Source organism: Flavobacterium aeripolare (genome assembly GCF_013294025.1).
Classification (GTDB): Bacteria; Bacteroidota; Bacteroidia; order Flavobacteriales; family Flavobacteriaceae; genus Flavobacterium.
Genome location: NZ_JABSNL010000006.1, coordinates 1 through 57,671, shown reverse-complemented (window position 1 = coordinate 57,671; position 57,671 = coordinate 1). Strand labels below are relative to the sequence as shown.

The following is a 57,671-nucleotide window of genomic DNA, read 5'->3' as shown; positions in this document are numbered from 1 at the left end:
TTCTTTTCCTTTTTTAGTTGTAACCATAACCACACCATTAGCACCTCTAGAACCATATATAGAAGATGAAGAAGCATCTTTTAATATCTCTACAGATTCAACATCGTTCATATCAAGGCTTGAAAGGAAGTCAGCATCGTTTCCTAATACGATACCGTCAACCACAATTAGTGGGTTTGATGAAAATGAGATCGAACCTTGACCCCTTACCTTGATGGTAGGCGCTTCACCGGCACCTGGATTTGTTTGTTGGATATTAACCCCCGCGACCTGCCCTATCAAGGCATCGTCTACTCGGGAAACCGGAATTTGATCTAAGTCAGTATTAGTAACTTTAGAAATAGACCCCGTTACATTGGCTCTTTTTTGAGTTCCGTAACCTATTACAACAACTTGTTCTAATTGATTACCCGCTTCACTTAAAGCAATATTTAAGGTAGATTGATTGGTTATGGCAATTGTTTTTGTCTCATAACCTAAATAACTAAATTGTAATTTATCTCCTGAAGATACAGAGATTGAAAATCCTCCATCAAAATCTGTGATGGTTCCTGTTTTTGAATCTTTAATCATTAAGTTGGCCCCAGGAATAGGCATCTTGTCAGAAGCGGCAGTTACTTTACCCGTTAATGTGTATTTCTTCTGAGCAAATACAGCCACGTTACATAGTAAAATAATCAAAATGGAAAGTTTAATCTTTAAATTCATAATTTCTCTGTTTGGTTTTGATATGTTCGATTTATTTTGGATTGATTAGGATATCAATCATTCGTATTTCACCACATAGGTTCAAAATGAGACAAGGGATTAAGCAAGTCAAAAATTAAGTGATTTTTTGGTTTTCCAAACTGGTTACCCAGATTGATTTACCAAATATAAACATAATTTTAACTTAAAAAAATTAATTCTTAAAATTTTCTAAAAAAAAAGCATATTATGTATTTTTTACGATTAAAAAATACATAATATGCTTAATTAGCATCTATTATAGTATAATGCTATTATACCATGAAGTCTTCCCTGATAGGGCTAAACACGTCAATCAATACACCACTTTCTAAACAAAGTGCGCCGTGCATTACGTGAGGCGGGATATAGAAACAATCTCCTCCTTTAAGAATTTTTGTCTCTTCACCAATAGTCATTTTGAATTCTCCACTCACCACATAAGTAACCTGGGCGTGATAATGCTCATGCATAGGGCCTATACCGCCTTTAGTGAAGTCAACATTAACAAGCATGATTGTATCGTCATAACCCATTATTTTTCTTTTAACTCCCTCACCTACTACTTCCCACGGTATTTCGTCTCCTAATAAAAACTCTTTGCTTGCTCCAAACTTTTGCATCTTCTTAAATTTTAAATTATTGTATTGCTTCTTATTTTATTTTATTGTGAAATACACATCCTGTCCATTGATAATTCTCACCATCTATGGTTACTTGATGTTTTTTGCTATTTGAATTGTCTTGTACATCCATAATAAACAATAAGGTGCTTTTATCCTTATTATAAATTTTTACGGCAATATAATTGCCATCATCAAGTACTTTTTCAAGTTTTGTAATGCTGCTGTATGCATTAGATGTAAACTCTGAAACAGTATTATAGGAACCATGTGTTTCTAATGCGTTTATAAAAGTACCATTTTGAGTCGCTTTCTTTCTAGAGACAATTCCGGGATCATTCCTTAGATTAAAATTAGGATCGTTTGCACCCAGTCGCGTGAAGATAACCTCATCTCCTACAGATAGCGCTGCAGTTAAACTGTAAAAAGTTCCTTTGTCTAGCCAGCTAATTTTTGAATTTTCTGCAGTTGCGACACCACTGCCCTCTTTCCAGAGGTGCTGGTATCCATTATTTTCACCTAGCGGTAACAAGTCTTTGCTTTTATCAACCTTGAAATTTGCCAACATGATTTGTCCAAAGTAATAATAAGGGAAATCATATTGATTTTGCTGCTTTGATTTAATTTGCATAATATCTAGAAGCAAAGGATGTTCGTAACTGTCGTCTTTTATCAAAGCCATAGTACGGTGCAATGTCGTTCCAGGATAAGCATTATTTTCTATAGCACTTACAACTTGAAAGTTAGCATCAGATACATCAAATAGGTAGTTGTCAGAATGATTTACACTGCCTATATCAAAATCGCCGTTAAAATGAGAAGTTTCGTTCTGAATTACGGTATTGTGAGCTATCGATTGTTTAGCCCAGCTAGTATTTTCTTTTAAATAGCCTCCCCCATTTTTTTGTTCGATATTAACAAATCTAGCCAGTCCATAATCTTGAATGACCTCTTTGTCATTATTATAATAGGAGAACGATAGCTTATCATAGTGTCCGTGACTCAATCCTTGAGCAGCATATTTCAAAACTAAGGTTGCTTCATCTTGATTAACCTTACTTCTTAAAATAGCAACACCACCTTGCTTGCCATCAGGCCCATCAGATAAATTTAGGGATTTTTTCAAGAATGGTTGCGCTAAACCTTTTTGCACAGCAAGAGCAATTTCGAGACCGCTATTATCAAGTTCGACTCTATTTTGTTTCTCGGCGATCGACAACAATTGGGGATCCTGCGCTCCATATGCATAGCCTATAGCCACCGCCGAAACTAATTCTCTAGAATAATACGACATCCCTTTTTGACCATCGTTTAAAGGAAAAAATTCTCCAGCACTATTTGTCAAATTTAATAACGCATATATTGATTTAAGCAATACTCCATTTTTATATTCGAAAATTTTAATCTCAGGCTTAGTATTCTCTAGTGCAGCGGCAAATACTAAAAAAGGATACATTGCGTAACGCTGATAATAAGGTCCCTCAGTATAATAACCATCTGGAGAAAAAGGTTCGTCAACATTTGCAAGAAAGCCCGTCTTTTGTCCTTCTTTCTTAATCAGTCCACCATCATTATCTTTCAATCCTGCCGGTAGGTGGTCTTCTTTGAGTCCGTTTAATGCACGATCTAGTAAAACGCGATCATTCATAACTAGCCCAATCATCCCCACTGCAACATTACCCCATGTACTGTGATTGTGCACACGGTTAAAAAATTGTGGTGATCCTATCGAAAGAAAATTAGCATAGGGTTTAAATAAATTTTTCTCGAGATTAGCACGCTCTTTTTTACTTAAGTAGTTGTAAATACAATCGTATGCTTGACTAGTATATACTAACCAGTTTGCATCGTTTAAAGCTTGCCAAAACAATTTTCCTCTTGCATAAGAACGTTCTTGAGGATGCAACGGCAATGTAGGATACATTTTTGCATATTGCAGCAACATGTTTTTTACATATAGTGCATATTTATCATCATTAAGAATCTGGTATAGCAATCCTGCCTTTTGCATTAATAGGTAATTCTTTTTATGAACTTCGTGACTATAACCGCCTGCCATATCTTTAGGAACAGGAACCACAATTCCCGCTTTAATAGCTTGATCTACCTCTAATTTTACATCGGCTAGTGAATTATCAAAAAGCGGAACTGAACCCAAATTTTCTCTAATTTTCTCCACTCCTTTTTTTGTCATAACAAGACTAGGGTGTTCTTGTGCATTACTGACTGCCGATAAAAAGAAACAACTTGCAATTATGATTGCTTTATTAATACTATTTAATAACATAAGATTGTTTATCTATTAATTGCACTCTCTTTTATCTAAGTAAAATATCTTCTACCTTACTATTTAGGAATGCTATTTTGGTTAACCAATTTGGTTTTCCAAATATATTATTAATTGTATGATAAAAAAAATTTAATGTAATTTAATGTCCTATTTTTTCAGCATTTAAAAATTTTAAATAGCTATCATTATTGTATCGCTAATGAACACGACTTTTAACTAACAATATACAAACGAAACTTACTATTTTAACCAAGGTAATTGAAGATAAACCAGCTGAAAAGTGAAAAGACTTACAATTGAATAACAAATCATCTTATATTTGTACTTGCTAGATAGGTCCCTGACTTAAATGGTCTAGCCAAATTAACAACGCTTATTATGACATTAGAAGAAAAAATATTAAAAGCCGAAACAAGAATTTTTAAGGCTGTTTTCCCTAGCACGACAAATCATTATGATACCTTATTTGGAGGAACTGCATTATACCACATGGATGAAGTTGCCTTTATTGCAGCCACGCGCTTTAGCAGGCAAAAAATGGTTACAGTAAGTAGTGATAAGATTGACTTTAAAAAACCCATTCCTGCAGGTACAATTATCGAATTGATAGGTTGCGTAATACACGTGGGGAATACAAGTATGAAAGTAAAGGTTGAAATTTTTATCGAACAAATGTATGACGATCAAAGAGAGAAAGCTATTACGGGAGAATTTACCTTTGTTGCCATCGATGATGACAAAAATCCTATTTCGATTATAAAAGACTAATTACACATAAAGAAGGCCAGTAAATAGTATTTGCTGGCCTTCTTTATGTTCTTTTTTTACTGGAATGCTATAGGCGCAGCCAAACAAGAATCTGGAATTGCAAAGGCATCAACTAGTGCTACTGCTGATGGTCTAATATCCCAGCATAGCTGATTCACCATTTTTCTCACCGCCTTAGTTTTAACTGCTTCCATATATCCGTCCTCTAAATACCAAGACTTATAATTCTCGATTTGAGACAAGGCATACAACTGCGCTAACTTAGTCAAAATATTTTTTGCCTCACTTTCTTCGACGGTAGTTATCGCTAACTGGAATTGCTCCAGCACCACTCTATCCAGATAGGCTTGTGCTACATCGATCATTTGGTGTTGCACTACATTAAAAGCATCATAAGCTTCTAAGCCACTTTCAATCAATTTTTTTAAACGCTTTGCCGCCGATGCTAGTATCGTTCTCTCACGGTGTTCAAAGGCTTGCAAATGGAATTGTCCGTCAAGCAGGTGTTCAACATCAGTTTTACGTGTGGCAATAGGATTTTTTTCGGTGATTGCTTTTACTGCATTTTCATACACGTAATTAAAGATTCCCATTTCGCCAAAGGTCTTTCTAAATTCTGATAATCTATTTTTAGCCACTAGCTGCATGAGTACCGTATTATCGCCCTCAAAAGTTGTGTAGATGTCGGTATCGTTTTTTAAAGCGTCAATTCTATTTTCAGATAGATAACCTTTTCCTCCACAGGCCTCTCTACATTCTTGTAAAATAGCAGTGGTACTCCATGTTGAATACGCTTTCATTCCTGCTGCAAGCGCTTCAATTTCTTGTATCTCAGATTCTTTTTTATGCATGAATCGTTTGGTTACATACTGCAAAGCAAAGTGTACGGCATAGGTTTTTGCTAACGGTGGTAGTAAACGGCGTTGGTGCATTCGATAATTAAGAATAGGCACTTCTGCACCACCTTCAGGTCCAAATTGTTTGCGCTGATCGCTGTATTTAATGGTAATGGCTAACCCACTTTTGGCTGCAGCCAAAGCAGAACGAGGAATACCAATACGCCCACCAACTAGTGTTCCAAGCATGGTAAAGAACCGTCTGTTATCACTAGGTATCGGACTTTCAAATTCGCCTTCCTCATTCACCGAAGCAAAGCGATCTAGCATATTTTCTTTTGGAATAACAACTTGGTTAAATTGTATCGTCCCATTATCAACTCCATTCAATCCCATCTTTTGTCCGCAATCTCCTATTGTGATTCCGTCTAAAACTTTTCCTGTACTTTCTCTAAGAGGTACAATAAACGCATTTACGCCATAATCATGATCATCAATAACCAACTTGGCAAAAACGGTAGCCATTTGTCCGTGTACCGCAGCATTACCTATGTATTCTTTTTGCGCTTTATCATGCGGTGTGTGTATAGTAAATGTTTTGTTTTGATGGTTGTAAGTAGCTGTTGTTTCCAGGCCTTTTACATTAGATCCATGATGCGTTTCGGTCATTGCAAAGCAACCTGGAATTTTTAAAGAACCTATGTCTTGTAAGTATTCTTTATAATGCTTCTCTGTTCCTAGCGACTGTACGCTCATACCCCACAAACCAAACTGCACACCAAATTTTATTACTAAACTTAAATCATGGTAGCTTAGGGTTTCCATTATGGCGAAATAATCGACAATATTATCGCCTCCGCCATACGCCTTAGGATAGGCCATATTACCTAGATTTTCGGCGGCTAAAATTTTGCACCACTCGTAAACCTTCTCTCGGTAAACTGCGGTATCTGTGGTATGCGTGTAAGCAAACTCTGGTCGCGAAATCACCTCTTTAACTCTATTGATAATAGGAGCTTGTTCCCCATGGAGGAGTTTAGTAATAACTGCTATATCAAATAATTCACGGTTTTGATATTGCGCTGTTTGCGTATTCCCTATTTTCTTAAAATTCCCAATAACCTCTTCACTTAATACTCCTAAGTCAGCTTCTAGCTTAACAAAATCTAATTTAACAGCTACAATAGCTTGATTATTATTCGAAAGAAAAAGCACTACATCAAAGAGGGATTGTATGCCGTTTTGCGTTTGTACTACCTCTTGAATTTGGTAATACCACTTAGAAATTGTTTGACGGCTTGGCGGTTGCTCTTTTACCATTGCCGCTGTTAACTCCTCTTTATCTATTGTGGAAAGCCAGTCTTGCTTAGCTATAAAGTCGTGCAATGTATCAAACTCCTTATCGGTAAGCGCGTCATCTGACCATACTAAATATAGAAATGGCAACATGGCGCTAGTAGTACTATTTTTCATAAATAAAGCTATAAAGTTATATCGAATACCATTAAAAGTGCGTGAGGTACTCCTAATGAAGTTACTAAAATTAAGGAATTCAACGTAGCTTTATTGTTAATGTACTACTAATTTTAAAAAGGCTAGGTAAAAAAAAAGAGCCAAACAAAATTGTTTGACTCTTTTTTTTTAGAAGATTATCTCCATCCACCACCTAGATCACGATAAACGTGCACAAAGGCATTCATTTGTCGCTCCTTAGTTTCTACTAACTCTAGTTTAGTATCTAAGGCGTCTCGCTGTGTCATTAAAACTTCAAAATAATCTGCTCGAGCGTATTTAAACAATTCGCCAGCCACACTAATAGAAGTATTTAAAGCCGCTACTTGTTGGGTTTTCATTTGGTACTTTTTATCTAAATTATTGATATTCGCCACCTGATTTGCGACTTCAAAATAAGCGTTCAAAATAGTACGCTCATAATTGTAAAGTGCCTGAATTTGTCGTGCATTTGCCGAAGCAAATTCAGCCTTAATCGCATTTCTATTTATCAATGGCGCTGTAATATCTCCAACCAAATTATACAATATAGATTCTGGAAATTTCACTAAATACGACGTTTTGAAAGCCTGCAATCCATAACCTGCTGAAATATCCAATGAAGGATAGAATTCGGCACGAGCCACTTTTACATCTAGTTTTGCGGCGGCTAATTCAAGTTCGGCTTGCTTAATATCAGGACGATTAGCAAGTAACTGTGACGGGATTCCCGCACTAGCAGCTGTAGGCAGTAAATTCAAGAAGTTACTGCTCTCGCGTTCAATTTTTTCAGGATAACGCCCCAGTAGAAAATTGATTTTGTTTTCTGTTTCTACTATGTTTTGATTGATATCAAATTCTAAACTTTTTGAAGACAAAACCTCAGCTTGAAATTTTTGAACGGCAAGCTCGGTAGCTCTAGCAGACTCTTTTTGCGCTTTTACAATTTCTAATGCGTGCTGTTGCAAATCGATATTCTGTTTTACAATTGCTAACTGATTGTCTAGAGATTGCAGTTCGTAATAGGAGTCAGCAACCTCAGCAATAAGATTTGTGATTACAAAATTCTTCCCTTCTACAGAAGCTAGATATTTTGTTACCGCTGCTTTTTTAGCATTGTGCAATTTTTTCCAGATATCTACCTCCCAGTTTGCAAAAGCACTGATATTAAAATCAGTTAAAGGATCTGGAAATTCTTTTCCTGGAGCAATCTCGGTAGTGGCATCACCAGCACCTTGACTCGTATAGCGACCTACTTTTTCGACACCAGACCCCGCGCGTAAACCTACTGAAGGAAGCAATTGCCCTTTGCGAACACGTATGTCGTTCTTAGCAATTTCGATATCCTGCAAAGTGATGTTTAATTCTTGATTATTTTTTAGTGCTACTGTAATTAAAGCGGTTAGATTAGGATCATTAAAATACGATTCCCAACTTAACGCTCCTGTATTTACAGTGTCCTTAGACAAACCAAAACTCTCTGGAATAGCAGTTGGTTCTGGCATAGTAGCGGCAGATGGAGCCTTACAACTAATAATTGTAAGGCCTGTCATCATTACTACTGCGTAGCGGTACATGATTGATTTATTCATGGTTATTGAATTCTTCTGTTAATGGATTTTCGTCTTCGTCTTTTGAAAGCTTGTGCTTTTCTGAAATTTTAGCAAATATCAAGTACAGTCCTGGAATTAATACAACTCCGCACAATGTACCTATAAACATACCTCCCGCTGCTGCAGTTCCTAATGTTCTATTACCTATTTTTCCTGGATCAGAAGCCATAGAAAGCGGAATCAATCCTGCGATAAATGCAAACGATGTCATCAAGATAGGTCTAAAACGTACCAGTGCTCCCTCCATGGCAGCATCGAGTACCGCAACACCTTGACTGTGCTTTAATGCGGCAAATTCTACAATCAAAACGGCATTCTTACCTAGCAGACCAATAAGCATGATCAAGGAGACTTGTGCGTAAATATTGTTCTCTAAACCAAATAATTTTAAGAACAAGAAAGCTCCAAAAATACCGGCAGGAAGTGATAAGATGACAATTAATGGCAGTACAAAACTTTCATATTGTGCAGCAAGAACTAAGTATACAAACCCTAAGCAAATAAGGAAAATATAAATCGCTTCGTTCCCTCTAGCAACCTCATCTGCAGAGATTCCCGCCCAGTCAATTCCGAATCCTCTAGGAAGTGTTTTGGCAGCGACCTCGTTTACAACTTGAATTGCAGTACCACTACTATATCCTATTGCAGGAGCACCACTAATCTCAGCAGCATTGTACATATTGTGTCTAGTAATTTCAGATAATCCATATACTTTTTTCATTTTCATGAAAGCCGAAAAAGGTACCATTTCATCACGATCATTTTTTACGTACAACTTCAAGATATCTTCTGGCAACGCTCTATACTGTGGCAACGCTTGAACAATTACCTTATATTGACGGTCATATTTAATAAAGTTGGTTTCGTAGTTACTACCTACTAATGTTGATAAGGTATTCATGGCGTTCTCGATACTAACCCCTTTTTGCTGTGCTATGTCGTTATCAATATCCAGCATGTACTGTGGAAAAGAAGCACTATAAAAAGTAAATACCGAGGTAAGTTCAGGTCGTTTTTTAAGTTCGGCAACAAACTCCCTACTTACGGTCTCCATTTTTTTATAATCCCCTGAGCCTGCTTTATCTAGTAAACGCAGTTCAAATCCCCCAGCAGCTCCATACCCAGGAACAGCTGGTGGTTGGAAATATTCGATAGTAGCGCCCGAAATATTTTTAGTTTCTTCTTCTAACTGCTTGATAATTTCCTCAACATTCTCGTGACGCTCTTCCCAACTTTTAAGATTGATCAAACAAGTTCCTGTGTTGGCTCCCGTTCCCTCAGTTAAGATCTCGTACCCAGCTAATGCTGAAACTGATTTTACACCATCGATTTTTTCGGCTACTTTTTGCAATTTTTCAGCAATCTCATTTGTTCTTTCTAATGAAGAACCTGGAGGCGTTTGAATAATTGCATAAAACATTCCTTGATCCTCGTTAGGAATAAATCCTGAAGGCAAACTATTATTGATAAAAAAGATTCCTACACAAAATGCAGCCAATACCGCAATAGTAACTGATTTTCTATTGATAAATAAAGTCAATACCTTTCTATATCCTTCAGATAAGTTATCAAACTTTTTATTGAAACCATCTAAGAATCTATTGATTAAATTTCGTGGACGTGGTTTGCCGTGATTGTTTTTCAACATCAAAGCACATAAAGCCGGAGTCAAGGTTAAAGCCACAATTCCCGAAAGAATAATCGCTGTAGCCATAGTAATTGAGAACTGACGGTAAAATATACCCACAGGACCTGACATGAATGCAACTGGAATAAATACCGCTGCCATCAAGAAGGTAATCGCTATAATAGCACCTCCTATTTCAGACATGGCTTTCTTAGTGGCTTTTCTTGGCGAAAGGTGCTCCTCTTCCATTTTAGCGTGAACGGCTTCAATTACCACAATGGCATCATCGACCACAACCCCAATAGCCAATACTAATGCGAATAAAGTAATTAAGTTAATGGTGATCCCAAAAAGTTGCATGAAAGCAAAAGTACCTATCAAAGATACCGGCACTGCGATTGCAGGAATAACCGTAGATCTCCAGTCACCTAAAAACACAAACACCACTAAACCTACTAATATAAAGGCTTCAACAAGTGTGTGAATTACTTTTTCGATAGAAGCATCTAAGAACTTAGACACATCATAACTGATTTCGTAATCCATTCCTTTAGGAAATGACTTTTTAAGTTCTGCTAGTTTTGCTTTAACATCTGTAATTACTTGGCTAGCATTACTACCATACGATTGTTTTATAGTAATAGCGGCAGAAGGTTTTCCGTCGATACTGGAATAAATATCATACATCGAACTACCAAATTCCACATCGGCTACATCTTTTAATCTAAGGAGTTCCCCACTTGCACCAGCACGTACAACAATATTTTCATATCCCTCTTTTGTAGTGTAACGCCCTTTATATTTTAATACATATTCAAAAGCTTGTGATCTTTTTCCTGAGCTCTCCCCCGTTTTACCAGGAGAAGCCTCTAAACTTTGATTGCTAAGAGATTCTAATATTTCATCGGCAGAAATTTTAAATGACAGCATGCGGTCTGGCTTTAACCAAATACGCATCGCATAATCACGATTTCCTAAGATATCAGCAACACCTACTCCATTTACACGCTTTAAATCAGATAAAATATTGATATCGGCATAATTGTAAAGAAATTTTTGATTGGTATTGGGGTCAGTACTGAATAAATTAACATACAACAACATGTTAGGCTCTTCACGAGTAATCTTTAAACCCTCACGCACCACTAATGGCGGTAATTTATTAAGTACAGAAGCCACACGGTTTTGTACATTAATTGCAGCCTGATTAGGATCTGTACCTAAATTAAAAACAACTTGTACAGAAGCTTCTCCATCATTTCCTGCATCTGAAGTAATGTACTTCATTCCCGGAACACCATTCAAAGCACGCTCTAATGGGATTACTACCGCTTTCACCATTAATTCCCCATTTGCTCCAGGGTAATCAGCAGTAATATTCACCTTAGGAGGCGAGATTGCAGGGAATTGCGTTACTGGAAGACCAGTCATTGCTAGTACTCCTAAAAAGACAATAACTAGCGATATTACTATCGAAAGTACGGGTCTTTGTATAAATTTATCAAACATTTTTTTACTTTTTTATTTGGTTAAACCAACTATTCTGCATGAAGTCTCAAACTATTTAACACCTTACCTGGTTTCAAAAAGTCGTATTGAATTTTATCGTTTTCATTTGCTTTTTGGATACCGTCAAATACAATTTTGTCGTTTACTGTTATACCCGATTCGATAACATATAAATCAGGCATTTCTCCTTTTACAACAATCTCTCTAGATTTGATAACGTTGTTTTTATCTACAACAAAAACATACTTTTTATCTTGTATTTCGTAGGTCGCTTTTTGCGGAATAACTAACGCTTGATGCAAAGGCACCACCATCATAACAGAACCTGTTTCCCCGTTTCGCAACAGTTTATCAGGGTTAGGAAAACGTGATCTAAAGGCAATATTTCCTGTTTCATTATCGAATTCTCCTTCGACCAACTCCACTTTTCCTGATTGTTTTAAAATGTCTCCATTTGCTAATTTTAAGTTCACCTTAGTGTCAGCTCTGTTTTTAATATCTGTTTCATAGCTCAAGTATTCTGGTTCTGAAACGTTGAAATAAGCAAACATCTCACTATTATCAGAAAGGCTAGTAAGCAGCTCACCCTCATCGATTAGACTCCCTAGTTTTTTAGGAATTCTATCAATGGTACCCGAAAAAGGTGCTCTAATTTCGGTGAAAGATAGGTGTAATTTAGCTACGGCAACTTCGGCTCTAGCTTGCTGTAAATTTGCAGTTGCTACCGCTTGCTCATTCTTAGAAATGATATTTTTATCCGCTAAGTTCTTTGTGTTTTGGAATTCAATTTCAGCAGATTTTGCCTCAGCTTGTGCTTTTAGCAATTCGGCTTCATACATTTTAGGCATGATCCTAAAAAGCAGTTGACCTTGTTTTACATATTGTCCTTCGTCGACATATATTTTTTGTAAAAACCCTTTTTCTTGTGCTCTTATCTCGATGTTTTGCACTGATTTTATTTGGGATACGTACTGCTTAGTGAATGAGGTATCAATAACTGCAGGACTTGTTACAGTAAATTTTGTAGGTTCTTCTTTTTCTTCCTTTTTAGAATTACAACTTACAAGGAAACTTGCGGCCAATAAGCCAGTGATCATGATGATTTTTTTCATGGTATTCAAAAGTAATTTAGCAATAAAATGATTGAGATTTAGAGGTCTCTTTTCGTTTTTAAAATAGTGATTGCCAGAAACTAATGCATACTACAACAAGACGCTAAGATGCGCTGTTGCGTTACAAACAGAAATTGTGGCAATTAAAAAACGTATTGCTCAAATTCTTAAAACCTGTAGTCTAGAAAAAGTAGGTGATGAATAACCACAAAACTGTGATTGGTGATTTTGTATGGGTAAGATTGTTAGTTGTACATCTGGGGTTACAAACGCATGATACCATGGTTGCACCTTAATATTGCTAAAGGCAGCTAACTTTTTATTAGTAGTGGTTTTATCATTTGCACCATAATGACCGTCGTCTTCTGTATCAGTATCTGCGTCTTCAATTAAGTCGCTATCCTGATCTTTATGATAAAATTTGATTTGGTGATTTTTAGTAAACGTAGTCTGTATCGTATTAATCTGGAATGGTTGCATGATAGCCGCATGCACAGTTGTTCCTCCGCCTAAAAGCAGCATACTTAAACATATTAGAAATAAGGCTATTCTCATCAGCTATTCGCTTTTTTTAATAATACAAGCACAAAAAAATCAATCTGTAAGAAGGTCCTAAACTATCTTGTGATTTTTTTGTCAAAAGTATATCGAAATATTTAAAGAAAAATAATTTTTAATACTATTTTAAGAATAAATTTTGTTACAAATTTTCGAGCTACAAATCCCACTTTTCTATTTGTATAAAGTAGTAATTTTAATTTTCGAAAGAAATAAAAAAACGACCGATAAGTCAATGAATATCAATTTCGTAATAGTGGTTTAAATTATTTTAAGCTAGTTTTTTGGATCCAATTTTAATTCCCAATTAAATCAGAAAATAATGTTAAAAACGGTTAAAGTGATAATCTTGTAATAGTGTTAAAGTTGCGTGTATGTACATTTACGCTCATAAACAATAAAAATCACGATCATGGAATTCATAAATGCGATGAGAAAACGCTACAGTACTAAAAAGTATGATGCGACAAAAGCGATAGATAAAAAATTAATTGAAGAACTTAAAGAGATACTAGTATTAAGTCCGTCTTCTATAAATAGTCAGCCATGGCAATTTCAATTTGTCACTAATCCTGAGGTTAAAAAACAATTAGCAGCTGCCTCTTTATTTAACGAGGACAAAATAAATGAATGCGATACACTAGTAGTTTTTAATTCAATCTATGATGTGGCCGTATTCGAAAAACAAATTAAGGAAAACTTACCGCAATCAGCATTAGATTATTACAATACTACACTGGTGCAATTAACTCCTGACGAGTTGCGAGTATGGTTTGATAAACAAGTTTATTTATCATTAGGAATATTATTAGCGGCTTGCGCCCAAATGGAAATTGATGCGACTCCTATGGAAGGAATAGAAGCAGACAAGTACCAGGAAATCTTAAAAATGGATGGTTATAGAAGTTTATTTGCAGTAGCAATAGGATATAGACATGATGAGGATAGAAACCAACCAAGTCACAAACCCAAATCACGATTAGCTCAAGAGGCAATCGTTAAATCAATTTAAGATGAAGAAATTATTACTAATAGCACTTAGCATTGCAAGCTTAACAAGTTGTAAAAAAGAAGTTAAGAAAGATACCAAAGTAAAAGAAAAGGTCGTTGTAGCGCCCACAGTAACTGAAATTGCATCTATAAAAGGACAACAACTTACTGGAGTAACAGTAAGTACAGATGGTAGAGTATTTATTAATTTCCCAAGATGGCGCAAAGGGGTTGCAGCATCAGTTAGTGAAGTTATCAAAGGGAAGACAAGGGCATTCCCTAACCAAAGTTGGAACAACTGGGAGATTGGGAAAACAGTATCTGATTCGGTTTTTGTAGCGGTACAATCAGTAGTTGCATTCGAAAATGATCTTTATGTTCTAGATACTCGAAATCCAGAATTTAAAGGTGTAATCGCTGCTCCTAAATTATTTGTATTTGATTTAATGACAAATAAACTGAAGAAAACCTACACTTTTCCAGAGAGTAGCTACCACAAAGATTCTTACATCAATGATTTAAGAGTAGACAAAGAAAACGGTAGCATCTATTTAACAGATTCTGGTCATGCTGGTTTAATTGTTTTAAACATGGAAACAGCCGAAGCAAAAAGAGTCTTAGATAATAACGTGGCTACAAAAGCAGAAATTGATCATTTAACGATAGATGGAAAAGCCTTTAAAAATGTGGTTAACTCAGATGGTATCGCGCTAAACCCAATTGATAAAAAACTATATTTTCATGCGCTTTCAGGGTATACACTGTATGCAATTGATCCGCTAGTGTTGATTCATGGCACTGATAAAGAGATTACACAATCTGTAGAGAAAATAGCTAAGACATCTGCTCCTGATGGTATGATCTTTAATACCAATGGTGATTTATATTATGGTGATCTAGAACAAAATGCCATTATGAAAAGAGATGTAAACGGTGTAATATCAATTTTTGTGAAAGGCGATGAGGTAAAATGGCCAGATACTTTTAGTATTCATAATAATACATTATACTATACTAATTCTCGTATAAGCGAAATCGACGGTCCTATTGATGGCATGTCTTTTACATTAAACACAGTTAAACTGTAGTATACATATCTAATAGCGTCTTTAAAAATCTAGTATTGCAGCAGCTGCGGTACTAGATTTTTTTTTTGGAACAAGTAGAAGTAGCATCAGCATACTAAAAAAGATGTAAATCGGAGTTGATTGCGTTAACAATGAAATTTATTGAGTCAAGAAGTCGTCTAAATCAGTCGCATCTTTGTAATAACAAAACAAACGTTATATATTAACTTAAAATCAAATATCATGTTAAAGTGGACAGTAATTTTTATAATTCTAGCTATAGTAGCAGGAATTTTCGGATTTGGAGGAATCGCTGCAGGAGCTGCAGGAATCGCTAAAGTATTATTTTTTATATTCATCGTATTATTTATTCTTTCGCTAATAAGTGGTAGAAGTAAATTATAATTATAAAAAGCTCTTCTTTACAATCATTTAAAGAGGAGCTTTTTAATTAAAAAAACAAAAGGTTATGGAAGAGTATGCTAAACACGAAATTGGGTATATTAAGAGATACGAAGCTATAGGGTACACAACAAATTTTTTATTTCAAAAAGATGGGTTGGTCGATACCGAGACTAAGTACAAATACCAACCAGATGAGTTATTTATTGTAGCGCAACATCGTTATGAAGGAATGAGCAATCCAGAAGATATGTCAATCCTATATGTTATCGAAACTGCAGATGCTGTAAAAGGAACGTATTTATTAGGATATGGTCCCACAGCAGATCTTGAAGCTGCAGAATTTTTTAATGAAATTCCAGAAGAGAACTGCTCAGATAAAGCTGCCTTAGAATAAATATTATACATTTACAAAACAGAACTAGCTGTTAATCAATAGACAAACTATTAGATTAATGGCTTTTTTTATATCTAAAAATGCGATAAATTAAAATAATGAAACATTAGTTAAAAATACTATAACGAATGGCAGCTGCTTTATGACGAATTTTGAAATATCAAAAAACAATACTTGTACAGTGTACAAATAATCAAAGAGATCCAAATTTAAAACAGCTTCTAATGAAAAATATAACTATCAAATCGGGAAATATTAAGGATTTCATTGTGGATCTTAAAGCTAATTTTGATGGCGTATTAGGAGTGGAAATGGATGAATACCACCTAAAATTAGATACGGAATTAGTTTCAGGAACGATTGAAGCGACTTCATTTCAAGAAGACCTAAATTATTTTGACTTTGATATTACCTTTCTAGAAGATGTTAAATTAAATATCAAATCTGATGGTGCCTCACCTACTTACTTTGCGTATTGTTTATCTGGTTCATTAGAGCACCGTTTTGGTAAAAATGAAAAAACAAATGCCATTACTGCTAATCAAAATGCTGTAATAAATACTGTTGAAGACACTACAAACATTTTTTATTTTAAAAAGGATGTGGCTGTAAAACTATCAATTATAGGTATAGGAAACACTGCAACGGCAGAAGGAGATTCGCTGAATTCGAAAATTAAAAAAACGTTCCTAAACAAAACCGAAAATTTTGCACATGTAGGAATACAACACATCACAATTGCTCAAAAAGTGCAGCAATTACGCGCTATTAACCAAAAAGGGATTGTTCGTAATTTACTTAAAAAAGGGTTGTTACAAATTATTGTTGCCATGGAAATTGAGCACCATATAAATAGCTACACTGCTACTGAAGCGATAGTTAATTGCTTGACGTTGAAACAAATCGAACAAATTAAAACGTTATCTGATGCGATTCAAAAAGATCCATCAGAGCAGTATTCAATCAAATTGTTAGCACAGCAAACAGGCTTATCGCCAAATAAATTACAAGAAGGGTTTAAATTAATTCACAACCATACCGTGAACGATTTTATCACTATGATGCGAATAGAAAAAGCAGAAAAACTAATTAGAAATACTGATTTAAACATTTCTGAAATTGTGTATTCAATTGGTTTTACAAGCAGAAGTTATTTTTCGAAAATTTTCAAAGAAAAGTACAATTGTACTCCTAAAGAATACAAATTTAGTCAAAACTCGTTAGCTATTACAGCTTAATATATGATTTCAGAGGTTTGAGATTTACAGTATATCAAACCTCTGAAAAGTTTAAAATTCGTTAGCTTTTAAAGCGTACTATATATTTTTTTCATGAGCAAAGGGATTATTCTTTGCTCATGAAAGTTTAAAATTAGATAGCTAGTTTAGCACCTCATATACTTAATTTCAGGAATTGTCTTTGCTATAATTCCTGAAAGAACTAAAATTCGTTAGCTTGTAAGCACTACATATCGTTACATAAAAAAACAGCTTCTTGATAGAAGCTGTTTTTTTATGCGTGGTATTTAAGTGTATCTGTATTGTAATTTGTAGTGGAATTGTATACTAGATTTCGTTTAGAAAGGTAATAATCTCTTCAACAGTCAAAATGTAGTCAGGATTAGCAAATTTAATGGCGTTTATCGGCATAAATGGCGTCTCTGCAGTTTCAGGATCTTGAACAATAATTGTTCCTCCTAACTCCTTGATCGATTGCATTCCTTTTGTCCCATCTGTGTTTGCTCCTGAGAGCAGAATGCCTAAAACTTTAGACTTATAAATCTCAGCAGCAGATTCAAAAGAAACATCAATACTGGGCCTACTATAGTTCACTTTCTCGGATGCATCAAGAGATAGGTAATTTTCTTTTTCGAAAAGTAAATGGTAATCGGAAGGAGCAATATAAATGCTGCCAGGTGTGAGCAATACTTTATCTTCTACTTCCTTTACATTAGTAGTAGATTTAAGATCAATAAGCTGTTCCAGAGTTTTGTCTTCGGTATTTTTTCTATGCAGGATGATTACAAAGGCAAAGGATAATGGTGCATTTAATAGCGGTAACATTTTCATAAGCACCTGTAAACTTCCCGCTGATCCTCCTAAGATTACAACATCAAATTTACCTGTTACTTTAACTTCCTCCATACTTTTTCTTTATTAACTTGAATGTACTTGTCACTAATTGAAGCAAATTTAAGTGTTTCTTTACTTCCTAAGGCAAGGTAGCCTAAAGTAGACAAACTGCTGTCAAACAAAGTTATTGCACGTTCTTGTAAATCTTTATCAAAATAGATTAAAACATTGCGGCATAAGATCAGGTCAAACTCGTTAAAAGAACCATCAGAAACCAAATTATGCTGTGAAAAAACCATGCGTTCAGAAAATTCATCATTGAATTTTGCCACGCCATAATTTGCTATATAATAATTTGAAAAGTCGTTTTTTCCACCAGAATTTCGATAATTTTCAGCGTATTGCTTTATTAATTGCAGTCCAAAAACACCTTTCTTAGCACGTTCTAAAACTTTAGCATTGATGTCTGTGGCGTATAGTATTGCCTTGTGTAATAAGTTGGCTTCTTTTAACAAAATTGCCATTGAAAAAACCTCTTCACCCGTAGAACAACCTGCATGCCAAATCCTAATAAAAGGTTTAGAGGCTAGATTAGGTAAAATTTCGTTTTTTAAAACGGTATAAAAAGAAGGATCTCTAAACATCTCGGTAACGTTGACCGTGATTTCTTCTACTAATCTTTTATAGTATTCTGGTTCTGATCTGATTTTCGAAAGAAATTCTGAAAATCGCTCAAAACCATCAAGCTGATAGATGCGGTCTACCCTACGCTTTAAAGATGCTCTCGAATAGCTTCCAAAGTCGAAACCATAGTATTCATATACTACATTTATAAGTGTTTCTAGTTGTAAATCCTCAATCATAAAACGTTGTTATATATTGCTTAGCGATGCTAATAATTTATCAACATCTACTGGTTTAGAAATATAATCATCGGCACCTGCTTCTAGACATTTTTCTCTATCTCCCATCATCGCTTGTGCGGTTACAGAGACAATGTAGGTCTCTGCCCTTGATGGAATATTCTTTATCAATGGAATGGCCTCATAACCGTCAATATCTGGCATCATCATGTCGATAAGCACAGCGTCAATAAGCGTATCTGTTCTTAAAATATCTAATGCCTCTTGTGCACTTAAGCATGATAGACACTCATAAGCTCGTGAACGTAAGGTGGCAGACAATGCAAAAATGTTTCGTGCATCGTCGTCAATAATCAAGATTCGTTTTTTAGTCTTTTCTACTTCCATTATTTTTAAAAATTATCGTAAAGCCACACGCGTAATAAAGACAATAACTGGTCAATATCTACCGGTTTAGTAATATAATCAGAAGCACCTGCTTGAATGCATTTTTCACGGTCTCCAGTCATCGCTTTTGCAGTTACTGCAATAACGGGTAGATTCTTCAATCTTGGATTTTGTCTAATAATTCCAGCTGTTTCATATCCATCCATGTTAGGCATCATCATGTCAAGTAAAACCACATCTGTATGCGGATTTTCATCTAGCATTTTCAATGCCTCCTTACCGTCAATAGCTGTAATCACATTCATCTCAAAAACCTCTAAAGCCTTTGTAAGAGAGTAAATATTGCGCACATCATCATCAACGACTAAAACTGTTTTATCTTTAAGCGTATTGTTTAAAAGACTTTTCTTTTTATAGACATCTTTCTTACTGCCGTCATCTTCCTTATTCTCTTCAACCAAGTGTAAAAATAGCGACACCTCATCTAGCATTCTTTGATAAGAATGTGCTGTTTTTACAACAATTGAATCAGCATATTTTTTAATTTTTAACTCCTCTTTCATTGACAAACTTTTCCCTGTAAAAACAATTACGGGCAAGTTCTCTAATCCGTGATTCTTTTTGACCTCCTCGAGAATTTCGTAAGCCTTAGCATCAGGAATTCCCATGTCAAGAATTACACAGTCAATTTCTTTTTGGCTTAAAGCCGAAACACCTTGACTAACTTCACTCTTAATTTCTGACTTTATATTGTATGATTCTAAGAAATACGAAAGTGCTTCTGCATGTTTAGGATTATCCTCTATAATCAGCACCTTTTGCGATTCTTTATTAATGATTTGTTCAATATGCCTGAAAACTTCTGGCATTTTTTCGAATGCAACTGGTTTGTTTAAGAAATTAACAGCACCTTTTAAAAGACTTTCTTGTTTTAATTGATGAGAAGACATAATGTGCACCGGAATATGCTTTGTTCTCCAGTTTGCTTTAAGCTCTTCCATTACTTGCCAACCATTTTTTATAGGCAACTGAATGTCAAGTAATATTCCCACTGGATTGTACAATAAGGCATAATTTAAGGCATAATCTCCTCGCACAGAAACAACTCCTTTATATCCTCTTTGTCTACTAAAACTAAGAAGTGATTTTGCAAAATTAACATCATCCTCTACGATTAATATTACCTTATCATTTTCGTTGATATTATCTCTATCGTCTGGTACATCCTCAGGAATTGTAAGACTCAAATATTTATTTGTTTCCTGTTCCTTTACAATTGTAGTGATTTTTTCCAGTGGTGTAACGACTACTTCTTCCTCTTGAGCAGGCTCACCCTCTCTACCTACAATAGGAATCGCAAGAGTAAATTCACTCCCCTGCCCTAATGTACTTTTAAGTTTAATTTCACCCTGAAGTAGTTTAGCTAGTTCTCTACTTATAGATAGTCCAAGACCGGTTCCACCATATTTTCTTTTAGTAGAGCCATCTGCTTGCTGGAACGCCTCAAATACAAGTGGTTGCTTCTCTAAAGCGATTCCTATACCGGTATCTTTTACCGTGAACAAAATCATTTTACGGTCATGAATATCAATCTTCACTTCTAATGTTACACTTCCTTTTGATGTGAATTTTATAGCATTAGAAATTAAGTTTTTCAATATCTGCTCTAATCGCATTCTATCTGTTTTGATTACAACAGGTGCATCTGTAGCGATAATTGAAAACGCAATTTTTTTATCTCTAGCGACCTCTGTAAATAAGCCTTTTAATCCGTCAGTGATATCTTGTGTGGGCACTTGATCCAACTCTAATTCCATCTTACCAGCTTCAATTTTAGATAAATCTAAGATTTCGTCAATAAGACCTAGCAAACCATTTCCTGAGCTTTGTATCACCTTAGCAAATTCGATTTGTTCTACGTTCATGTTGCTATCATTATTCTCTGAAAGCAATCGACTTAGTAATAAAATAGAATTTAAGGGCGTACGAAGTTCGTGCGACATATTTGCCAAGAACTCTGATTTATAACGCGTCGTTAACTCAAGATCTTCTGATTTTTTTTGAATTTCAGAATTTTTTTCTTCCAGTAAAACACTGCGTTCAGCAAGCTCTTCGTTTGTTTGCTGCAACTCTTCTTGCTGTACTCTAAGTTCCTCTTCAGAGGCTTGTAATTTTTCAGTTTGTGTTTCTAGTTCCGCATTTATAGCTTCCATTTCGCTGTGTTGTAAACGCAACTCTTCAGATTGTGATTGTGTCTCCTCTAGTAATTCAATAACACGTTTTCTATTTTGCGTTGCTTTAACAGCGATACCAATATTACTTGCTACAGCAGTTAAAAACTCCATTTGTATAGGTGTAAATCCCTTTACACTCGCTAATTCAATAACACCTTCTACTTTATTATCCAGTAAAGGCACTGCAATTATTTGCGAAGGTTTCACAGATCCCAGTCCGTAAGAAACAGCAATGTCATCATCTGAAAGTTGGTTAAGCGATATGACTTTTTTAGAAATAGCCGCTTGACCTGTAATACCTTGACCTATCTTTAAACGTTCTTGACTCTTATCAGGAATATAACTGTAACCTGCTGCTTTTACTAGTTCATCACCTTCTGTTATGTACATTAGTCCAGCACTACTATTGCTGTAAACTGCCACAAATTCGATAATATCTTTAGTAAGAATGCTTAACTTTTTCTCACCTAACATGATGTTATTAAGCTGAGCAATACCTGTTTGTAACCACTCTTTATGAGAAAGCAACTCAAAAGATGTTTGCAATGATTTCCCCATATTATTCAAGGAAACACCCACACTACCTAAAGCATCGCTTTGATTATCTGTAACCGAAATAGTATAATCTCCATCAGAAAGCTGGGTGGCTATACTGCTTATAGCTTTGATTCTCTCAGCAGTCTCGGCATCGCGTTTTAAAAGCTCTTCTTGTAACTGAGAACGTTCTTGATAATCTTTTAATATTCTAACAACCATTAAAACAGTAATGATAAACGCTATTAAAAATGCTACAACTATTAAAACTGAGCTATAATTTCCATAACGCTCCGAGTTAGCTGTTCTCATCTTCAGTAATTCTTGTTCGCTTTTCTCTATACGTTTTACGACTACTTTGATCTGTTCCATTAATGATTTCCCCGTATCAAGATCATAAGCCTGCACATTAACACCCATCCTGCGGTCGTTGATCCGGTAACGTAAAAAATTGAAGAATTTTATTCGAAGGGGTTTCAGCTCCTTCAAATTATTTTGTTGAACAGGGTTGTCTAAGGTTAACTCCTCTATTTTTTCGAAAGCAGCATTTGAAGTTTCTAAGGATTGATCAAAATGACTTAAGTAATCCTCTCTACCAGTAACGAGAAATCCTCTCATACTTGTTTGCGCTTCGACTATATTATTAGCACCTTCATTAAGGTTGTAGATAATTTCTTGGGTATGGTTTACCCATGAATTACTGTTTAACAAACTTTTAATACTTATAAAAGAAGCAAGTGAACTAACCATTAATATCACCATCGAAATCGATGAGCTGATATATACATTTCTCCTAAAATTGTTTTTCATAGACCTATAACCTGTTATTATTTATTCTGTAAATTGCAATGGTAAAATCATTATAAAGCTTGCTCCAGCGCCCACTTGACTCTTTGCAGTAATCAATCCATTGTGTTTTTCGATAATCTTTTTAGCAATTGCTAACCCAATTCCGGTTCCTTCATACACTTTTCGATCACTAAGACTTTGAAAAATCATAAAAATTTTATTCAAGTATTGATCGTCAAAACCTATTCCGTTGTCCTTAACTATGATTCTGCAATAAGAGCCTTGTTCATCAACAGCACTATCAAAGTCCCTACTTTCAACAATTTCTGATGTTATATCAATCACAGGAGTTACCTCATCGTTAGTAAATTTCAAAGAGTTACCTATCAAATTTTGAAACACCTGCCTAAGCTGTGTAGGGATCCCATTAATTGCTGGCAATTTATTATAATTTATGATTGCTTTTTTACTTTCTGTCAAATAATCAAAATCAATTAACACTTCGTCAATTAACTCGTTTAAATCTACCTGCTCCGGACTCACCTTAGCAGATAATCTTGAGTACTCCAATAAGTCAGAAATAAGGTTTTGCATTCGATCAGCGGCTTTAACCGTGCGTGTTACGTAGTCAATTCCTTTCTCGTCGTTAACCAAATACCGATCTTTAATAATATTGATAAAAATCTGTATTTTACGAAGTGGTTCTTTTAAATCGTGTGATACCACCCATGAGAATTGTTGCAGTTCGTGATTTCGCAATTCAAGCTCTTCATTTTTTGTAACAAGCTCCTTTGTTCTCTCTTTGATTTTAACCTCTAAATTTTCTTGAGCTTCTTTTCTAATCTCTACTTCCTTAGATAGTAATTCTTTGATATCTAATAATTCCTTTTGTTGCTGGTAGATTTTTAGAAAAGTCTTTACTTTAAGGATAAGTAAATCAGAGTCAACAGGTTTTGTGATGTAGTCTACTCCACCCGTTTCATACCCTTTAGAAATAAACTTTTTTTGTTTGTTTACTGCTGATAGAAAAATCACAGGAATATCCTTTGTGCGATTGTTTCCCGCTAACATCTCAGCAACTTCAAATCCATCCATTCCAGGCATTTGAACATCCATAATAATCAGACTATAATTATACTTCAGGATTTTCTTCAAAGCTTCCTCACCAGATTCGGCAGTATCTACTTCAAGATTGTGAAGCTCCAATATTTTTTTTAAAGCAATTATATTGGCTTTTATATCATCGACGATTAGTATCATAATTTTTTATTTCAATTGTTTTTAACAGCAGTAAAAACGGTGCATTAAGTGGTGGCAATATTTAATAAATTATAAAATAAAATGATGGTTTTTAAGCTGCAATTTAATGCGCTAATAAAGGCCGAAAAAGAACTCAAGAACTTAAATTCAAACTGAGATAAATTTCTTTCATTATTTTGTTTGCAACTAGCGTCATTTTATTGCTTCAAAAATAAAAAAAAGAACTTATAAAAAGTTGTAACATTGTATGAATTTCTTGTAGAATGATCATTATCCTGAAAGTTATTTTTCTGACATTATAATCTTATAACTTTATAACGAAATTGTATAAATCGAAATAAAATAATTCAAAAATGTACTGCCCATAGTGAAATGAGCGCCTATTTTTCATTTTTAGATTTCCAACAATAAACAGTAAAATCCATGAAAAAGGAGCACAAAGGGACTCAAAAAATACTACCATCCGCACTATTTTTAGGTCAAAATAGGATATAGAAAAGCATCCCAATTTAAGACATATAAACCACTATTTTTTTTATAAATTTGCACTCAAAATAAGTGAAAATTTATCTATAATAAAACACCCACGATGACTGCATACCTATTAGATAAAAACTACCACAATAAAAGCTACGATCGTGATGATTTAAACCATCAAGAATTTGAATTTTGCACGTTTGACAATTGCAATTTCTCTATGTGTAATTTTATTGCTGTTACATTTATAGATTGCACATTTACTAACTGTGATTTTTCTAATGCGATGATCAATCATGTGGCTTTCAGGAATGCAAAATTTATCGATTGTACTATTGTCGCTGTGAATTTTGCTATGTGCGATAAATTAATATTTGAAATTAATTTCGAAAAGTGCACCCTTGATTTTTCAAAATTCTATGCTTTAAAAATGAAAAGCACCACTTTTAAAGACTGTAGTATCGTTGCCGCCGACTTTATGGATTGTGACTTAACAGATGCTTGGTTTGTAAATTGCGATTTATACCGTTCAGAATTTGCTGGAGCAAAAGCAATTAGAACTAACTTCTACAGCAGTTTTAATTATATCATAGACCCTAAAAAGACAGCAATTAAAAAAGCAAACTTTTCACTATCAGCAGTTCATGGTTTGCTCGCCAAGCATGATATTGTCGTTGTATAATATTTTCATAAATGAAATTTCTTCATTTTTTACTGTTTATAAAATTTACTAAATTTGCATTCTAAAATCATTACTATGTCAAACAAAAAATATAAAATTGCAGTTATTCAGTTAAACTTAAATGACGTTGCCGAAAACAACCTCAAAAAATGTATTAGCTGGGTTAGAGACGCTGCAAGTCAAGGAGCAGAGGTAATTACATTGCCAGAATTGTATAGCAGCCACTATTTTTGTCAAAGTGAAGACGTTGATAATTTTGAAATAGCTGAGCCATTATACAGTACTTCTTTTATTGCTTTTAGCGCTCTTGCAAAAGAATTAGGCGTGGTGATCATTGTTCCTTTTTTCGAAAAAAGAATGGCCGGAATCTACCATAATAGTGCTTATATAATTGACACTGATGGATCTGAAGCCGGTTTATATAGAAAAATGCACATTCCAGATGATCCTTATTTTTATGAAAAATTCTATTTTACGCCAGGTGATTTAGGTTTTAAAACGATACCTACAAAGAAAGGAAAAATTGGAACCTTAATTTGCTGGGATCAATGGTATCCAGAAGCAGCACGTTTAACTGCGTTGCAAGGAGCCGAAGTATTGTTCTACCCTACTGCCATTGGATGGCATCCAGGAGAAAAAGAGCAGTACGGGACAAATCAATACGGTGCCTGGATGAATGTTATGAAAGGTCATGCCGTAGCAAATGGTGTTTATGTTGCTGCAGCAAATAGAATAGGTCTCGAGAAATACTTACCGGATACAGACGGAATTGAATTTTGGGGTGCCTCGTTTATTGCAGGACCACAAGGAGAAATTTTGGCGCAAGCCTCACACGATAAAGAAGAAATCTTAATTGCCGAAGTAGATCTGGACTTCCAAGAAAACATTCGTCAAAACTGGCCGTTTTTTAGAGATAGAAGAATCGATGCTTTTGGAGATATTACAAAAAGAGCGATAGACCCTAAAATGTAATTTAGACAACTATCATAGCAAATTGAAATAATGGACTGAAGCAAATTGCCTCAGTCCATTTTTTTTACCTATTTATTATAGCGAACAATTTTATTTATTATTGAGGATAACAAATAGACTTGGCTTGTAATTACAAATAACTAGAAGCCTATTTCTAAATTTCCTTCTAGCAAATAAAATAGAAATTGTTCTCGAATGTTTACCTTTGTACTTTGTAATCGAAATTTATTATGACTGAAAATAACAGAAGGTTTCCTGCAGAATGGGAAAATCAAGAAGGTATATTACTTTGCTTTCCGCATAACGGAAAAGATTGGCCTGGAAAATACGATGCTATTCAATGGGCTTTTGTTGAATTTATAAAAAAAGTTGCGACTTATGAAACCGTTTTCTTAGTCGTTGCCGATGAGAAACTAAAATCAAAAGTTACTGAGATGCTAGAAATGGCCAAAGTTAATATGGATTCCATTTCCTTTGTCATTCAGAAAACAAATAGAAGTTGGATGCGCGATTCAGGTCCAATGATTGTTAGGAATAATGGTAAAAGAGAAGCATTAAACTTCAACTTTAATGGTTGGGCTAAATATAAAAATTATCAATTAGATAGACAAATTCCTGCTACAATTGCTACACATCTAAACCTGCCTGTGACTCAAGTGACTTACAAAGGCAAAGCGGTTATTGTTGAAGGTGGTGCAATAGATGTAAATGGAAAAGGGACCTTACTTACAACCGAAGAGTGTTTAATGGACCCAAATATTCAAGTACGTAATCCTGGCTTTACAAAGGCTGATTACGAAGCGGTATTTAAGGAATATTTAGGAGTAACAAATGTTATCTGGTTGGGTAATGGCGTTCAAGGGGACGACACACATGGACATGTCGATGATCTTAGTCGTTTTGTTAACGAAGATACCATTGTAACCATTGTTGAAACTAATCCTGAAAGTCCAAACTTCAAGCCTTTACAAGATAATTTGAAGCGCTTACAGGAAGCCAAATTAGAAAATGGAAAAGCGCCAGTTATTGTGGCATTGCCAATGCCTAAGCAAATTGACTTTGATGATCTTACATTACCTGCGAGCTATGCTAATTTCTTAATTTTGAATAAATGTGTCTTGGTTCCTACTTTTAATGATCCTAACGATCGCAAGGCATTAAACATCTTAGCTGAGTGCTTTCCTGATAGAGAGATTATTGGAATAAGCGCCATAGATTTGATTTGGGGATTAGGTACTTTACATTGCCTTAGCCAACAAATACCTGCAGAATAATAAATATTCTTATATTTGATATATAAAAAAACACCAGCTATATGCTGGTGTTTTTAGTTTATCAAGTATGCTATTCACTTATTTATCTCTTGTAAAAGGGATTTTTTGATCTGCACTAATAATCATATCAAAGCCATCTTTATTATCATTAAATTGGAATTGTAGACCTGCTCTTTTTGATTCGAATAAATCTTTACCAATAGGCTCAACCGTGAATTCAGGATAATCAGTAATTGCTACATTAAGTGCGCTGTTCTTTTCTGAAAAAGTGATTTTTATGGGCGCTTTTGTATTCGAAAAAGTTCCTAAATAACCATCAAGTATTACATCTTTTTCCACTTCGCCTGTAGCAGCTGACCATACATCATTAGTAGGATTATTGTCCGGTAAAACGTGTTGTGGATCTAGAGTAATGCTTTCAATCTCTTCTGTAGATTCATGTTTAAACGACCATGAAGTGTTTCTCTGCCATACCTCTACTGGCAAGTTAATGTGATCCACTTTACCACTTTTAAATTTCACATCAATTAAGACTGGCATAGGCATTTTTTCGAAATTTTCGACAGTGATTACTACCCCTTTACTAGGGTCATTTTTTACATATTTTACTCCAGTGATTCCTTGATCAAACTTCCAGTTGTATTGAAACCATCCTCTCCAGAACCAACTTAAGTCTTCTCCAGCAACGTTTTCCATAGTTCTAAAGAAATCATCTGGTGTTGGGTGTTTAAAGGCCCATCTGTCAACGTATGTGCGAAAAGCCAAATCAAATCTTTCTGGCCCTAATATTTGTTCTCTTAATATAACCAGTCCGGAGCTAGGTTTAGCATACAATAACAAACCAATGTTTCCTTCTAGCATATTATCAGGAGAACTCATGATTGTTTCTAATTTATCATTTGTATATCGATCTGCGATTCTATGTAAATCAGCAGCTGGCGATTTGTACTCACCATTGTTAAAAGCCTCTGTACTTAGTGAATTGATGAAAGTATTGAAACCTTCGTCCATCCAACCAAACAAGCGTTCGTTTGATCCTACAATCATTGGGAACCAGTTGTGACCAAACTCGTGATCAGTAACTCCCCATAAATCTTCTCCCTTAGACTCCCAGCTACAAAAAACGATTCCGGGATATTCCATTCCTCCTTCGTTGCCAGCCACATTTGTAGCAACAGGATACGTATATTCCATCCATTTTTTAGAGTAATGTTCGATAGATCCTTTTACATATTCTGTTGAGCGACCATAAGCAGCATCACCAGCACTTTCAACTGGGTAAGCTGATAATGCCAAAGATTTTTTACCACTTGGTAAGTTAATTTTTGCTCCATCTAAAATAAAAGCAGCTGAAGATGCCCAAGACAAATCTCTAGCATTTTTTAATTTATAGTGCCATGTTTTAGTTGCTGTAGGATTTGTTTTTGCTAATGCATCAACCTCCTCTTGCGTACGAATCATGACCGTTTTGTCGCTAGCTTTTGCCTTTGCTAATCTACTTTGTTCTACAGTGCTATAAACAGCAGTAGGATTCACTAACTCACCAGAAGACACTACAATGTGATTTGCAGGAACCGTGATGTTTAAGTCAAAATCTCCGTATTCTAAATAGAATTCTGATGCTCCTAAATATGGATTAGTGTTCCATCCTCTTACGTCATCATAAACACACATGCGCGGATACCATTGTGCGATGGTGAAGATTTTTCCGTTTTTAGTATCTAAAACTCCGGTACGATCAGAACCTTCTTTTGGCGAAATGTACGAGAAGTCAATTTTTATTTTAACAGTTCCCCCTTTAGCTTTTAACTCCTCAGGTAGAAAAACTTGCATTCTCGTGTCGGTGATTAAAAATTTAGCTTCGACCTCAGTAACTTTTCCCTTTACGCTGTTTAGCACTTTGACAGATGTGATTTTATGACCACCATCAAATTCTTCTCCTTGAGCACCGTTACGACTACCCGTTAGTGGCACTACAGCATTACCTCTAGAATCTTTTTTAAATAAATTTTGGTCCACATTCATCCAAACAAAATTCATTTTATCAGGACTGTTGTTAGTATAGGTAACGATATCTGTACCAGTTATTTCGTTTTTCTCAGCATTTAGTTTAGCTGTAAGCACATAATCTGCACGGTTTTGCCAATACTCTGCTCCTGGCTGCCCACTTGCAGATCGTGTAGTTGTACCGTTTTTAGTGTAAAAAAACGGGGCAAATGCGTCATGATAATTGTAATTTGAGACTGGAGCTTCTTTTGTTTTTACGGGCTCATTTTGAGCATAAACAGAAGAAACACCTACTAATAAAGCCATGTGAAGTACAGCTTTGAACCTGATATTTTTCATGTGTTTGAATTTTACAACCAAATTAGCAAAAAAAAACAGATTGGTAAATAAATTTCAGAATAAGGATGAAATTTTAAGAAAACATTATTTAGTTCAGCATAAAATCGACCACACAGATGTATTGTGAAAATTTAAAAATATATTTACAGTATCGAACGCTATAATTTTAAATTCTGATGACAACAACCATTTCAAACGCTATCCTCACAGCAGAAATCAAACATGCTGGAGCCGAACTTTGTTCTCTTGTAAAAAGAGCTACTTCAAGAGAATACATGTGGCAGGCAGATCCTAAGTTTTGGGCAAAGCACTCCCCTATTCTTTTTCCAATTGTGGGAACCTTGAAAGACAATAGCTACACCTATGACGACGCTAAATATGTGCTATCACGACATGGTTTTGCCAGAGATTTAACATTTGATCTAATAGATAAAAAAGAAGACAGTGCTACATTTTCTTTACATTCGAATGAAACAACTTTAGAAGTGTATCCATTTGCTTTTGAATTGCAAGTTAAATACTCGCTTGAAAGTACCTCTTTGAAAGTTGACTATTTGGTAGTTAATAATGGGGACCATATACTGCCTTTCTCTATAGGTGCACATCCTGCTTTCTCGCTTCCATTAGCTTTTGATCGCTACGGATTAGAATTCGAAAAAGAAGAAAAATTGAGCTATCATTTACTAGAGAATAATTTACTCACTACTGTTACAGAGGATCTAGTTGCAATAGATAGAAAAGTAGCATTACAGTACACATTATTTGAAAGAGACGCACTAATTTTTAAAACATTACAATCAAATTCGATTACAATAATCGAAGAAACTACGCCATTACTAGCCGTACACTATAAAAAATTTCCAAACTTGGGAATTTGGACCATGCAAAATGCTCCTTTTTTATGTATCGAACCTTGGTATGGCTATTCTGACACGATGGAAAGTTCTGGAAAATTAGTTGAGAAGGAAGCTGTTGTAGTTATTGCCTCAGGAACAAGATTTGAAACAACATATAGTATCGAAATTTTATAATTAAAAAGACAATTTATGCTTACTATAAATTTTGAACCGTTTCCCAATCTAGAAACCGAGCGGTTGTTATTGAGAAGAGTTGTACAAAACGATGTCAACGAGGTATTTGCGCTGCGATCTGATAAAGAAGTGATGCAGTATATACCGAGACCACTTGCTATAACAATAGCCGATGCAGCTGCCCATATTGATACTATAGACGCGACCATAAATAACAACGAAGGAATCAACTGGGCAATTACATTAAAAGGAACAGATACGCTAATTGGTCTAATAGGCCATTACCGCATTCAAGCTATCAATCATCGAGCAGAAGTAGGCTATATCTTGAGTCCTAAATTCCAGCGTCAAGGTATTGTAGTTGAAGCGATGAAAAAAGTAGTGGAATATGGCTTTAAAGAAATGAAGTTACACTCTATTGAAGCCGTGATCGATCCTAACAATATTGGCTCTGAAAAAGTGCTGCAAAAGAGCGGATTTAAAAAAGAAGCACACTTTATTGAGAATCAGTTTTATGAAGGAAAATATACGGATACAGTTATTTATTCGCTTCTCAATAATGACAATTATCAAAATTAATTTACCGTTATGGATACTAAAATAAGTACATTCGTGTTTACTTATAACAAACAGTAGCACCGATGGTTTTTCACATTAGCATTGGTCAAAACACACACAATGAAAAAATTAATTATTCTTACTATACTTCTTCTAGCTGTCACTTCACACAGTCAAACCTACGTTAAAGTAAATGCTTTAACGACCTTATTAACGATTCCCAATGTCGCGATTGAGACAAAAATAGGCGATAAATCAACGTTAAACTTTGATGCATTAGGATCGTTTTGGAAATCTGTAAACGGAAAGCCTCGTGAATTTTATACCTTAACCTCTGAGTACCGTTACCACTTTAAGGAAACCGATAATGGTCTATATATAGGTGGTCATGTAGGTGTTAGTAAATACAACTTCCAGAAATGGAACTATATAAACACAGACAACTACGAAGTTGGAAAAGGCTACTTTGCAGGAGCAACTTTAGGTTACAAAGCCAAGCTAAATGATAAATTCTACTTAGACTGCTTTTTTGGTGGTGGCTGGCATCAAGGGTTCTACAAGGGCTATCTCTTAAGTGATGGAACACGTTATGACAAAGCTAAAAATTACAATAAAAGTGGTGAATGGTTTCCTTATAGAGGAGGTGTCATGATCTCATATAAACTAAACTAAGCAGTAAACTTTTTATAATTAGCAACGTACAGTGCTTCTACTTGCTTTCTAGCCCAATCTGTTTTTCGTAGAAAAGTCAAACTTGATTTTACACTAGGATTCTCGTTAAAGCATTTAATCTTAATTAATTCTCCTAAAGTATCAAACCCAAAGTAAGCTTCTAATTGTTCTACAATAGTTTTGAGCGTAACCCCGTGTAGCGGATCTTGTGATTGTTGTTTTTCCATATTGCAAATTTATGCCAATTTTATAAAAAAAATTGCTGATTCGTACATTTGTTGCTACATTTGTCATCCTATGCTAAAAACTGTCAACATACTCAATAAAAGAGCCCGATTTGATTATGAAATAATCGAAAAATTCACTGCTGGAATTGTCTTAGCGGGAACTGAGATTAAATCAATACGATTGGGTAAAGCAAACATCACAGAAAGTTTTTGTGAGTTTAGTAACAACGAATTATTTGCGATCAATACCTATATTGAAGAATACACTTTTGGTAATCAATTCAATCATCAGGCGAGAAGTGAAAGAAAGCTACTCTTAAATAAAAGAGAACTTAAAAGCTTAGAGCGTAGCGTGCAAGCTAAAGGACTTACGATTGTTCCTTTGAAACTTTTTACTAACGAAAAAGGGATGGCCAAATTAGAAATAGGACTTTGCCGCGGTAAGAAGACCTATGACAAAAGAGAATCATTAAAAGAACAAGATACCAAAAGAGATTTAGATCGAATAAAAAAAATATACAATTAATTAAATAGGGTTGAGCGATTAACCCTTTTTTTTGATATCCTTGATGACAATTTTAGTCAAAAATTTTCATACTTATGAAGAATATGCTGCGCACTGCTAGAGAGAATAAAGGCTTAAAAACAAGAGAACTCTCTAAAATGGTAGCCATAGATCAAGCCTTAATTAGCAAATTTGAAAGTGGAGAACGTAGACCCACAAAGAACCAACTACTAAAATTAGCCATTACTCTAGATATTGAACTGGCGCCCTTGCTCATTTCTTGGCTTAAAGAAAAAATCATAAATGAAATCGCTAATGAAGACTATGCAATTGAAGCACTAAAAGAAGCACAGCAAATTATACTTTCGAAAATAGCACTTAAAAAGAAGTCCTCACTCTTTTTATTCGAAAAAGAAATACAGCTAATTGAGCATTTAAAAAAGACCGCTAATGCATTGCATGCTTTTAGTAACTCAAAACTACAGGAAGATTTAGCACTAACCTATCTTTACGAAAGTAACCGCTTAGACGGGAATTCACTTTCGAAAATTGAAACTGAACTCATTTTAAATGAAGGGCAAAGCATTGCTGGAAAAAGCATGCACGAACACCTTGATGTCATCAATCATCAGGAGGCGATGCAGTACACGCAAAAAATCATCGATACCAACACTAATTTAACTGTTGCAGCTATTTTAGAACTACACCAACTATTATATCGCGGAATAACTCCTAAAGAAGCGGGTAGCTTTAGAACAACTGAAATCACTGTTAAAAACAACCTCTTCTCCCCTTCTACTGCAAAGAATATCGCTACCGATCTTGATGATCTATTACTATGGCTAAACGATAATGTAGATCATTTGCATCCACTTATACTAGTGGCAACATTCAAAATTAAATTTGTAACACTGCAACCATTCAAACAAGGAACCGCAAAAATTGCAAGACTCTTAATGAACGTTATTTTAGTAAAGAATACAATGACCCCTATTATTATTAAGAGTGATGCTGATAGTAAAAATACCTACATGAATTCATTAATAGCAAGCATGCAAGAGGAGAAGAACGCCAACTTTACCCACTTTATAATACAGCAGCAAGAGGATAGCCTACGTTATTGTATTTCTTTTCTTCAAGCGGTAAACTAAAACTACTCGTGGCTTTTTTATCGAATGCAATATCATCACATTCTATAAAATAAAAAACCTCATCGATAGTATGATGAGGCTTAGTTATACTCTAATTTTTATCTTCGAGCAAGGGCACAAATCTAAATTCACCTAGTTCGTGCTTTTCAAATTGTGTTTCGTTTTTTCTAATAAGTAAGGTCATCACTTGCACCTCTTCCCCCAGTGGGATGACTAATCTCCCCCCTATTTTAAGCTGAGCCATTAACGGCTGCGGTATAAAAGGAGCACCTGCAGTTACAATAATACTGTCAAAAGGACCAAAATTAGGCAATCCCTTGTACCCATCGCCAAATGTTAAATGCTTAGGTCTTATGCCTAATTTAGGTAATAATGCTGCTGTTGTTTTAAACAACTCATTTTGTCTCTCTACACTATACACTTTGGCGCCAAGCAAATATAAAACCGCCGTTTGATATCCTGATCCTGTCCCAATCTCTAATACTTTATGGTCTTTTTTTATTTCTAATAACTGCGACTGAAAAGCAACAGTGTAAGGCTGCGAAATAGTTTGCCCAGCACCTATAGGGAACGCCTTATCTTGATAGGCATAATCCTCAAAACTAGAATTCAAAAACAAATGTCTAGGGATCTTTTTAATCGCCTCTAGAACATTTTTGTCTGTAATTCCTTTTTCTTGTAAAACGCTTACTAATTGGTTTCGAAGCCCTTGATGTTTTGCAGTATCTTTCAATGGTGGTATTTTATATTTCTGTAAAATTAATTAAAGAATTATCATTTGCAACATAAACTGGGCTAGCAAATTCAAAAAAAAATATAGCAGCAATAACCTATTGATAGTGAATCTATAATTATTAGAATTATTTTTTTACAAGCACTTTATGCAAACTTACATCCAACATCTATAAAAATAAATTGAAAAAATAGCTGCCTTTCTTACTAGTTAAAAGATAGGTGTTAATTATTAAAATATCACTAAAAGTGGGTATTGTACAATCCACTTATATATTGTCTCTTTACATGCGATAAAAAAGTAATTCAAACTTATAAATGGTTCTCAAGAGAGAACTTGAGTAAGATACTATAGGATTACAAAAAAAGCTATAATCACATAAATAAAGTACTGTAATTTACAGCAGTAAATTTGTAAGTACCACAAATAGCCTAACCAAGAGCTACTAAAAACCGACCAAAAAAAACCCCTATTTACCAGAAAATAGGGGTTTTTACATTATTATAATTACCCTAGAGTAATTGACAATAAATTAGCTGTAATACTGTCTAGTAGCGATTAAGCTTCATCATCATTTAAATGTGACTTTGAATAGCCTCTCCACTTGTCGATACAATCTTGTAAATCTTGAGGTAGCTCTGTATCAAAACGTTTTAATTCCTTTGTTGTAGGATGAACAAAACCTAATGTTTTAGCATGCAAAGCTTGTCTTGGTAATATTTTAAAACAATTGTCTATAAACTGCTTGTATTTTGTAAAGGTAGTCCCTTTTAATATTAAATGACCACCGTAACGCTCGTCATTAAATAAAGGATGACCTATGTGTTTCAAGTGCGCTCTAATTTGGTGCGTTCTACCCGTTTCTAGCTGGCATGAGATAAGAGTAACATACCCAAAACGTTCTAAAACCTTGTAATGTGTAATTGCTGGCTTTCCAATTTCTGGATCAGCAAAAACAGCCATTTGCATGCGGTCTTTTAAGTGACGTGCTAGGTTTCCTTCAATTGTTCCGCTATCGTCTGCCACATTTCCCCATACTAAGGCGATGTATTCTCGCTCTGAAGTTTTAGCTTCAAATTGTTTCGCTAGATGCGTCATTGCCGCTTCTGTCTTAGCAATTACTAACAACCCTGATGTGTCTTTATCAATACGGTGAACTAATCCTGGACGCTCACTGCTGTTCATTGGTAAATTCTCAAAGTGATGTGCCAATGCGTGAACAAGAGTTCCTGTATAATTTCCGTGACCTGGATGCACCACCATCCCTGGCTCTTTATTAATTAATAATAAAGCATCATCTTCATAGACAATGTTTAATGGAATGTCTTCTGGTATAATATGGTTCTCATATGGTGGATGCGTTAACATCACTCGAACCACATCTAGCGCTTTTACTTTATAGTTTGATTTTACAGGTAAATCATTTACAAGAATATTTCCTTCTGTAGCTGCAATCTGTAATTTATTACGTGTAGCATTTTGTATCAACCCCATCAAATATTTATCAATTCTTAAAGGTGTTGTCCCTTTAGTAACTTCAAATTTAAAATGTTCGTACAATTCTTGTTCTAAGTCTTCTGACTCTATATTATTGTTCATTTGGCATTTCATCAATTGATTCTGGTACAGAATCCGTTCTTATGTCTTCTTCGTAACTCGCTTTTCCATCTCCTAAAACCAAATCAATTTTAGACGATTTCAAGACTCTATCTCCTGGTCTGATACTTCTTCCTTTATAACGCATATCAAGTACCATGTCTCTTCCTAGGTTAGGAATATAAGTGATTGTCCCTTCTTCTAAGCCCAAAGCTTTTAAGGTAGGAACAGCTTCACGGTATGTTTTTTCGATTAAATCCGGAATCTTTACAGATGAAAATCCAGATGAATTGATCTTGATATATACCTTTCTACCTTCTTTAACTTTAGCTCCTGGCAGTGGATCTTGTTGCACCACACTGTATTTAGGGTAGTCACTTCTATAATCTAAACTGTCTAATAATATATAAGACAAATCTAAACCGTCTAATTTTTCCTCAACTTGCTCCTCTGTCAGTTTACTCAAATTAGGAACAACGATTTCGTTACCATGATTTGTAGTAAAAGTCAACCAATGCATAAACAAATAACCTAGTACAGCAATAATCAATGCAGCAAGAAACACTTGTAAAAGAAATACACGGCTAATAAGATAGTTACGTAAACTCATAAATATATTTTTATTTGTGGCAAAGATAAACCTATTTCGTTCCAAAAAAAATGATAATTTTGTTTAATGGTATTTAGTTTCCTTTGTCCTTAATTAGGAGCTAATCCCGCTATCCGCTGTATCCACACAAAAAAGTGTGGGATGCCGCTACTATCGGGGCTAAAAAAAACGGTACTATTACATAACACCACACTTTAATCACCATTAACAAAGCGGTTTTTAAAGGATTTAAAACATACAAAATGAAAAATATTGCCATAATAATGGGCGGCTATTCTAGTGAGTACAAAATATCATTAATATCTGGAAACATGGTTTTTAAATTTCTAGATAAAACAAAGTACAATAGCTACTGCATTCATATTTTTAAAGAAAAATGGGTTTACGTTGATGAAAACAATAACGAATTCCCTATTGATAGAAACGATTTCTCAATTACAGTTGCTGGCACTAAAATTGTTTTCGATTGCGTTTTTAACGCCATTCACGGTACTCCAGGAGAAGATGGATTAATGCAAGCATATTTTGAGTTATTAGAAATTCCGCAAACGTCTTGCGATTATTACCAGGCTGCATTAACATTCAACAAAAGAGATTTTTTATCTGTTTTAAAGCCATACGGAATTAAAAGTGCTACTTCTTACTACTTGAACAAAGGCGATGTCATTCATACTGAAGAAATTGTTACAAAAGTAGGCTTGCCTTGTTTTGTAAAACCTAATAAAGCGGGTTCTAGTTTTGGAATCTCAAAGGTAAAAACCGAAGCAGAATTACCTATCGCCATTGAAATAGCCTATAAAGAAGATAACGAGATTATTATAGAAAGTTTTCTTGACGGTACTGAGGTCACTGTAGGCGTAATTAATTATAAAGGAGAAATAGTTGTTTTACCAATCACCGAAATAGTTTCTGAAAATGATTTCTTTGATTATGAAGCTAAATATCAAGGTAAATCACAAGAGATTACTCCTGCTAGAATTTCGCCAGAAATGACAAAGAAAGTGGGTGACATCGCAAAAAGAGCCTACGAATTACTGAAAATGAAAGGATTTTCAAGATCGGAATTTATAATTGTAAATGACGAACCTTTCATGCTAGAGATGAATACTATCCCGGGACTAACGCCTGAAAGTTTAATTCCGCAACAAGCCGAGGCGGCCGGAATCACTTTGACCAACTTGTTTGACAATGCCATTCAATTAGCTTTGAAATAATAGTGATAACGTCATGAAAGATATCTTTGATTGGAGTCGCGTACTATGGAATGATCTGCCAGAAATATTTTTGGTAGAGGTGGTCTTTCGTTCTGTTGTAATGTTTGTTGTGCTTTTACTCACACTAAAAATTGCTGGAAAACGTGGCGTTAAACAATTATCAGTATTTGAGACTGTGATCATCATCGCGCTTGGTTCTGCCGCTGGAGATCCCATGCTATATGATAATGTGGGAATTCTACCAGCAATTACGGTATTTGCAGTAATTATTCTGCTTTATCGCTTGATTACTTGGATAGCAGCAAAAAATAAAAAATTTGAAACCTTTATCGAAGGTAAAACAGAATGCTTCATTAACGAAGGACGTTTTTCGATAAAAAATTTTAAAAAAGAAAGTTTAGCTCAAGACGAGTTTTTCTCTGAACTGCGGCTAAAATCAATAGAGCATTTGGGACAAATAAAAAATGCCTATATCGAGACGAGCGGTGAGATAAGCACTTTTTTTTATAAAGATGAAGAGGTGGTATTTGGTTTGCCCATCTTACCGCACTTATTTGATAAAAAGCAAAAACACATCCCTACAAACGCGCATTACTCTTGCACCTTTTGCGGTTTTACCGAACATAAAAGCATAGGTACTGCTGTTTGTGAACAGTGTCAAAGAGAAGAATGGGTACCGTCTATAAATACTACGAGGATTACTTAAAAAATAAAAAAAGCTACAATACTATGAGAAGAGCAATATTCCCAGGATCTTTTGACCCTATCACGCTAGGTCATGAAGATATTATCAAGAGAGCGATTCCGCTTTTTGACGAAATCGTGATTGCGATAGGTGTCAATGCCGAAAAGAAATACATGTTCTCTCTAGAGGAGAGAAAACGCTTTATAGAGGAAACGTTTAAAAACGAACCTTCAGTAACGGTGATTTCTTATGAAGGTTTGACCATTGATCTATGTAAGAAACTTGAAGCTAATTTTATATTGCGTGGACTGCGTAACCCAGCTGATTTTGAATTTGAAAAAGCAATTGCTCACACAAATAGGTACCTATCAAAAATTGAGACCGTCTTTCTATTAACTGCAGCCAAAACCTCTTATATAAGTTCTAGCATCGTTAGAGATGTATTACGAAACGGCGGAGAATACCAAAAATTAGTTCCCAAAGCTGTCAGATTGAAATAAAAAACGCTTGACTTTGTTGTGGTACAAAAGTATCTCGTAAGATGTCATTTACATAAATTAGTATTGTGAGCTAATAAATATTATTTTCGCAAAAAACAAACAATCATACTATGAGTATAGAAAGAGAATTAAATAAACGTAGTGGTTCTAAATGTGAACTATGTGGTAACACTGAAAATCTTAAAGTATATCAAGTACCTCCTACTCAAAAAGGCGGTATTGATGAAGCTGTAATGACTTGTTCCACTTGTTTAGACCAAATTGAAAACCCGGGAAACGAAGATTTAAATCACTGGAGATGTTTGAACGATAGCATGTGGAGTGAACATACTGCAGTGCAAGTAGTATCATGGCGTATGTTGAGTCGTTTGCGTTCAGCGGGATGGCCACAAGAGTTAATCGACCAAATGTATTTTGACGAAGATACATTAGTATGGGCACAAGCAACAAATGAAGGTGAAGAAGACGAAAATAAAGTAATCCATAGAGATAGTAATGGTGTCATTCTTGAAGTGGGTGATAGCGTCGTTTTAATCAAAGATTTAAAAGTAAAAGGTTCTAGCATGGTCGCTAAGCAAGGGACCGCAGTTAGAAATATTAGATTAGATCATGAAAATGCTGAATACATTGAAGGAAAAGTAGACGGACAAACGATTGTTATTATAACACAATACGTTAAAAAATTATAAGCATCTTAAAGTAATGCATTAAAGGACTCCTCTTATAAAGTGGAGTCTTTTTTATTTTTACAATTACATAGTTACTTATCGAATGCCCATTTAGTTAAACGAGCAATAAAGCCAAGTTCCTAAAGGGTTAGGTACGATAAAGAGTGAATAGCCTAATATTATATTTGTATCTAATAATTAATTTACTCCTTCTTAAAGTGGTAAGTTAACTCAAAGTAAAAAGCCTTCAAAAGATGAAATCATCTCTTGAAGGCTTTTTTTACTCTATAAATTTTGACTATAACTTTGTGAAAAAGTCTTTAGAATACTCCTTGTTAGCCACTACATTTGTAGGCCCTACTTTTTCGTTCATTCGATCATAAGAAAAAAGAACTCCAGCAACCTCTTTGTAGTCAGTCCATGGCTTTAAAAAAGCAGGCTCCTTATCGTTGAAATTGTTATAATAAGCCCATTGCTTGATTAAATGACTGTCGTTTTCTACGTAAACCCAATACTTATTATCAGGAGTCACTCCTACTCCATCAAAAGTCATTTGTAGTACCGAAGCTGTTTTTCCATCGGCTAGTTTATCTTCTTTCACAAAACTTAAACTTACACCTTTGTCCTGCAATTTCCAAGGCATTACTAACCAATAAGAATCGTTGATCCACCATTCCTTTGCTTTTTGTAGTAAGGTTGCCGTTTTAGTTGCATCTGTTACTAAAACGCCATTTTCAAATGCTTGTCCTTTCATTGTATTGACATTAACGAGCACTACTTGCTTGTCTTTCGGATTTTCAACACGCACATCAGCAGTCCATTTATTCCAATACAATTTTCTACCTACAAAATTCCATTCTAAAGTTTCAATAGCATCATAGGCTTTTTTTCCACCCATGGCAGTTTCCATTTGGCTCACAATTGTAGCAACCGCTTTATCATCGTGGTTTTTTTGAGCACATCCTGAAGTTGCAATTGTAACTACAGCGAGAAATGCTAGTGCAATTTGATTTATTTTTTTCATAGTATAATTTTTTAGTACAGTGTGTAAATTTACATTTTTAAAGCACTATATTTTCAAAAACAGCCAAGATATTATGGCAGCTCTTGAAAAAATACAGGTGTTAAAACCAAAACTAAAAAGCATAATAATACAATAGATTCCCCTATTTGCTTTGTAACTTAGCATACCAATTATGGAACTATAAAAGTAATACAACATGCAAACGATACTAGGCGCAAACGGAATTATAGGAGAAGAATTAGCTAGAGCATTACGCAATGATTATACACAAGACATAAAATTAGTAGGTCGTAACCCTAAGAAAGTACACCCAGAAGACCTTCTTTTTTCTGCTGATTTAATGAATGGTCAAAATGTTATTGAAGCCTTAGAAAACACCACAATCGCTTATTTAACAGTTGGATTAGCTTACGATTCAGAAATTTGGTTAACAGACTGGAAAATAGTTATGCAGAATGTGATTGAAGGATGCAAGATGAACGACTGTAAATTAGTATACTTTGACAATACATATGCCTATCCACAAAACGTGGGCATCCAAGTTGAATCCACACCCATGGACTCTAAGGGAAAGAAAGGAATAGGAAAACGACTTGCTGCAGAATTACTGCAAAAAGCAATTGACAATAACGAAATTGAAGCTGTGATTTGTCGGGCACCAGAGTTCTATGGACCAGGAAAAACTAAAGGTTTGACTAATATGATGGTTTTTGAAAGCTTGAGAGATGGAAAAGAACCAAAAGTTTTTTTAAGAGATGACAAACTTCGCACACTAATTTACACCCCTGACGCGAGCAAAGCAATGGCATTACTAGGAAATACAGAAGAGGCTTATGGACAAACTTGGCATTTACCTTGTGATGATAATAGGTTAACTTACAAACAATTTTTTGAAGAAATAGCTTCAAATCTTGGTCGCAAATTAGACTACAAAGTACTTAGCAGTTTCGTGCTAAAAGCAGGAGCCTTAGTTGATAAAAATTTAAAGGAAACTGCTGAGCTATTGCCTAGATACGAAGTTGATAATATATTTGACTCTAGCAAGTTTAAAACTAAATTTCCCAACTTTAAAGTGACAAGCTACAAAGAAGGAATTGCAAATATCATTAAGGATTTTGGAATTAAATAAAAAAAGGCTGAGTGATTTACAGTCAGCCTTTTTTGTTAATAGTATGCACTATTACAACAGTTTCTTCTCCATTACATAATCTTGCATTAGATATCCATTACCTATTGCTATATCCACTTCTTCAATGGTTTCAAATCCTAATTTATTATAGAAATTTAAAGCACTATTAAACCGGTTTACATTAAGTGATAAAGTACTTGCATCTATAGCCTCAGCTGCTTGCTGAACGGATTGTAACAACATTTTACCCAGTCCTTTTCCTTGTGTTTCAGGAAGCAAGTATATTTTATGAATATGGGTATTATTACTCTTTTTGAATTCATGTTCAAATGAAGTAAAACCAACACATTTTTCATTTTCGAATAAAAGAATGAATATATGTCCTTTAAGCTGCTTGCTTTCTAATAAGGTTTCAATTGAATAAAAGGAATCTAACATGAAATTTAATTGCTCCTCAACAAGTATTTCAGCATAGGTATGTGGCCATGTTTTATGGGCAATTTCTTGTACTAAATGGAGTTCATTATCTAATGCTTCTCGTATTGTGATCATAAAAATGAATTATTAAAATGAAAATATAATGCTTAAATAGAGCTATATATTACGTGGAATAAAGATAGCAAACTCTGCTCCTTCATTTGGCATCGAACTAACTTGTATGAAGCCATCATGGTTCTCTACAATTCGCTTACAAATTGCTAATCCAAGTCCGGTACCAGAATATTTCAAGTCTTTTTCAAGGCGATAAAATAAATTGAAAATTTTACTAGAATACTCTTGCTTAAAACCAATACCGTTATCAGCAACTACAATTTTGCAATACTCCTCATTTGAAATCACCTTACCCTCGTGTATTTCATTTTCGAATATCTGTTCTTCAAATAAAGCTATGTTCGGTGCAAGATCGTCCCTACTATATTTTAGCGAATTAGAAATAAGATTTATAAAAAGTTGTTCTATTTGAAACGGAATCACTTTTATAGTAGGCAAATTTTCTATAGATATAATTGCTTTTTTAGCTTCTATATTAAGTGCGAGGTCCTCTACGATTTGGTTTACAATTTCATTTAAATCAGTTTCAACAAATACTTTATCTCCTTTCACTGTTCGGGAGTAATTCACAAGATCAATCAGGAGTGTTTGCATCTTATTTGCCGACATCTTAATCTTAGTAAAATATACTTTCCCTTGATCAGAGATTTGGTCAATTTCCTTTGATTCGATGCGAGAAATAAACATTTGTATTTTATGCAAAGGCTCTTGTAAATCATGACTAACAATATTGTTAAATGATTCAAGCTCTTCGTTGATACTTTTTAATTCTTTATTGTTTTCTTCTAATTCAAGTGTTTTTTTATACTGCTCACTAATGTCATAGTTAACACCAGTTTTGATCATGTCTCCGTTGCTATTTCGAGTAAAACTACCTACAGACTGAATATATCTTATCGTACCATCAGGCAAGATATATCTAAACATCATCGTAGTAGGCTCGAGATCCTCCAGAGATTCACGATGAGAATTCAAGACAAAGTCAACATCATCAGGATGAATGTGCTTAGCAAAATTTTCTATAGTGGGATCAAAAGTTGCCGGATCTACCCCTAAGAGCCTCATGAAGTTATCTGAAAAACTGTACAGTTTTGTTTCTAAATCAATTTTCCAATGACCAAAACCTGCAATTTTTTCAGCATTGTTAAACGAGTGATTTAAAAATTGTAAGTCGTCGTTTGCTGTTTTCAATTCTTTGATATCTACATTCATCTTATTAAAAGAAAGCAATAAGATCAAGAGGGACAGGATAACGAGTAAAAAAGCACTAATGATTGAATCTTGAAGTTCAAATTGGTGGTTGTCGTTATGAATTTTGATTTTGTCGCCTTCGGCATTAATTGTTTTATAGACAAAGGTCTTCATGGATTCTGTAAAATCACTACTCTCTTTTAACTTGGTAATTAATTGGTCTTTGCCGGGGTTTTTACTTTCGGCAAGTAGTAAAGTCTCTCTAAATAGTGCAAACCTATAATCGATCATTTTCTTTAACTGATCAACATCTTTACTCCGAGCGGAATTGTTTGCAACTAGTTTTTTTATTCGAACAAAATTTCTGTCGATCTCACCCTTGCGTAAAAAACGGTGTTCGAGATACGCTTTATCTTTTGTAATGATATAGCTTCTTAAATTTGTTTCGTAGATGCTAATAATTGATAGCACACGTTCTAATTCAAGTTGTGTCTCTGTAGAATTGGTAATTAGATTAACCGAGGACTCTAAACTTTGCATCTGTTTGTAAAAAACAGATGCAATGTATCCAACAACCAAAATTGCTATTCCTAAAGCTATTTTGAATATTTGAGAGTTTCTATATAAACTTCTAAAATTCATTTTAGAACATTTAAATGCTAAAGAAAAAAGTTTCTTTGTTTAAACCAGACGAGTGAAATTGCCAGTTTATATTCAAAACCTCTTTTATGACTTTCTTAAGTTTAGTAAAATCGTTAGGCTTTTTAATGTAAATATTGGCTCCTTCGATAAAAGTTTCTTCAATATCCTTCTCTGAAGATGATGTAGAATAAATAGCAATTGACACCTCCTTAAAACGAGCATCAGCACGAATTTCTTTTAAGCATTCAAAACCTGATTTGTACGGCATGTTCAAATCCAGAAAGAGTATGTGTGGCATTATAATATCTGGTTGGGCTAGATATTCCATCAAGTCCTTACCGTCATTAAATAATGTTAATTTATTATTCATTTTAAGTTCCATCATTGCATCACTAAAGAAAGCGCGATCATCTTCATCGTCATCCGCAATCAAAATATGGATCGAGTCCTTGTGTGTAATCATAACTTTATCGTTTGTTTATTTGTAAGTATGTTTGCTTGTTTTTTAATTTGATAAATTCCTTCTTTTATCAACAATTCTCTTAAAAGCTGAAGGCGTTAAACCGGTAACTTTTTTAAACTGACTCGATAAATAAGCTACACTACTGTAGTTTAATTTATAAGAAACCTCAGTCAAGGTCAATTCATCTTCAATGATTAATTTTTTTGCCCTTTCTATTTTTTGAATAATAATAAAATTCTCAATTGAGGTGTATGTGTACTCAGAGAATATGTTGGTAATGTATCCATAGCTAAAATTTAGCTTATCAGCTAAATATTGAGAAATCGTTACTGACGGAAGTTTATCTTTTTCATAAACCATCTCTACAATTGCATCTTTAATCTTTTGTATTAGTTGGCTTTTCTCGTTACTTACAACAAATATAGAATATTTATTAAGTGCCTCTTGAAGCTGTGCTAAACTCTCCTTTGAAACAGAGTTTGCTATCTCAATTTCACCTAGCTCTAACAACTTGTAACTTATGTCTAATCTTTCTAGTTGTTCTTGTAAGATAACTCTACAAGCTACAATTCCATCATATTTAATATAGAGTCTCATCTAACTTTAAGTGTATTTATTAAACAAAATTGGTATAAATATATGCCAAAAATAATAATGGAGACAGAAATATCAGCCTTAAATTAAAATTTATTCTAATCGAAATTAACATTTGACGTAATTATCTGATTATAAACCAAATTAAAACCGCATCTTTTAACTCAAAATAAAATTATTTAAGCTACTAACCGTGAATCGTCTCTCCCTTACCGTAATTTGCAATTACAGAAGCTTCAAAATCGATCCATTCTCTCCAGCGCTTCTCTACATCAATTCCCGTACCATATTTGCGAGCATAGGTAATAAAAGTAGTGTAATGTCCTGCTTCACTTTCCATCAATTCTCTATAAAAAACAGCAAGTTCCTCATCTTTAATATTTTCAGACAAAATTTTAAATCGCTCGCAACTCCTCGCCTCGATCATCGCTGAAAATAATAATCGCTCTACTAAACTTGACACTCTACTGCCATTGTTGCTTTTTTTCATATATAAATACAACTCATTTACATAATCATCCTTGCGCTCTCGCCCTAATTTCATGCCACGCTTGATAATTATGTTATGAACCATTTCAAAGTGTTCAATCTCTTCTTTGGCTAAGGCCAATAAATCTTTGACCAAATCCTGATGTTCGGAATTTTGTGTGATTATTGTAATCGCATTTGTGGCTGCTTTTTGTTCGCACCACGCATGATCTGTCAAAATCTCCTCTATATTTTGTTCCACTATATTGACCCATCGAGGATCTGTAGGTAATTGCAATCGTAATACACCCATGATTTTTTGTTTAAAGTTTAAAGTTGTTTCATGTTTGAAGTTTCCAAAAAAAAAAGTTTAAGGTTCATTCTGTAATAAAATAGACTACCACAGAACTTTAAACCTTAAACTTTAAACTTTTTAAACCTAAAAATTTAGAAAACGAAGATTGCTCTTTCGCTCATCATTTCGTTTACTTCATTAGCTACTTCTTCGATAATATCCTCATCAGTATGATTTGATAAAACTTTATCAATTAAAGCAACGATAGTCTCCATGTCTTCCTCTACCAATCCACGTGTAGTAATTGCTGGAGTTCCCACACGAATTCCTGACGTTACAAATGGTGATTTATCATCAAACGGAACCATATTTTTATTCACTGTAATTTCAGCTTTTACAAGTGCATTCTCTGCCTCTTTTCCTGAAATCCCTTTATTTCTTAAGTCAATTAACATCATGTGGTTATCTGTACCACCAGAAATAATATTGTATCCTCTTTTTACAAAAGCATCTGCCATAGCATTTGCATTCTTTTGTAATTGCATCGCATAAGTAAAGAACTCATCTTTTAATGCTTCCCCAAATGCTACTGCTTTTGCAGCAATAATATGCATTAAAGGTCCCCCTTGATTTCCTGGAAATACAGCTAAATCTAAAAGTGAAGACATCATTCTAATATCTCCTTTTGGTGTTTTCAATCCCATTGGGTTTTCAAAATCTTTACCCATCAAGATCAATCCACCTCTTGGTCCACGCAATGTTTTGTGCGTTGTTGTAGAAACAATATGACAATGAGGAATAGGATCATTCATTAATCCCTTAGCAATTAAACCTGCAGGGTGAGAAATATCAGCAAATAAGATTGCTCCTACACTGTCAGCAATTATTCTAAAACGCTCAAAATCCATATCACGTGAGTAAGCAGAAGCTCCTGCAATGATTAATTTTGGTTGCTCTTTAGTAGCAATTTCTTGAATTTTATCATAATCTAAACGACCTGTTTCAGCATCTACTCCGTAAAAAACTGGCGTGTATAAACGTCCAGAAAAGTTTACAGGCGAACCATGTGTAAGGTGCCCTCCGTGTGATAAATCAAATCCTAAAATTTTATCTCCTGGCTGTAGACATGCGTGGTACACTGCTGTATTTGCTTGAGATCCTGAATGCGGCTGCACGTTAGCGTATACTGCGCCAAACAATTCTTTAGCTCTATCAATAGCAATTTGCTCGATAACATCTACTACCTCACATCCTCCATAATACCTCTTTCCAGGATATCCTTCAGCATATTTATTAGTTAACACTGAACCAGCAGCTTCCATAACTTCGTCACTTACAAAGTTTTCTGAAGCAATCAATTCTAATCCGTGTATTTGTCTTTCTTGTTCTTCTAGAATAAGGTCAAAAATTTGTTCGTCGCGTTGCATTTGTATGTTTTTAGTTAATTTGTAGCAAAAATACAAAAAAACGTTTGTCAAACTGCTAGATTATAATATATTTGAACTATAATTTTCAACAAAATAATTAACATATTATGCCAATATCAGCAAACGACACCAACCGCAAATCATGGTTAGAAGTACTAGAAAACAGTGATTTTCCAATTCAGAATATTCCTTTTGGAGTCTTTCTTACAAAAGAGAACGTTGTAACAGTAGGAACGAGAATTGGTGACTTTGCTATTGACTTAGGCGCGCTGCAACAACTTAATTACTTTGAAGGTATCGAGCTTACAGATGATATGTTTATGCAAGATACCTTGAACGACTTTATCTCTGACGGTAAAAAGACCTGGAGACTCGTTCGTAACCGCATTGCAGATATTTTTGATAGCAATAACCCTAAATTAAGAGATACTCAAAAACACCGTGATATTGTCATATTTGATATTGTAGATGTAGAAATGCAACTACCGGTACTTATAGGTGATTATACTGATTTTTATTCAAGTAAAGAGCATGCTACAAACGTAGGTAAAATGTTCCGCGACCCTGAAAATGCTTTATTATCTAACTGGTTGCACATTCCGGTAGGTTACCATGGTAGAAGTTCGACTATCGTTCCGTCAGGAATTCCGGTTCATAGACCAATCGGTCAAACATTACCTGCCGGTGAAAACACACCTGTTTTTGGTCCTTCTCGATTAATCGATTTCGAACTAGAAACTGCTTTTATTACTACAGATGCTAATGTTATGGGAGAAATGATTCCTATTAACGAAGCCGAAGATTATATTTTTGGTATGGTATTACTGAATGACTGGAGCGCTCGTGACATTCAAAAATGGGAATACGTGCCGCTAGGACCCTTCTTAGCTAAAAACTTCGCCTCGTCAATCTCACCTTGGATTGTTACTATGGATGCCCTTGAGCCTTTTAGAGTTCCTGGACCAAAACAAAATCCAAGTCCGTTACCTTATTTATTACAAAAAGGAAAACACTCTTTTGATATTAATCTAGAAGTTGCCATACAACCAGAAGATGCCGAACCTACAGTAGTAAGCCGCTCTAATTTTAAATACATGTACTGGACAATGAACCAGCAGTTAACGCATCACACCTCAAATGGTTGCCGTGTGAACTCTGGTGATATGATGGGATCAGGAACTATTTCAGGACCTACTCCAGATAGCTACGGATCAATGCTAGAACTTACATGGGGAGGTAAAAACCCAATCACACTTAACGACGGTACAGAACGTAAATTTATAAATGATAACGATACTGTTATCATGAAAGGTTTTTGTAAAAACAGCCAAGTGCGCATTGGTTTTGGAGAAGTTTCTTCAAAATTATTACCACCATTTGTACGCAAATAATACAAAGTACACTCTAAACAAAAAGTGCCATTTCGTATCGAAATGGCACTTTTTTTATGCTATAATTTAAGTTTAAAAACGCTAAATTAAGATCTTATTTATTTCCTTTTTCAAAGTCAGCAACAAATTGCGCTAAACCTATATCAGTTAAAGGGTGTTTCAATAAACCGTAAATTGCAGAAAGTGGTCCAGTCATAACGTCAGCACCAATTTTTGCACAGTTCACAATGTGCATGGTATGACGAACAGATGCAGCAAGAATTTGCGTTTCGTAACCGTAGTTATCATAGATTTCTCTAATTTCTTCAATTAGTACAAGACCATCAGTAGACACATCATCAAGACGACCAATGAACGGAGAAACATAAGTTGCTCCAGCTTTTGCAGCTAGTAAAGCTTGACCTGCTGAGAAAACTAATGTTACATTTGTTTTAATTTCTCTATCTGAGAAATATTTAGCAGCCATAATACCTTCCTTAGTCATAGGTAATTTAACTACGATTTGCTCATGTAATTCAGCAAGTTCTTCTCCTTCTTTAATCATTCCGTCATAGTCAAGTGCATTTACTTCAGCACTAACATCTCCTTCTACAAGGTTACAAATGTCAACATAATGCTTCAAGATATTATCTTTTCCAGTGATTCCTTCCTTAGCCATCAATGATGGATTTGTAGTTACCCCATCTAAAACTCCTAATGCTTGTGCTTCTTTAATTTGAGCTAAATTAGCCGTGTCAATAAAAAACTTCATAATTCTATATTTAATTAATTGTGTGTTTGTATTTGGGCGTGCCCCAAGGGTCAGGCTTTTCATTGCAATCTTTTATTTTTTAAAGAAAAAAAATAAAAGGATTTCCACTTCAATCCTTCACGCAAAATCACGGTAAAATTACAACTTATAATGGTTCATTAATATTTTTTCATACATTTTATCAGGAAGTATTCTCTTTAATACAACAGATATTTTTTGCATAAATGCGCCAACCTTATAATGAATTTTAGGCTCCTTTGTTTGAATAATTTTATAAACTGCCTCAGCCATTTGGTTAGGATTACTTCCACCATCTACATGCGCATCCATTGTACGCAATGATTCTCCATAAGAATTTTCATATGCAGATCCCTTAATCACCGGAGCATGGTAACGTCCTGATGCTATATTAGTAGCAAAGTCACCTGGCGCAACATTTGTAATGTGAATACCAAATGATTTCACTTCCATTCTTACTGATTCTGTAACAATTTCAAGAGCGCCTTTTGATGCTGAGTACATCGAGCGATAAGGTAATCCCATATAACCTGCAATCGAAGTTACATTTATAATTAAACCTGATTTTTGCTTGCGCATTTGTGGCAAAACGGCTTTCATTACTTCAATGGGACCAAAAAAATTAGTGTCGAAGTGATTTTTCATTTCGATTGATGGGATTTCCTCAAGAGGACCAGTGATTCCCACACCCGCATTATTGATTACAACATCTATTTTACCTGTGATTGCGATAACCTTAGCTATTGCAGTTGCAATTGTTTCTGGATTGCGTACATCTAGTGCTATTAATGGAAAAACTGAATTCAAAATACGATCAGGATTTCTACTGGTTCCATACACTATAAATCCTTTATGATGTAAAAACTCTCCGATAGATTTCCCAATTCCAGAAGAACCACCAGTAATCAATACTACTTTATTCATTAATTCCTTTTTTTTATAATAGCGGCAATACAATAGTACAGAACGCTAATTTGGATACGCCAAAAATAAAAAAATCCTCCTAATGGAAGACTATTATTAACTTTATTTTCGATAAATATTAAAAAATTGACAAAAAAAAATCTGACTCGCCGTAACGAACAGATTGTAAAAAATGGCAAGCGACCTACATCGCACCGCTCAACCACGTACCCTTGCTATGTTCCCATCCTGGGGGAGTCTGCAGGAGCTGGTCGTGTAGGACTTGCCGGTGCAAATATACAACCTTTTTATATTTTTGCAAGCCCTTTGTGCTCTAAAAATAACATTGTATATTGCTATAGTCAAAAAATCAAAACATGAAAAAATATAACTTACTATCTATCATTTTATTAGGTATTACTCTAAGTAACTGTGGCGACACAAAAAAAAATGAAAATTCTTTATTTACTTTCAACGATAGCACTTTTAAGGCCAAATACATTAGCACAGACGCTCTTAATTTAGACATCACTAATCCTAGTGCTAAGGAAATTGACAGTATTGTCTATTTTGTCAATGAAAGTAAGGTAGCTACTGTAAAAGGTGCAAAGTCACTATCATTTCCTTTAAAAGATCAAAAGCTAGGATACCAAAACCTAAAAGCATTAGTATACTATGATGGTAACAATGCCGAAACTACTGCTAGAATCGAACTTGTATCAGCAATACAACCTAAGCCCTTAAAATACACAATCATCAATACCTATCCTCACGATACCTTAGCTTTTACTGAGGGACTTGAGTTTCATGATGGTGCTTTATTTGAAAGTACCGGTCAAAAAGGTAGTTCTTACTTTAGAAAGATAGACTATAAAACCGGTAAAGTATTGAATCAGGTAAATCTTGAGGATCAATATTTTGGTGAAGGAATTACTTTCTTAAATGGGAAATTGTACCAATTGACTTGGCAGGAAAAAACTGGTTTTATTTATGATGCAACTACTTTAAAATTAGAAAAGAAATTCACATACACCAAGGACATCGAAGGATGGGGAATGACAAATGATGGTAAAAATATCTATCAGTCTGATGGTACAGAGAAAATCTGGACTACAAATCCTGAAACGCAAGAATTAACTAGCTACATTAATGTTTATGCAGGCGATACAAAAATCAAGCAAATCAACGAATTAGAATATATCAACGGAAAATTTTATGCTAATGTTTGGCAAAAAGATGCCATTGCTGTCGTTGATCCACAAACTGGATCTGTTGAGCAAATTATCGACATGTCAGGATTAAGAAAACTTGTAAAAAACAGCACTGCAGAAGTTTTAAATGGAATCGCTTATAACCCAAGTACTAAAACTATTTTTGTTACAGGTAAAAACTGGGATAGCCTATTTGAAATTAAAGTTTCAGAATAGTGGCATTACAACTATTTTTGCTGAACAATATATAATAATTGTAGCAAGCGCTTGTATACCTATAGAATAAACATTCATCACTGCTGATAAGCATTTAAGAGACCACTCTCCTACTTTTGAAGAGAATTATGGTACCGTTTAGAAAAGCAAAAACACAAATTATTACATAAAAAAAGAGGAGCAATTTGCTCCTCTTTTTTATTATATTATAACTATTGCTACCTATCTTAAAGTAAAACTAGTTTTAGCAATTAAAACGTTTTTATCAAATACATTTACAAAGTACGTTCCTTTTACAAAATCTTTACCAGGTAAATCCTCGCTTACTTGTACTGTTTTATTTTCGTACTTAACATTTGTAATAAAACTATACACTAGAGAGCTATCCCCAAAGTATTCTGTTTTCTTATTCCCTAAAACATTGCTTTTACTATCAATTACTTGAACGTAATACGTTTTATCACCTGATCTTGCGATTTGATTTTCGGCGATTGTAAAACTAATTTTAAGAACATCTGCTCTACTCGCTTTATCAGTTTCAATTTGTTTTCCTGAATTACGCATTTTATAGGCTGACGTTTTCATGTTCAAGATCGTTAATCTCGCTCCTTTTTCTACAGCTTTAGAAAGTTCTTCATTTTGACCTACTAATACTTCGTTGTATTTTTTAGCCTCTCCAAGAACAACTACAGTACTATCGCGCTGAGAAGTTACCACAGCATTTTCTTTTTTCAATCCTTCGTTTTCAGCCATTAAGACTTTCATATTAGACTGTAATGCAAAAAATTGCTTTTTGTATTTAGCCAATGATGCTACATCACCTTTTGACTTTTTTAAGTCGGTAATTAAGTTAACAACCTTGTCTCTCTCTTGAATTAATTCATCAGACATAGAAGTGTTCTCAGCAATTGCTGCATCGTAAGTCGCTTTTAGCTCCTGTAAATCTTTCATTACAGAATCTTTTTCAGATACCGTACTTTTTAATTCTGTTTGTACTACTTCTGCATCAGAAGTTGCTTTAAAAATGTAAATTAAACTACCTGTTAGTAAGACTGCTAAGACGGCGATAATGGCCTTTAGACTTGAATTGCTGCGTTGATTTTCCATGATTTAAATTATTATTTTTTTCAAATTTAACAATATATATTTAAGTTATAACGTAAGTTAACACAATTATATTATTTTTGAAAAAATATAATTTGTTATGGAAAAACTCAAGCTTTACACCGCCAATGACCTTGCTAAGGTGACTAATCATAGAAGTGGGGAAATAAAATTTGGCGAAAAAATGCTCACAGTACCCAAGGGAACTGATCCAGTGCATTTTTTAGAAGCTACAGAGGCAAAATACGTCATCCTTGGAATTCCTGAGGATATTGGTATTCGAGCAAATTTTGGTCGTCCAGGAGCAGCATCTGCTTGGGAATCGGCAATGAAAAACATAGCAAACATTCAACATAATCGCTTTTGTAAAGGAAGTCACATCCTTATATTGGGAGCAATTGATGTTGCAGACGAAATGAAAGAGGTCGAAAACCTGGATTTTAACGACATTGACGATAGATCTAAATTAAGCCAACTCGTAGAGCGAATCGACAAGGAGGTTTCACATATTATTTTTACTATAATCAAAGCCGGCAAAACCCCTATAATTATAGGAGGCGGACACAATAATTCTTACGGTAATATAAAAGGTACCGCTCTAGCAAAAGGAAAACCTATCAATGCAATCAATTTTGACGCGCATTCTGATTTTAGAATACTTGAAGGCAGACACAGCGGAAACGGATTTTCTTATGCCTATGAAGAAGGCTTCTTAAAAAAATATTTCATCTTTGGTTTACACGAAAATTATACTTCGAAAAGCGTTTTAGACTTAATCAAAAAAACAGAAGATCGTGTACGCTATACCACCTATGACAGTATTAAAATTCGAAAAGAAAAATCATTCGATCACGAACTTACAACAGCTCTTGAATTTGTAAAGTCAGATTTTTTTGGAATCGAAATAGACTTAGATGCTATTCCTAACATTGCTAGTAGTGCCATGACACCTAGTGGATTCTCTGTTGAACAACTGCGTCAGTTTATTTCTTTCTGTGGTAAAAGTAAAAATGCAAGCTACATTCATATCTGTGAAGGAGCGCCAGATTTGGGGGAAGAAAAGAACAACCACCTTATTGGTAAATTAATTGGCTACCTCGTAACTGATTTCATAAAATCAAATCAATAATTGAACTGATATTCAACAAAATTTATCGAGTCGATAATTAACACTATCTTTGCCGCACTATCATGTACTTAATACAAGGTATTTAATATCAAAAATATGTTATTCGAAGATTTATCACTTTCAAAAAGTATTCAAAAAGCCGTTTATGAAGAAGGCTATACTAACCCTACGCCTATCCAAGAGCAATCTATTCCACTAGTATTAGCAGGAAAAGATTTAATTGGATGTGCACAAACAGGAACAGGAAAGACAGCAGCATTTGCTATCCCAATTATACATCAATTACACCGTATTGTAGGTTCGTCAAAAAAAGCCAAACAAATTAGAGCATTAGTGGTAACTCCTACAAGAGAGCTAGCTGTTCAAATTGGTCAAAGCTTTGACACTTATGCAAAATATACAAATTTAACTCAGCTTACAATCTTTGGGGGTGTTTCTCAAAACCCACAAGTTGACACTTTAAAAAACGGTGTTGATATATTGATTGCTACACCAGGTAGACTTTTAGATTTACACAAACAAGGTTTTATCGACTTTGATAATTTACATACATTAGTATTAGACGAAGCAGATCAAATGCTAGACATGGGATTTGTAAACGATGTAAAGAAAATTGTAAAGCTTACTCCAAAGAACAGACAGACATTGTTTTTCTCTGCCACGATGCCAATTGCCATTAGAGAATTAGCTGAAATGTTTTTAACTAATCCTGAAACTGTCACTGTTTCTCCAGTATCATCAACAGCAGAAAACGTAGAACAAAAGGTTTATTTTGTTGAGAAGACAGAGAAAAGAAACCTACTTTATCATTTAATAAAAAATGATAATCTATCTAATGTTCTTGTTTTTTCAAGAACAAAGCACGGTGCTGACAACGTAGTTAAAGCCTTACGCAAAAACAATATTGTTGCAGAAGCCATTCACGGAGATAAATCTCAAAATGCGAGACAACGCGTTCTAGAAGCTTTTAAAAATAAAGAAGTTGGTGTGCTTGTAGCTACTGACATTGCTGCAAGAGGAATTGACATTGATCAATTACCCTTTGTAATCAACTTTGACCTACCTAATATCCCCGAGACTTATGTACACCGTATAGGTAGAACGGGTCGCGCTGGAAATGGTGGTGTTGCTATATCGTTTTGTAGTAAAGACGAACATGCTTACTGGAAAGACATCCAAAAATTAATCAAAGTAGATGTTGAAACGGTAAAAGAACATCCTTACCCATGGCATTCAGGAAGTCCAGAAACAGCTTCGGGAACTTCAAACCAACCTAAGAATTCAAATAGAAGCGGTGGTGCTCACAAGTCAAGAAAATCAGCGACTTCTAAATCAAATAAAAAGAGATGGTATTAACATAACCTTTTCTTCACTATTACAAAAGTGCCTTTCATTTTACTGAAAGGCACTTTTTTTATAAGACAAAGCATTAAATGCAGTTTAAAATAGATCTTAATTAAACGTTGGGCTTTGGTGCGTGTAGTTTCCCAACTGATTTTGCTACGATTGTAGCAATAGTAGAGTCACTAGTAATATTAACTACCGTACGACACATATCTAATGGACGGTCTATAGCAAAAATTAATGCCAATCCCGCTTCTGGTATACCTGCTTGTCCCAAGACAATCACTAGCATCACCATGCCTGCACTAGGAACCGCGGCTGAACCTATAGAAGCTAAAGTTGCCGTTACTACAATCATCAATTGTGTATTTAAATCTAAAGGAACGGGCAACATTGCTTGTGCTATAAAGATAGCTGCGACTGCTTGATATAAACTTGTTCCATCCATATTTACAGTAGCACCTAGAGGCAATACAAAACTAGCAACCTCATCGTCTACTCCTAAATCAGTGACACATTCCATAGTAACCGGCAGTGTCGCCGCACTAGAGCTAGTAGAAAAAGCTAGCAGCTGCGCTGGAGCAATCGCTTTAAAAAATGTTATCGGATTTACTCGAGCAAAAATCAATAATAATGATGGATAAAACACAAACGCCATGAATGCTAATCCTGTTAAAACCGTTAAGCCATATATGCCTAATGCTCCTAATGTGCTGAAATCAGGAATTTCTGCCATTAGTGCCGCCATCAAGGCAAATACACCTATGGGCGAAGCAAGCATAATGATATCGATTATTTTCATGATCACGTCATTCAACCCTTTAAAGAAATCAACTACAGGTTTGGCTTTTTCTTCTTCGATTAAAATTAAACCTATCCCAATTAAGATAACAAATAGTATCACCTTTAACATACTACCATTATCACTTAAGGCGGCAAAAAAATTATCAGGCACTATATCTACTAATGGCTGTAGTGGCCCACTATTTTTTGCCTGTTCAGCCATTGCAATCTTTTGATTAGCGTCACCAGAGAAGCTTTCGAGTAAAGACACTCTAGACGCTTCATTGATATACTTTCCTGGTTTGATTACATTAGCCAGTCCTAAACCAACCGTTATTGCTATTATTGTCGAACATAAATAAAACAAAACGGTTCGTCCTCCTAGTCTGGAGATTTTAGCGATATCCTTTAAATCACTAAGTCCTACAATTAGGGAAACCACAATTAAGGGAACAGCAATCATCTTTAATAAGTTGATAAAAATAGTTCCAAATGGCTTGATCCAGTCCACTACAAATTGGTTAAAATCTAAGTTTTTCATTATAATTCCGAAAAGCAGACCTAGAGCCATCGCAATTAAAATTTTCCAATGTAGTGCTAGTTTCTTCATAGTAGTATTTCAATTAAATTTTGTTTTTTAGCAATCAGCATATAACAAGTTATAACGACCACAATCTACCAATAATAATAGAAATCAACATCCTAATATCTAGTTTTAACAGTATTAGATCAAGATACCACATAAAAAAACTCCTCACGATGGAGGAGTTTCTTTTATATTTTAAAACTGTCCCGTCCTGAAATAGCGATACACAAAAAGTATCCTTATGGAAAAACATGAAGAAACACGCTATGTTAAGCGTACCCAAAAAGATTACTCAATGTCTTTTAAATTACAAATTGTTCAAGAAATTGAACGAGGAATTACTACCATTTCTCAAGTTAAAAAAGAATACGGGATTCAGTCTCGGGCTACTATTGTGCAAT

Annotated in this window: 52 protein-coding genes and 1 other RNA gene (1 of these 53 running past the window's edge); 23 read left to right on the top strand and 30 right to left on the bottom strand. The window is 34.7% G+C overall.

Going from position 1 to position 57,671, the window contains the following annotated elements; all coding sequences use genetic code 11:
* From HNQ00_RS08490 to HNQ00_RS08480, 3 genes are all read right to left on the bottom strand, one after another.
* Positions 1–708: the 5' portion of a SusC/RagA family TonB-linked outer membrane protein gene (locus HNQ00_RS08490; RefSeq protein ID WP_173837904.1), read on the bottom strand. The gene continues 2,352 nt to the left of window position 1, outside the view; the window shows 708 of its 3,060 coding nt (coding positions 1–708); it begins with the start codon at positions 706–708; its stop codon lies beyond the left edge, outside the window.
* A gap of 293 nt (positions 709–1,001) precedes the next feature.
* Positions 1,002–1,349 (bottom strand): cupin domain-containing protein, encoded by a 348-nt coding sequence (locus HNQ00_RS08485; protein WP_173837903.1) that lies wholly within the window; start codon positions 1,347–1,349, stop codon positions 1,002–1,004.
* 31 nt (positions 1,350–1,380) lie between these two features.
* Positions 1,381–3,636, bottom strand: coding sequence for a heparinase II/III domain-containing protein (locus tag HNQ00_RS08480; RefSeq protein WP_173837902.1), 2,256 nt, complete (start codon positions 3,634–3,636; stop codon positions 1,381–1,383).
* Between the two features lie 381 nt (positions 3,637–4,017).
* On the opposite strand from HNQ00_RS08480, the gene HNQ00_RS08475 reads away from it, so the two are divergent.
* A complete protein-coding gene (locus HNQ00_RS08475; RefSeq protein ID WP_173837901.1) occupies positions 4,018–4,407 on the top strand; it encodes an acyl-CoA thioesterase in 390 nt (129 codons plus the stop codon).
* A 56-nt stretch (positions 4,408–4,463) separates the two neighbouring features.
* Here the strand turns inward: HNQ00_RS08475 and HNQ00_RS08470 are convergent, their stop codons facing one another.
* The 5 genes from HNQ00_RS08470 to HNQ00_RS08450 all read right to left on the bottom strand — a co-directional run bounded on the left by HNQ00_RS08470 (position 4,464) and on the right by HNQ00_RS08450 (position 13,150).
* Positions 4,464–6,716, bottom strand: a complete 2,253-nt coding sequence (locus HNQ00_RS08470) for an acyl-CoA dehydrogenase family protein (protein ID WP_173837900.1) — start codon at positions 6,714–6,716, stop codon at positions 4,464–4,466.
* A gap of 176 nt (positions 6,717–6,892) precedes the next feature.
* Positions 6,893–8,326 (bottom strand): TolC family protein, encoded by a 1,434-nt coding sequence (locus HNQ00_RS08465; RefSeq protein ID WP_173837899.1) that lies wholly within the window; start codon positions 8,324–8,326, stop codon positions 6,893–6,895.
* On the bottom strand, positions 8,319–11,483 hold the full coding sequence (locus HNQ00_RS08460; RefSeq protein WP_173837898.1) for an efflux RND transporter permease subunit: 3,165 nt from the start codon (positions 11,481–11,483) through the stop codon (positions 8,319–8,321). Before HNQ00_RS08460 ends, HNQ00_RS08465 begins: the two co-directional genes overlap by 8 nt.
* Before the next feature lie 29 nt (positions 11,484–11,512).
* Positions 11,513–12,595, bottom strand: coding sequence for an efflux RND transporter periplasmic adaptor subunit (locus HNQ00_RS08455; protein ID WP_173837897.1), 1,083 nt, complete (start codon positions 12,593–12,595; stop codon positions 11,513–11,515).
* A 159-nt stretch (positions 12,596–12,754) separates the two neighbouring features.
* A complete protein-coding gene (locus HNQ00_RS08450; RefSeq protein WP_217425258.1) occupies positions 12,755–13,150 on the bottom strand; it encodes a hypothetical protein in 396 nt (131 codons plus the stop codon).
* Positions 13,151–13,565: 415 nt separating this feature from the next.
* Here HNQ00_RS08450 and HNQ00_RS08445 point away from each other — a divergent pair, with 415 nt between their 5' ends.
* The 5 genes from HNQ00_RS08445 (at position 13,566) to HNQ00_RS08425 (ending at position 17,247) form a co-directional block, all read left to right on the top strand.
* A complete protein-coding gene (locus HNQ00_RS08445) occupies positions 13,566–14,165 on the top strand; it encodes a nitroreductase family protein (RefSeq protein WP_173837895.1) in 600 nt (199 codons plus the stop codon).
* A 1-nt stretch (position 14,166) separates the two neighbouring features.
* Positions 14,167–15,231, top strand: a complete 1,065-nt coding sequence (locus HNQ00_RS08440; RefSeq protein WP_173837894.1) for an L-dopachrome tautomerase-related protein — start codon at positions 14,167–14,169, stop codon at positions 15,229–15,231.
* Between the two features lie 222 nt (positions 15,232–15,453).
* Positions 15,454–15,615 carry a DUF1328 family protein gene (locus HNQ00_RS08435; RefSeq protein ID WP_173837893.1) on the top strand — a complete coding sequence of 54 codons (162 nt, stop codon included), beginning with the start codon at positions 15,454–15,456 and terminating at the stop codon, positions 15,613–15,615.
* A gap of 64 nt (positions 15,616–15,679) precedes the next feature.
* Positions 15,680–16,009, top strand: coding sequence for a hypothetical protein (locus HNQ00_RS08430; RefSeq protein ID WP_173837892.1), 330 nt, complete (start codon positions 15,680–15,682; stop codon positions 16,007–16,009).
* Positions 16,010–16,233: 224 nt separating this feature from the next.
* Positions 16,234–17,247: a helix-turn-helix domain-containing protein gene (locus HNQ00_RS08425; protein ID WP_173837891.1), complete on the top strand. Its 1,014-nt coding sequence runs from the start codon at positions 16,234–16,236 to the stop codon at positions 17,245–17,247.
* 327 nt (positions 17,248–17,574) lie between these two features.
* Here HNQ00_RS08425 and HNQ00_RS08420 read toward each other — a convergent pair whose 3' ends face one another.
* The 5 genes from HNQ00_RS08420 to HNQ00_RS08400 are packed head-to-tail and all read right to left on the bottom strand — an operon-like array spanning position 17,575 to position 24,148.
* Entirely contained in the window at positions 17,575–18,153 is a 579-nt protein-coding gene (locus HNQ00_RS08420) for a chemotaxis protein CheB (protein ID WP_173837890.1), read from the bottom strand.
* On the bottom strand, positions 18,135–18,944 hold the full coding sequence (locus HNQ00_RS08415) for a CheR family methyltransferase (RefSeq protein ID WP_173837889.1): 810 nt from the start codon (positions 18,942–18,944) through the stop codon (positions 18,135–18,137). The genes HNQ00_RS08420 and HNQ00_RS08415 overlap by 19 nt, the downstream gene beginning before the upstream one ends.
* Positions 18,945–18,953: 9 nt before the next feature.
* A complete protein-coding gene (locus HNQ00_RS08410; protein WP_173837888.1) occupies positions 18,954–19,331 on the bottom strand; it encodes a response regulator in 378 nt (125 codons plus the stop codon).
* Positions 19,332–19,336: 5 nt separating this feature from the next.
* The gene (locus HNQ00_RS08405) at positions 19,337–22,909 is read right to left on the bottom strand and encodes a response regulator (protein WP_173837887.1); all 3,573 of its coding nucleotides are present in this window, start codon (positions 22,907–22,909) and stop codon (positions 19,337–19,339) included.
* Positions 22,910–22,930: 21 nt separating this feature from the next.
* On the bottom strand, positions 22,931–24,148 hold the full coding sequence (locus HNQ00_RS08400) for a hybrid sensor histidine kinase/response regulator (protein ID WP_173837886.1): 1,218 nt from the start codon (positions 24,146–24,148) through the stop codon (positions 22,931–22,933).
* Between the two features lie 589 nt (positions 24,149–24,737).
* Between HNQ00_RS08400 and HNQ00_RS08395 the strand changes: the two genes are divergently transcribed.
* The 3 genes from HNQ00_RS08395 (at position 24,738) to HNQ00_RS08385 (ending at position 27,553) form a co-directional block, all read left to right on the top strand.
* On the top strand, positions 24,738–25,307 hold the full coding sequence (locus HNQ00_RS08395) for a pentapeptide repeat-containing protein (RefSeq protein WP_173837885.1): 570 nt from the start codon (positions 24,738–24,740) through the stop codon (positions 25,305–25,307).
* 75 nt (positions 25,308–25,382) lie between these two features.
* Positions 25,383–26,279, top strand: coding sequence for a carbon-nitrogen hydrolase (locus tag HNQ00_RS08390; protein ID WP_173837884.1), 897 nt, complete (start codon positions 25,383–25,385; stop codon positions 26,277–26,279).
* 230 nt (positions 26,280–26,509) lie between these two features.
* The gene (locus HNQ00_RS08385; RefSeq protein ID WP_173837883.1) at positions 26,510–27,553 is read left to right on the top strand and encodes an agmatine deiminase family protein; all 1,044 of its coding nucleotides are present in this window, start codon (positions 26,510–26,512) and stop codon (positions 27,551–27,553) included.
* A 78-nt stretch (positions 27,554–27,631) separates the two neighbouring features.
* Here the strand turns inward: HNQ00_RS08385 and HNQ00_RS08380 are convergent, their stop codons facing one another.
* Positions 27,632–29,899: a M1 family metallopeptidase gene (locus HNQ00_RS08380; RefSeq protein ID WP_173837882.1), complete on the bottom strand. Its 2,268-nt coding sequence runs from the start codon at positions 29,897–29,899 to the stop codon at positions 27,632–27,634.
* Between the two features lie 176 nt (positions 29,900–30,075).
* Here HNQ00_RS08380 and HNQ00_RS08375 point away from each other — a divergent pair, with 176 nt between their 5' ends.
* From HNQ00_RS08375 to HNQ00_RS08365, 3 genes are all read left to right on the top strand, one after another.
* Complete coding sequence (locus tag HNQ00_RS08375) at positions 30,076–30,930, top strand: aldose 1-epimerase family protein (protein WP_173837881.1); 855 nt, start codon at positions 30,076–30,078, stop codon at positions 30,928–30,930.
* Positions 30,931–30,945: 15 nt separating this feature from the next.
* Positions 30,946–31,509, top strand: a complete 564-nt coding sequence (locus tag HNQ00_RS08370; protein WP_173837880.1) for a GNAT family N-acetyltransferase — start codon at positions 30,946–30,948, stop codon at positions 31,507–31,509.
* 99 nt (positions 31,510–31,608) lie between these two features.
* A complete protein-coding gene (locus HNQ00_RS08365) occupies positions 31,609–32,160 on the top strand; it encodes a DUF3575 domain-containing protein (RefSeq protein ID WP_173837879.1) in 552 nt (183 codons plus the stop codon).
* Here the strand turns inward: HNQ00_RS08365 and HNQ00_RS08360 are convergent.
* Entirely contained in the window at positions 32,157–32,387 is a 231-nt protein-coding gene (locus tag HNQ00_RS08360) for a VF530 family protein (protein WP_173837878.1), read from the bottom strand. The two genes, HNQ00_RS08365 and HNQ00_RS08360, sit on opposite strands and share 4 nt — an antisense overlap.
* A gap of 70 nt (positions 32,388–32,457) precedes the next feature.
* Between HNQ00_RS08360 and smpB the strand changes: the two genes are divergently transcribed.
* Positions 32,458–32,913, top strand: coding sequence for an SsrA-binding protein SmpB (smpB, locus tag HNQ00_RS08355; protein WP_173837877.1), 456 nt, complete (start codon positions 32,458–32,460; stop codon positions 32,911–32,913).
* Between the two features lie 74 nt (positions 32,914–32,987).
* The gene (locus tag HNQ00_RS08350) at positions 32,988–34,043 is read left to right on the top strand and encodes a Fic family protein (protein ID WP_173837876.1); all 1,056 of its coding nucleotides are present in this window, start codon (positions 32,988–32,990) and stop codon (positions 34,041–34,043) included.
* A 91-nt stretch (positions 34,044–34,134) separates the two neighbouring features.
* Here the strand turns inward: HNQ00_RS08350 and HNQ00_RS08345 are convergent, their stop codons facing one another.
* The 3 genes from HNQ00_RS08345 to HNQ00_RS08335 form a co-directional block, all read right to left on the bottom strand.
* Positions 34,135–34,776, bottom strand: coding sequence for a protein-L-isoaspartate(D-aspartate) O-methyltransferase (locus HNQ00_RS08345; protein WP_173837875.1), 642 nt, complete (start codon positions 34,774–34,776; stop codon positions 34,135–34,137).
* A gap of 558 nt (positions 34,777–35,334) precedes the next feature.
* Entirely contained in the window at positions 35,335–36,375 is a 1,041-nt protein-coding gene (locus HNQ00_RS08340) for an RluA family pseudouridine synthase (RefSeq protein ID WP_173837874.1), read from the bottom strand.
* Positions 36,365–36,982 carry a PASTA domain-containing protein gene (locus HNQ00_RS08335; protein WP_173837873.1) on the bottom strand — a complete coding sequence of 206 codons (618 nt, stop codon included), beginning with the start codon at positions 36,980–36,982 and terminating at the stop codon, positions 36,365–36,367. Before HNQ00_RS08335 ends, HNQ00_RS08340 begins: the two co-directional genes overlap by 11 nt.
* 242 nt (positions 36,983–37,224) lie before the next feature.
* On the opposite strand from HNQ00_RS08335, the gene HNQ00_RS08330 reads away from it, so the two are divergent.
* The 4 genes from HNQ00_RS08330 (at position 37,225) to HNQ00_RS08315 (ending at position 40,070) form a co-directional block, all read left to right on the top strand.
* Positions 37,225–38,196, top strand: coding sequence for a D-alanine--D-alanine ligase (locus HNQ00_RS08330; RefSeq protein ID WP_173837872.1), 972 nt, complete (start codon positions 37,225–37,227; stop codon positions 38,194–38,196).
* Positions 38,197–38,209: 13 nt separating this feature from the next.
* Positions 38,210–38,902: a DUF421 domain-containing protein gene (locus HNQ00_RS08325; RefSeq protein WP_173837871.1), complete on the top strand. Its 693-nt coding sequence runs from the start codon at positions 38,210–38,212 to the stop codon at positions 38,900–38,902.
* A 23-nt stretch (positions 38,903–38,925) separates the two neighbouring features.
* Positions 38,926–39,381: a pantetheine-phosphate adenylyltransferase gene (gene coaD, locus HNQ00_RS08320; protein ID WP_173837870.1), complete on the top strand. Its 456-nt coding sequence runs from the start codon at positions 38,926–38,928 to the stop codon at positions 39,379–39,381.
* Between the two features lie 110 nt (positions 39,382–39,491).
* Positions 39,492–40,070 carry a PhnA domain-containing protein gene (locus HNQ00_RS08315; RefSeq protein ID WP_173837869.1) on the top strand — a complete coding sequence of 193 codons (579 nt, stop codon included), beginning with the start codon at positions 39,492–39,494 and terminating at the stop codon, positions 40,068–40,070.
* A gap of 277 nt (positions 40,071–40,347) precedes the next feature.
* On the opposite strand, the gene HNQ00_RS08310 is transcribed toward HNQ00_RS08315, so the two are convergent.
* Positions 40,348–41,073, bottom strand: coding sequence for a hypothetical protein (locus HNQ00_RS08310; RefSeq protein ID WP_173837868.1), 726 nt, complete (start codon positions 41,071–41,073; stop codon positions 40,348–40,350).
* Between the two features lie 196 nt (positions 41,074–41,269).
* On the opposite strand from HNQ00_RS08310, the gene HNQ00_RS08305 reads away from it, so the two are divergent.
* Positions 41,270–42,202: an NAD-dependent epimerase/dehydratase family protein gene (locus HNQ00_RS08305; protein ID WP_173837867.1), complete on the top strand. Its 933-nt coding sequence runs from the start codon at positions 41,270–41,272 to the stop codon at positions 42,200–42,202.
* A gap of 51 nt (positions 42,203–42,253) precedes the next feature.
* Here the strand turns inward: HNQ00_RS08305 and HNQ00_RS08300 are convergent, their stop codons facing one another.
* The 6 genes from HNQ00_RS08300 to glyA all read right to left on the bottom strand — a co-directional run bounded on the left by HNQ00_RS08300 (position 42,254) and on the right by glyA (position 47,834).
* Positions 42,254–42,754, bottom strand: a complete 501-nt coding sequence (locus HNQ00_RS08300) for a GNAT family N-acetyltransferase (RefSeq protein WP_173837866.1) — start codon at positions 42,752–42,754, stop codon at positions 42,254–42,256.
* 42 nt (positions 42,755–42,796) lie between these two features.
* Positions 42,797–44,587, bottom strand: a complete 1,791-nt coding sequence (locus HNQ00_RS08295; RefSeq protein ID WP_173837865.1) for an ATP-binding protein — start codon at positions 44,585–44,587, stop codon at positions 42,797–42,799.
* A gap of 10 nt (positions 44,588–44,597) precedes the next feature.
* Positions 44,598–45,050: a response regulator gene (locus HNQ00_RS08290; protein ID WP_173837864.1), complete on the bottom strand. Its 453-nt coding sequence runs from the start codon at positions 45,048–45,050 to the stop codon at positions 44,598–44,600.
* A 42-nt stretch (positions 45,051–45,092) separates the two neighbouring features.
* Positions 45,093–45,647: a helix-turn-helix domain-containing protein gene (locus HNQ00_RS08285; protein ID WP_173837863.1), complete on the bottom strand. Its 555-nt coding sequence runs from the start codon at positions 45,645–45,647 to the stop codon at positions 45,093–45,095.
* A gap of 184 nt (positions 45,648–45,831) precedes the next feature.
* The gene (locus HNQ00_RS08280) at positions 45,832–46,425 is read right to left on the bottom strand and encodes a MiaE family protein (protein WP_173837862.1); all 594 of its coding nucleotides are present in this window, start codon (positions 46,423–46,425) and stop codon (positions 45,832–45,834) included.
* 134 nt (positions 46,426–46,559) lie between these two features.
* Positions 46,560–47,834 carry a serine hydroxymethyltransferase gene (gene glyA, locus HNQ00_RS08275; protein WP_173837861.1) on the bottom strand — a complete coding sequence of 425 codons (1,275 nt, stop codon included), beginning with the start codon at positions 47,832–47,834 and terminating at the stop codon, positions 46,560–46,562.
* Between the two features lie 107 nt (positions 47,835–47,941).
* On the opposite strand from glyA, the gene fahA reads away from it, so the two are divergent.
* The gene (gene fahA / locus HNQ00_RS08270; protein ID WP_173837860.1) at positions 47,942–49,225 is read left to right on the top strand and encodes a fumarylacetoacetase; all 1,284 of its coding nucleotides are present in this window, start codon (positions 47,942–47,944) and stop codon (positions 49,223–49,225) included.
* Positions 49,226–49,319: 94 nt separating this feature from the next.
* Here the strand turns inward: fahA and fsa are convergent, their stop codons facing one another.
* From fsa to ffs, 3 genes are all read right to left on the bottom strand, one after another.
* Complete coding sequence (fsa, locus tag HNQ00_RS08265) at positions 49,320–49,976, bottom strand: fructose-6-phosphate aldolase (RefSeq protein ID WP_173837859.1); 657 nt, start codon at positions 49,974–49,976, stop codon at positions 49,320–49,322.
* A gap of 138 nt (positions 49,977–50,114) precedes the next feature.
* Positions 50,115–50,918: an SDR family oxidoreductase gene (locus HNQ00_RS08260; protein WP_173837858.1), complete on the bottom strand. Its 804-nt coding sequence runs from the start codon at positions 50,916–50,918 to the stop codon at positions 50,115–50,117.
* 170 nt (positions 50,919–51,088) lie between these two features.
* An RNA gene (ffs, locus tag HNQ00_RS08255) (signal recognition particle sRNA small type) lies at positions 51,089–51,186 on the bottom strand.
* A gap of 88 nt (positions 51,187–51,274) precedes the next feature.
* On the opposite strand from ffs, the gene HNQ00_RS08250 reads away from it, so the two are divergent.
* Positions 51,275–52,324, top strand: coding sequence for a glutaminyl-peptide cyclotransferase (locus HNQ00_RS08250; protein WP_173837857.1), 1,050 nt, complete (start codon positions 51,275–51,277; stop codon positions 52,322–52,324).
* Between the two features lie 222 nt (positions 52,325–52,546).
* On the opposite strand, the gene HNQ00_RS08245 is transcribed toward HNQ00_RS08250, so the two are convergent.
* A complete protein-coding gene (locus HNQ00_RS08245) occupies positions 52,547–53,431 on the bottom strand; it encodes a hypothetical protein (protein ID WP_173837856.1) in 885 nt (294 codons plus the stop codon).
* A gap of 97 nt (positions 53,432–53,528) precedes the next feature.
* Between HNQ00_RS08245 and HNQ00_RS08240 the strand changes: the two genes are divergently transcribed.
* Both HNQ00_RS08240 and HNQ00_RS08235 read left to right on the top strand, forming a co-directional pair.
* Positions 53,529–54,557, top strand: a complete 1,029-nt coding sequence (locus HNQ00_RS08240) for a formimidoylglutamase (RefSeq protein WP_173837855.1) — start codon at positions 53,529–53,531, stop codon at positions 54,555–54,557.
* Positions 54,558–54,653: 96 nt separating this feature from the next.
* Positions 54,654–55,913, top strand: a complete 1,260-nt coding sequence (locus tag HNQ00_RS08235; protein ID WP_173837854.1) for a DEAD/DEAH box helicase — start codon at positions 54,654–54,656, stop codon at positions 55,911–55,913.
* 100 nt (positions 55,914–56,013) lie between these two features.
* Here the strand turns inward: HNQ00_RS08235 and HNQ00_RS08230 are convergent, their stop codons facing one another.
* A complete protein-coding gene (locus HNQ00_RS08230; protein WP_173837853.1) occupies positions 56,014–57,294 on the bottom strand; it encodes a dicarboxylate/amino acid:cation symporter in 1,281 nt (426 codons plus the stop codon).
* Positions 57,295–57,671 lie beyond the last annotated feature (377 nt).

What these genes read in the sequence shown, in the direction of transcription:
- HNQ00_RS08315 (WP_173837869.1), top strand. Translation starts at nt 39,492, where the DNA reads ATGAGTATAGAAAGAGAATTAAATAAACGTAGTGGTTCTAAATGTGAA.
- HNQ00_RS08390 (WP_173837884.1), top strand. Translation starts at nt 25,383, where the DNA reads ATGTCAAACAAAAAATATAAAATTGCAGTTATTCAGTTAAACTTAAAT.
- HNQ00_RS08360 (WP_173837878.1), bottom strand. Translation starts at nt 32,387, where the DNA reads ATGGAAAAACAACAATCACAAGATCCGCTACACGGGGTTACGCTCAAA.
- glyA (WP_173837861.1), bottom strand. Translation starts at nt 47,834, where the DNA reads ATGCAACGCGACGAACAAATTTTTGACCTTATTCTAGAAGAACAAGAA.
- HNQ00_RS08470 (WP_173837900.1), bottom strand. Translation starts at nt 6,716, where the DNA reads ATGAAAAATAGTACTACTAGCGCCATGTTGCCATTTCTATATTTAGTA.
- HNQ00_RS08480 (WP_173837902.1), bottom strand. Translation starts at nt 3,636, where the DNA reads ATGTTATTAAATAGTATTAATAAAGCAATCATAATTGCAAGTTGTTTC.
- HNQ00_RS08230 (WP_173837853.1), bottom strand. Translation starts at nt 57,294, where the DNA reads ATGAAGAAACTAGCACTACATTGGAAAATTTTAATTGCGATGGCTCTA.
- HNQ00_RS08395 (WP_173837885.1), top strand. Translation starts at nt 24,738, where the DNA reads ATGACTGCATACCTATTAGATAAAAACTACCACAATAAAAGCTACGAT.
- HNQ00_RS08335 (WP_173837873.1), bottom strand. Translation starts at nt 36,982, where the DNA reads ATGAGTTTACGTAACTATCTTATTAGCCGTGTATTTCTTTTACAAGTG.
- HNQ00_RS08465 (WP_173837899.1), bottom strand. Translation starts at nt 8,326, where the DNA reads ATGAATAAATCAATCATGTACCGCTACGCAGTAGTAATGATGACAGGC.
- HNQ00_RS08305 (WP_173837867.1), top strand. Translation starts at nt 41,270, where the DNA reads ATGCAAACGATACTAGGCGCAAACGGAATTATAGGAGAAGAATTAGCT.
- fahA (WP_173837860.1), top strand. Translation starts at nt 47,942, where the DNA reads ATGCCAATATCAGCAAACGACACCAACCGCAAATCATGGTTAGAAGTA.
- HNQ00_RS08455 (WP_173837897.1), bottom strand. Translation starts at nt 12,595, where the DNA reads ATGAAAAAAATCATCATGATCACTGGCTTATTGGCCGCAAGTTTCCTT.
- HNQ00_RS08370 (WP_173837880.1), top strand. Translation starts at nt 30,946, where the DNA reads ATGCTTACTATAAATTTTGAACCGTTTCCCAATCTAGAAACCGAGCGG.
- HNQ00_RS08410 (WP_173837888.1), bottom strand. Translation starts at nt 19,331, where the DNA reads ATGGAAGTAGAAAAGACTAAAAAACGAATCTTGATTATTGACGACGAT.
- smpB (WP_173837877.1), top strand. Translation starts at nt 32,458, where the DNA reads ATGCTAAAAACTGTCAACATACTCAATAAAAGAGCCCGATTTGATTAT.
- HNQ00_RS08425 (WP_173837891.1), top strand. Translation starts at nt 16,234, where the DNA reads ATGAAAAATATAACTATCAAATCGGGAAATATTAAGGATTTCATTGTG.
- HNQ00_RS08440 (WP_173837894.1), top strand. Translation starts at nt 14,167, where the DNA reads ATGAAGAAATTATTACTAATAGCACTTAGCATTGCAAGCTTAACAAGT.
- HNQ00_RS08430 (WP_173837892.1), top strand. Translation starts at nt 15,680, where the DNA reads ATGGAAGAGTATGCTAAACACGAAATTGGGTATATTAAGAGATACGAA.
- HNQ00_RS08300 (WP_173837866.1), bottom strand. Translation starts at nt 42,754, where the DNA reads ATGATCACAATACGAGAAGCATTAGATAATGAACTCCATTTAGTACAA.
- HNQ00_RS08385 (WP_173837883.1), top strand. Translation starts at nt 26,510, where the DNA reads ATGACTGAAAATAACAGAAGGTTTCCTGCAGAATGGGAAAATCAAGAA.
- HNQ00_RS08245 (WP_173837856.1), bottom strand. Translation starts at nt 53,431, where the DNA reads ATGGAAAATCAACGCAGCAATTCAAGTCTAAAGGCCATTATCGCCGTC.
- HNQ00_RS08295 (WP_173837865.1), bottom strand. Translation starts at nt 44,587, where the DNA reads ATGAATTTTAGAAGTTTATATAGAAACTCTCAAATATTCAAAATAGCT.
- fsa (WP_173837859.1), bottom strand. Translation starts at nt 49,976, where the DNA reads ATGAAGTTTTTTATTGACACGGCTAATTTAGCTCAAATTAAAGAAGCA.
- HNQ00_RS08260 (WP_173837858.1), bottom strand. Translation starts at nt 50,918, where the DNA reads ATGAATAAAGTAGTATTGATTACTGGTGGTTCTTCTGGAATTGGGAAA.
- HNQ00_RS08380 (WP_173837882.1), bottom strand. Translation starts at nt 29,899, where the DNA reads ATGAAAAATATCAGGTTCAAAGCTGTACTTCACATGGCTTTATTAGTA.
- HNQ00_RS08250 (WP_173837857.1), top strand. Translation starts at nt 51,275, where the DNA reads ATGAAAAAATATAACTTACTATCTATCATTTTATTAGGTATTACTCTA.
- HNQ00_RS08325 (WP_173837871.1), top strand. Translation starts at nt 38,210, where the DNA reads ATGAAAGATATCTTTGATTGGAGTCGCGTACTATGGAATGATCTGCCA.
- HNQ00_RS08375 (WP_173837881.1), top strand. Translation starts at nt 30,076, where the DNA reads ATGACAACAACCATTTCAAACGCTATCCTCACAGCAGAAATCAAACAT.
- HNQ00_RS08475 (WP_173837901.1), top strand. Translation starts at nt 4,018, where the DNA reads ATGACATTAGAAGAAAAAATATTAAAAGCCGAAACAAGAATTTTTAAG.
- HNQ00_RS08280 (WP_173837862.1), bottom strand. Translation starts at nt 46,425, where the DNA reads ATGGGTGTATTACGATTGCAATTACCTACAGATCCTCGATGGGTCAAT.
- HNQ00_RS08365 (WP_173837879.1), top strand. Translation starts at nt 31,609, where the DNA reads ATGAAAAAATTAATTATTCTTACTATACTTCTTCTAGCTGTCACTTCA.
- HNQ00_RS08485 (WP_173837903.1), bottom strand. Translation starts at nt 1,349, where the DNA reads ATGCAAAAGTTTGGAGCAAGCAAAGAGTTTTTATTAGGAGACGAAATA.
- coaD (WP_173837870.1), top strand. Translation starts at nt 38,926, where the DNA reads ATGAGAAGAGCAATATTCCCAGGATCTTTTGACCCTATCACGCTAGGT.
- HNQ00_RS08330 (WP_173837872.1), top strand. Translation starts at nt 37,225, where the DNA reads ATGAAAAATATTGCCATAATAATGGGCGGCTATTCTAGTGAGTACAAA.
- HNQ00_RS08400 (WP_173837886.1), bottom strand. Translation starts at nt 24,148, where the DNA reads ATGATACTAATCGTCGATGATATAAAAGCCAATATAATTGCTTTAAAA.
- HNQ00_RS08350 (WP_173837876.1), top strand. Translation starts at nt 32,988, where the DNA reads ATGAAGAATATGCTGCGCACTGCTAGAGAGAATAAAGGCTTAAAAACA.
- HNQ00_RS08240 (WP_173837855.1), top strand. Translation starts at nt 53,529, where the DNA reads ATGGAAAAACTCAAGCTTTACACCGCCAATGACCTTGCTAAGGTGACT.
- HNQ00_RS08340 (WP_173837874.1), bottom strand. Translation starts at nt 36,375, where the DNA reads ATGAACAATAATATAGAGTCAGAAGACTTAGAACAAGAATTGTACGAA.
- HNQ00_RS08405 (WP_173837887.1), bottom strand. Translation starts at nt 22,909, where the DNA reads ATGAAAAACAATTTTAGGAGAAATGTATATATCAGCTCATCGATTTCG.
- HNQ00_RS08460 (WP_173837898.1), bottom strand. Translation starts at nt 11,483, where the DNA reads ATGTTTGATAAATTTATACAAAGACCCGTACTTTCGATAGTAATATCG.
- HNQ00_RS08235 (WP_173837854.1), top strand. Translation starts at nt 54,654, where the DNA reads ATGTTATTCGAAGATTTATCACTTTCAAAAAGTATTCAAAAAGCCGTT.
- HNQ00_RS08290 (WP_173837864.1), bottom strand. Translation starts at nt 45,050, where the DNA reads ATGATTACACACAAGGACTCGATCCATATTTTGATTGCGGATGACGAT.
- HNQ00_RS08420 (WP_173837890.1), bottom strand. Translation starts at nt 18,153, where the DNA reads ATGGAGGAAGTTAAAGTAACAGGTAAATTTGATGTTGTAATCTTAGGA.
- HNQ00_RS08445 (WP_173837895.1), top strand. Translation starts at nt 13,566, where the DNA reads ATGGAATTCATAAATGCGATGAGAAAACGCTACAGTACTAAAAAGTAT.
- HNQ00_RS08285 (WP_173837863.1), bottom strand. Translation starts at nt 45,647, where the DNA reads ATGAGACTCTATATTAAATATGATGGAATTGTAGCTTGTAGAGTTATC.
- HNQ00_RS08415 (WP_173837889.1), bottom strand. Translation starts at nt 18,944, where the DNA reads ATGATTGAGGATTTACAACTAGAAACACTTATAAATGTAGTATATGAA.
- HNQ00_RS08450 (WP_217425258.1), bottom strand. Translation starts at nt 13,150, where the DNA reads ATGAGAATAGCCTTATTTCTAATATGTTTAAGTATGCTGCTTTTAGGC.
- HNQ00_RS08435 (WP_173837893.1), top strand. Translation starts at nt 15,454, where the DNA reads ATGTTAAAGTGGACAGTAATTTTTATAATTCTAGCTATAGTAGCAGGA.
- HNQ00_RS08310 (WP_173837868.1), bottom strand. Translation starts at nt 41,073, where the DNA reads ATGAAAAAAATAAATCAAATTGCACTAGCATTTCTCGCTGTAGTTACA.